This window comes from Polaromonas sp., assembly GCF_029945685.1.
Taxonomy (GTDB): Bacteria; Pseudomonadota; Gammaproteobacteria; order Burkholderiales; family Burkholderiaceae_C; genus Polaromonas.
Map to the genome: position 1 here is coordinate 108182 of NZ_JAQSDA010000025.1, position 53869 is coordinate 162050.

57 protein-coding genes and 1 other RNA gene (2 of these 58 cut by a window edge) are annotated in these 53869 nt (G+C 63.9%); 32 read left to right on the forward strand and 26 right to left on the reverse strand.

Translation table 11 applies throughout. The features are described 5' to 3' along the window. Positions 1-290, reverse strand: partial view of a hypothetical protein gene (locus PSV26_RS16330; protein WP_300572174.1) — the 5' portion only. The gene continues 1084 nt to the left of window position 1, outside the view; 290 of the gene's 1374 nt are visible here — the first part of the coding sequence; it begins with the start codon at positions 288-290; its stop codon lies off the left edge, out of view. A 14-nt stretch (positions 291-304) separates the two neighbouring features. Then, complete coding sequence (locus PSV26_RS16335) at positions 305-634, reverse strand: metalloregulator ArsR/SmtB family transcription factor (protein WP_300520063.1); 330 nt, start codon at positions 632-634, stop codon at positions 305-307. Positions 635-688: 54 nt separating this feature from the next. Here PSV26_RS16335 and arsC point away from each other — a divergent pair, with 54 nt between their 5' ends. Both arsC and arsH read left to right on the forward strand, forming a co-directional pair. Further along, positions 689-1120, forward strand: coding sequence for an arsenate reductase (glutaredoxin) (gene arsC / locus PSV26_RS16340; protein ID WP_300572176.1), 432 nt, complete (start codon positions 689-691; stop codon positions 1118-1120). Continuing rightward, entirely contained in the window at positions 1104-1826 is a 723-nt protein-coding gene (gene arsH / locus PSV26_RS16345; protein WP_300520068.1) for an arsenical resistance protein ArsH, read from the forward strand. The genes arsC and arsH overlap by 17 nt, the downstream gene beginning before the upstream one ends. 88 nt (positions 1827-1914) lie before the next feature. On the opposite strand, the gene PSV26_RS16350 is transcribed toward arsH, so the two are convergent. From PSV26_RS16350 to PSV26_RS16360, 3 genes are read right to left on the reverse strand one after another with little or no spacing between them, the layout of a single operon-like run. Then, complete coding sequence (locus tag PSV26_RS16350) at positions 1915-2148, reverse strand: DUF2798 domain-containing protein (protein WP_300520072.1); 234 nt, start codon at positions 2146-2148, stop codon at positions 1915-1917. Continuing rightward, a complete protein-coding gene (locus PSV26_RS16355) occupies positions 2145-2738 on the reverse strand; it encodes a flavodoxin family protein (protein WP_300572178.1) in 594 nt (197 codons plus the stop codon). The genes PSV26_RS16350 and PSV26_RS16355 overlap by 4 nt, the downstream gene beginning before the upstream one ends. A gap of 50 nt (positions 2739-2788) precedes the next feature. Next, the gene (locus PSV26_RS16360; RefSeq protein WP_300520077.1) at positions 2789-3286 is read right to left on the reverse strand and encodes a DUF2938 domain-containing protein; all 498 of its coding nucleotides are present in this window, start codon (positions 3284-3286) and stop codon (positions 2789-2791) included. 76 nt (positions 3287-3362) lie between these two features. Between PSV26_RS16360 and PSV26_RS16365 the strand changes: the two genes are divergently transcribed. The 3 genes from PSV26_RS16365 to PSV26_RS16375 are packed head-to-tail and all read left to right on the forward strand — an operon-like array spanning position 3363 to position 4479. Beyond that, on the forward strand, positions 3363-3797 hold the full coding sequence (locus PSV26_RS16365) for a helix-turn-helix domain-containing protein (RefSeq protein WP_300572180.1): 435 nt from the start codon (positions 3363-3365) through the stop codon (positions 3795-3797). Positions 3798-3823: 26 nt separating this feature from the next. Beyond that, positions 3824-4078 carry a hypothetical protein gene (locus PSV26_RS16370; RefSeq protein ID WP_300572182.1) on the forward strand — a complete coding sequence of 85 codons (255 nt, stop codon included), beginning with the start codon at positions 3824-3826 and terminating at the stop codon, positions 4076-4078. Further along, positions 4078-4479, forward strand: a complete 402-nt coding sequence (locus tag PSV26_RS16375) for a hypothetical protein (protein WP_300572184.1) — start codon at positions 4078-4080, stop codon at positions 4477-4479. The genes PSV26_RS16370 and PSV26_RS16375 overlap by 1 nt, the downstream gene beginning before the upstream one ends. A 111-nt stretch (positions 4480-4590) precedes the next feature. Here the strand turns inward: PSV26_RS16375 and PSV26_RS16380 are convergent, their stop codons facing one another. From PSV26_RS16380 to PSV26_RS16410, 7 genes are all read right to left on the reverse strand, one after another. Continuing rightward, the gene (locus tag PSV26_RS16380) at positions 4591-4884 is read right to left on the reverse strand and encodes a class II glutamine amidotransferase (protein WP_300572186.1); all 294 of its coding nucleotides are present in this window, start codon (positions 4882-4884) and stop codon (positions 4591-4593) included. Next, complete coding sequence (locus PSV26_RS16385) at positions 4877-5791, reverse strand: cation diffusion facilitator family transporter (protein ID WP_300572188.1); 915 nt, start codon at positions 5789-5791, stop codon at positions 4877-4879. The genes PSV26_RS16380 and PSV26_RS16385 overlap by 8 nt, the downstream gene beginning before the upstream one ends. Continuing rightward, on the reverse strand, positions 5788-5961 hold the full coding sequence (locus PSV26_RS16390) for a hypothetical protein (protein WP_300572191.1): 174 nt from the start codon (positions 5959-5961) through the stop codon (positions 5788-5790). The genes PSV26_RS16385 and PSV26_RS16390 overlap by 4 nt, the downstream gene beginning before the upstream one ends. Positions 5962-6008: 47 nt before the next feature. Continuing rightward, positions 6009-6428, reverse strand: a complete 420-nt coding sequence (locus tag PSV26_RS16395) for an OsmC family protein (protein ID WP_300572192.1) — start codon at positions 6426-6428, stop codon at positions 6009-6011. A gap of 164 nt (positions 6429-6592) precedes the next feature. Then, the gene (locus PSV26_RS16400) at positions 6593-6832 is read right to left on the reverse strand and encodes a thioredoxin family protein (RefSeq protein ID WP_300520096.1); all 240 of its coding nucleotides are present in this window, start codon (positions 6830-6832) and stop codon (positions 6593-6595) included. Between the two features lie 202 nt (positions 6833-7034). Beyond that, on the reverse strand, positions 7035-8081 hold the full coding sequence (locus PSV26_RS16405; RefSeq protein WP_300572194.1) for a permease: 1047 nt from the start codon (positions 8079-8081) through the stop codon (positions 7035-7037). Between the two features lie 171 nt (positions 8082-8252). Then, entirely contained in the window at positions 8253-8795 is a 543-nt protein-coding gene (locus tag PSV26_RS16410; protein ID WP_300572196.1) for a sigma-70 family RNA polymerase sigma factor, read from the reverse strand. Positions 8796-9099: 304 nt separating this feature from the next. On the opposite strand from PSV26_RS16410, the gene PSV26_RS16415 reads away from it, so the two are divergent. The 6 genes from PSV26_RS16415 to PSV26_RS16440 all read left to right on the forward strand — a co-directional run bounded on the left by PSV26_RS16415 (position 9100) and on the right by PSV26_RS16440 (position 16636). Next, a complete protein-coding gene (locus PSV26_RS16415; RefSeq protein WP_300572198.1) occupies positions 9100-11061 on the forward strand; it encodes a PhoX family phosphatase in 1962 nt (653 codons plus the stop codon). Between the two features lie 114 nt (positions 11062-11175). Continuing rightward, positions 11176-12030: a GNAT family N-acyltransferase gene (locus PSV26_RS16420; protein WP_300572200.1), complete on the forward strand. Its 855-nt coding sequence runs from the start codon at positions 11176-11178 to the stop codon at positions 12028-12030. Continuing rightward, entirely contained in the window at positions 12030-12893 is an 864-nt protein-coding gene (locus tag PSV26_RS16425; protein WP_300520110.1) for a UDP-2,3-diacylglucosamine diphosphatase, read from the forward strand. The genes PSV26_RS16420 and PSV26_RS16425 overlap by 1 nt, the downstream gene beginning before the upstream one ends. Next, a complete protein-coding gene (locus tag PSV26_RS16430) occupies positions 12890-13957 on the forward strand; it encodes a glycosyltransferase family 1 protein (protein WP_300520113.1) in 1068 nt (355 codons plus the stop codon). The genes PSV26_RS16425 and PSV26_RS16430 overlap by 4 nt, the downstream gene beginning before the upstream one ends. A gap of 88 nt (positions 13958-14045) precedes the next feature. Further along, the gene (gene ppk1, locus PSV26_RS16435) at positions 14046-16160 is read left to right on the forward strand and encodes a polyphosphate kinase 1 (RefSeq protein ID WP_300572695.1); all 2115 of its coding nucleotides are present in this window, start codon (positions 14046-14048) and stop codon (positions 16158-16160) included. Positions 16161-16165: 5 nt separating this feature from the next. Then, entirely contained in the window at positions 16166-16636 is a 471-nt protein-coding gene (locus PSV26_RS16440) for a histidine phosphatase family protein (protein WP_300520116.1), read from the forward strand. A gap of 29 nt (positions 16637-16665) precedes the next feature. Here PSV26_RS16440 and PSV26_RS16445 read toward each other — a convergent pair whose 3' ends face one another. From PSV26_RS16445 to PSV26_RS16460, 4 genes are all read right to left on the reverse strand, one after another. Then, positions 16666-17085 (reverse strand): hypothetical protein, encoded by a 420-nt coding sequence (locus PSV26_RS16445; RefSeq protein WP_300572202.1) that lies wholly within the window; start codon positions 17083-17085, stop codon positions 16666-16668. Between the two features lie 79 nt (positions 17086-17164). Next, positions 17165-18655 carry an exopolyphosphatase gene (gene ppx, locus PSV26_RS16450; RefSeq protein WP_300572204.1) on the reverse strand — a complete coding sequence of 497 codons (1491 nt, stop codon included), beginning with the start codon at positions 18653-18655 and terminating at the stop codon, positions 17165-17167. Positions 18656-18720: 65 nt separating this feature from the next. Next, positions 18721-19866 carry an ABC transporter substrate-binding protein gene (locus PSV26_RS16455; RefSeq protein ID WP_300572206.1) on the reverse strand — a complete coding sequence of 382 codons (1146 nt, stop codon included), beginning with the start codon at positions 19864-19866 and terminating at the stop codon, positions 18721-18723. A gap of 157 nt (positions 19867-20023) precedes the next feature. Beyond that, entirely contained in the window at positions 20024-20506 is a 483-nt protein-coding gene (locus PSV26_RS16460) for a fasciclin domain-containing protein (RefSeq protein WP_300572207.1), read from the reverse strand. A 193-nt stretch (positions 20507-20699) separates the two neighbouring features. Here PSV26_RS16460 and pstS point away from each other — a divergent pair, with 193 nt between their 5' ends. The 7 genes from pstS to phoR all read left to right on the forward strand — a co-directional run bounded on the left by pstS (position 20700) and on the right by phoR (position 27296). Beyond that, positions 20700-21743: a phosphate ABC transporter substrate-binding protein PstS gene (pstS, locus tag PSV26_RS16465; RefSeq protein ID WP_300520130.1), complete on the forward strand. Its 1044-nt coding sequence runs from the start codon at positions 20700-20702 to the stop codon at positions 21741-21743. Positions 21744-21859: 116 nt separating this feature from the next. Beyond that, the gene (gene pstC, locus PSV26_RS16470) at positions 21860-22825 is read left to right on the forward strand and encodes a phosphate ABC transporter permease PstC (protein WP_300520132.1); all 966 of its coding nucleotides are present in this window, start codon (positions 21860-21862) and stop codon (positions 22823-22825) included. Further along, positions 22822-23697, forward strand: a complete 876-nt coding sequence (gene pstA, locus PSV26_RS16475) for a phosphate ABC transporter permease PstA (protein ID WP_300520133.1) — start codon at positions 22822-22824, stop codon at positions 23695-23697. Before pstC ends, pstA begins: the two co-directional genes overlap by 4 nt. A 12-nt stretch (positions 23698-23709) precedes the next feature. Further along, the gene (gene pstB / locus PSV26_RS16480; RefSeq protein ID WP_300572208.1) at positions 23710-24492 is read left to right on the forward strand and encodes a phosphate ABC transporter ATP-binding protein PstB; all 783 of its coding nucleotides are present in this window, start codon (positions 23710-23712) and stop codon (positions 24490-24492) included. A gap of 20 nt (positions 24493-24512) precedes the next feature. Next, positions 24513-25214 carry a phosphate signaling complex protein PhoU gene (gene phoU, locus PSV26_RS16485; protein WP_300520136.1) on the forward strand — a complete coding sequence of 234 codons (702 nt, stop codon included), beginning with the start codon at positions 24513-24515 and terminating at the stop codon, positions 25212-25214. Between the two features lie 16 nt (positions 25215-25230). Then, positions 25231-25956: a phosphate regulon transcriptional regulator PhoB gene (gene phoB / locus PSV26_RS16490; protein WP_300520139.1), complete on the forward strand. Its 726-nt coding sequence runs from the start codon at positions 25231-25233 to the stop codon at positions 25954-25956. Beyond that, a complete protein-coding gene (phoR, locus tag PSV26_RS16495; RefSeq protein ID WP_300572210.1) occupies positions 25953-27296 on the forward strand; it encodes a phosphate regulon sensor histidine kinase PhoR in 1344 nt (447 codons plus the stop codon). The genes phoB and phoR overlap by 4 nt, the downstream gene beginning before the upstream one ends. Before the next feature lie 33 nt (positions 27297-27329). Here phoR and PSV26_RS16500 read toward each other — a convergent pair whose 3' ends face one another. The 6 genes from PSV26_RS16500 to trxA all read right to left on the reverse strand — a co-directional run bounded on the left by PSV26_RS16500 (position 27330) and on the right by trxA (position 33291). After that, positions 27330-28250, reverse strand: coding sequence for a carbon-nitrogen hydrolase family protein (locus tag PSV26_RS16500; protein WP_300520143.1), 921 nt, complete (start codon positions 28248-28250; stop codon positions 27330-27332). Further along, positions 28247-28921 carry a GNAT family N-acetyltransferase gene (locus PSV26_RS16505; RefSeq protein WP_300572212.1) on the reverse strand — a complete coding sequence of 225 codons (675 nt, stop codon included), beginning with the start codon at positions 28919-28921 and terminating at the stop codon, positions 28247-28249. Before PSV26_RS16505 ends, PSV26_RS16500 begins: the two co-directional genes overlap by 4 nt. A 126-nt stretch (positions 28922-29047) precedes the next feature. Then, complete coding sequence (locus PSV26_RS16510; protein WP_300572214.1) at positions 29048-30817, reverse strand: hypothetical protein; 1770 nt, start codon at positions 30815-30817, stop codon at positions 29048-29050. Between the two features lie 96 nt (positions 30818-30913). Next, a complete protein-coding gene (locus PSV26_RS16515; protein WP_096695864.1) occupies positions 30914-31195 on the reverse strand; it encodes a type B 50S ribosomal protein L31 in 282 nt (93 codons plus the stop codon). A gap of 232 nt (positions 31196-31427) precedes the next feature. Continuing rightward, entirely contained in the window at positions 31428-32690 is a 1263-nt protein-coding gene (gene rho, locus PSV26_RS16520) for a transcription termination factor Rho (RefSeq protein ID WP_096662678.1), read from the reverse strand. Positions 32691-32958: 268 nt separating this feature from the next. Next, the gene (gene trxA / locus PSV26_RS16525; protein ID WP_077594529.1) at positions 32959-33291 is read right to left on the reverse strand and encodes a thioredoxin TrxA; all 333 of its coding nucleotides are present in this window, start codon (positions 33289-33291) and stop codon (positions 32959-32961) included. A gap of 212 nt (positions 33292-33503) precedes the next feature. Between trxA and PSV26_RS16530 the strand changes: the two genes are divergently transcribed. From PSV26_RS16530 to PSV26_RS16545, 4 genes are all read left to right on the forward strand, one after another. Continuing rightward, complete coding sequence (locus PSV26_RS16530; protein WP_300572216.1) at positions 33504-36101, forward strand: PD-(D/E)XK nuclease family protein; 2598 nt, start codon at positions 33504-33506, stop codon at positions 36099-36101. Continuing rightward, positions 36098-39412, forward strand: a complete 3315-nt coding sequence (locus PSV26_RS16535; protein ID WP_300572217.1) for an exodeoxyribonuclease V subunit beta — start codon at positions 36098-36100, stop codon at positions 39410-39412. The genes PSV26_RS16530 and PSV26_RS16535 overlap by 4 nt, the downstream gene beginning before the upstream one ends. 187 nt (positions 39413-39599) lie before the next feature. Beyond that, positions 39600-40961: a TIGR03862 family flavoprotein gene (locus PSV26_RS16540; RefSeq protein WP_300572218.1), complete on the forward strand. Its 1362-nt coding sequence runs from the start codon at positions 39600-39602 to the stop codon at positions 40959-40961. Positions 40962-41034: 73 nt separating this feature from the next. After that, a complete protein-coding gene (locus PSV26_RS16545) occupies positions 41035-41319 on the forward strand; it encodes a hypothetical protein (protein ID WP_300520162.1) in 285 nt (94 codons plus the stop codon). A gap of 13 nt (positions 41320-41332) precedes the next feature. On the opposite strand, the gene PSV26_RS16550 is transcribed toward PSV26_RS16545, so the two are convergent. Both PSV26_RS16550 and ffs read right to left on the reverse strand, forming a co-directional pair. Further along, positions 41333-41539 (reverse strand): hypothetical protein, encoded by a 207-nt coding sequence (locus tag PSV26_RS16550; RefSeq protein ID WP_300520165.1) that lies wholly within the window; start codon positions 41537-41539, stop codon positions 41333-41335. Between the two features lie 173 nt (positions 41540-41712). Continuing rightward, positions 41713-41809: signal recognition particle sRNA small type (gene ffs, locus PSV26_RS16555), an RNA gene on the reverse strand. Positions 41810-41896: 87 nt separating this feature from the next. Between ffs and PSV26_RS16560 the strand changes: the two genes are divergently transcribed. The 10 genes from PSV26_RS16560 to PSV26_RS16605 all read left to right on the forward strand — a co-directional run bounded on the left by PSV26_RS16560 (position 41897) and on the right by PSV26_RS16605 (position 51552). Continuing rightward, complete coding sequence (locus tag PSV26_RS16560) at positions 41897-43891, forward strand: beta-propeller domain-containing protein (protein ID WP_300572220.1); 1995 nt, start codon at positions 41897-41899, stop codon at positions 43889-43891. 37 nt (positions 43892-43928) lie between these two features. Then, the gene (dnaX, locus tag PSV26_RS16565; RefSeq protein WP_300572222.1) at positions 43929-45827 is read left to right on the forward strand and encodes a DNA polymerase III subunit gamma/tau; all 1899 of its coding nucleotides are present in this window, start codon (positions 43929-43931) and stop codon (positions 45825-45827) included. A gap of 41 nt (positions 45828-45868) precedes the next feature. Then, positions 45869-46201, forward strand: coding sequence for a YbaB/EbfC family nucleoid-associated protein (locus tag PSV26_RS16570; RefSeq protein WP_096662652.1), 333 nt, complete (start codon positions 45869-45871; stop codon positions 46199-46201). A gap of 132 nt (positions 46202-46333) precedes the next feature. Then, positions 46334-46960, forward strand: a complete 627-nt coding sequence (gene recR / locus PSV26_RS16575; RefSeq protein WP_300520173.1) for a recombination mediator RecR — start codon at positions 46334-46336, stop codon at positions 46958-46960. Positions 46961-47032: 72 nt separating this feature from the next. Beyond that, positions 47033-47446, forward strand: coding sequence for an MAPEG family protein (locus PSV26_RS16580; RefSeq protein ID WP_300572224.1), 414 nt, complete (start codon positions 47033-47035; stop codon positions 47444-47446). 124 nt (positions 47447-47570) lie between these two features. Continuing rightward, a complete protein-coding gene (locus PSV26_RS16585) occupies positions 47571-48617 on the forward strand; it encodes an ABC transporter substrate-binding protein (RefSeq protein ID WP_300520179.1) in 1047 nt (348 codons plus the stop codon). 122 nt (positions 48618-48739) lie between these two features. After that, positions 48740-49576, forward strand: a complete 837-nt coding sequence (locus tag PSV26_RS16590) for an ABC transporter ATP-binding protein (protein ID WP_300572226.1) — start codon at positions 48740-48742, stop codon at positions 49574-49576. A 147-nt stretch (positions 49577-49723) separates the two neighbouring features. Beyond that, positions 49724-50563, forward strand: coding sequence for an ABC transporter permease (locus PSV26_RS16595; protein WP_300572228.1), 840 nt, complete (start codon positions 49724-49726; stop codon positions 50561-50563). Beyond that, complete coding sequence (locus PSV26_RS16600; protein WP_300572230.1) at positions 50563-51255, forward strand: glutathione S-transferase family protein; 693 nt, start codon at positions 50563-50565, stop codon at positions 51253-51255. The genes PSV26_RS16595 and PSV26_RS16600 overlap by 1 nt, the downstream gene beginning before the upstream one ends. Positions 51256-51399: 144 nt before the next feature. Next, positions 51400-51552, forward strand: coding sequence for a DUF3096 domain-containing protein (locus tag PSV26_RS16605; protein ID WP_300520189.1), 153 nt, complete (start codon positions 51400-51402; stop codon positions 51550-51552). Positions 51553-51592: 40 nt separating this feature from the next. On the opposite strand, the gene PSV26_RS16610 is transcribed toward PSV26_RS16605, so the two are convergent. Continuing rightward, positions 51593-52441 carry a restriction endonuclease gene (locus tag PSV26_RS16610; protein WP_300572231.1) on the reverse strand — a complete coding sequence of 283 codons (849 nt, stop codon included), beginning with the start codon at positions 52439-52441 and terminating at the stop codon, positions 51593-51595. A gap of 78 nt (positions 52442-52519) precedes the next feature. After that, positions 52520-53869 carry the 3' portion of a transglycosylase SLT domain-containing protein gene (locus tag PSV26_RS16615; RefSeq protein WP_300572233.1) on the reverse strand. The gene runs 231 nt beyond the window's last position, so the window shows 1350 of its 1581 coding nt (coding positions 232-1581); the start codon falls outside the window, past its right edge; the stop codon is at positions 52520-52522.

Genomic DNA, 53869 nt, shown 5'->3' on the forward strand with positions numbered 1-53869 from the left:
CTGGCAGGGCCAAAGTCAAGCCTGGCAATGTCGGGCGCGGCGGATAACGCGTGCTGCTGGTAGGCGGGCAGGGCGATCACGCGTTCGATCGCGGCAATCGCCTGGCCCAGTGTGGTGTTGATGGCCGGGTCCAGAAACACAGCGCTTTCCGAAAACAAATGCGGGTGGCTGGCCGCCAACCCGGCCGCCATGCCCTGCAGGCTGGGGTCGGTTTCCAGCTGCTGGCGCAAACGCTCGGGGCTCAGGGTGCGGCACAGGCAACCCAGGTTCAGTGTTTCGGCAAGGTTCATGGTGTGCAGCGGGCTCAGCAGTTCACGCCGCAGCTTTCGCCCTGACAGCAATGTTCGGTCAGGTAGCCCAGCAGGGCCGTCATCTGTTCAAAATTGGCGCGGTAAATCAGGTTGCGGCCACGCGGCTCGCTGCTGACCAGGCCCGAATGCGCCAGCTCTTTCAGATGAAAAGACAATGCGCTGGGCGCCACTTCCAGCTGTTCGGCAATGGTGCCCGGTGTCAGGCCGGCAGGCCCGGCCACCACCAGCGCACGGAAAGTGCGCAGGCGCTGGGCCTGCGCCAGGGCGGCCAGTGCCTTGACGGCGGTGGCCTCATCTATCAGCGTTGTGAGGGTTGATTCCATAGTTCAAATATAATTGAAATATTGAAGCGAAGCAATTGCAGAAGGAAAAAACCGATGTCCGACATCACGATTTATCACAACCCGCAGTGCGGCACCTCGCGCAACACCCTGGCGCTGATCCGCAACAGCGGCGCAGAGCCCGAGGTCATTGAGTACCTGAAAACACCGCCCAGCCGAGAGACGCTGCAGCAACTGATCATCGCCATGGGCCTGCCGGTACGCGACGCAATGCGGCAAAAGGGCACGCCGTATGCGGAACTGAAGCTGGACGACCCGGCGCTGAGCGACGCGCAACTGATAGACACCATGCTGGCCCACCCCATCCTCATCAACCGCCCCATCGTGGTCACGCCGCTGGGCACCCGCCTGTGCCGGCCGTCCGAAGCCGTGCTCGACATCCTGCCTGCGCCGCAGCAAGGCGCTTTCACCAAGGAAGATGGCGAGTTGGTGATTAGCGAGAAGGGCCAACGTGTTGCCGGTGCTTGAAAACCTTCCCAACCTCGACACCGCGCTGTTTGCGCCACCGTCTGCCAGCGCGCTGCAGGCCTTTCGCCCCTCGGCCCACGCGCCGCGCATGTTGCTGCTGTATGGCTCGGTGCGCGAGCGCTCTTACAGCCGCCTGCTGAGCGAAGAAGCCGCGCGCCTGCTACAGGCCATGGGCGCAGAAACAAAAACCTTCGACCCGCGCGGCCTGCCGCTGCCCGACGACGCGCCCGACAGCCACCCCAAGGTGCAGGAGCTGCGCCAACTGGCGCAGTGGGCCGAGGGCATGGTCTGGACCTCGCCCGAGCGCCACGGCGCCATGACCGGCATCATGAAATCACAGATCGACTGGATCCCGCTGGCCGACGGCGCGGTGCGGCCGACCCAGGGCAAGACGCTGGCCCTGATGCAGGTCAGCGGCGGCTCGCAGTCCTTCAACGCCGTGAATCAGCTGCGCGTGCTGGGGCGCTGGATGCGCATGCTGACGATTCCCAACCAGTCCTCGGTCGCCAAGGCGTTTCTGGAGTTTGACGAAGCCGGTCGCATGAAACCCTCCGCCTATTACGACCGCGTGGTGGACGTGATGGAAGAGCTCGTGAAGTTCACCCTGCTCACGCGTGATATGTCGCCCTATCTGGTGGACAGGTACAGCGAGCGCAAGGAAAGCGCCGAGGCCTTGTCCAAACGGGTGAATCAGCGGAGTTTGTGAGACTTCTCAAGAAAAATCGGCCCCCGGTCCTTTAGTAATGGGCGCCGGCAGCTATCAAATTCGTAGCGTTTGGGGTTGTGCACTGGTTTCACTCTGTGTCCCGGCTTAGCAGGCTGCGAACGATCCTGCGCGCGACGGGCGACACGAGCAACACGGCGGGGAAGGCGAATAACCACGCGGTGAGCCAGGAACCGGCCCACAGCGACAGAAAGCCCGGCCCCAGCCCGGCGGCGCGCAAGGTGGAGATTCCAGCGACCAGCAGGGACATCAGGCCCGACAGCAGGAAGCCGAACAGGATGGGCTCGAATTTCCGGGGAATCATGGGGTCACCTCCGCTTCCACTTCGGCTCGCATGCGCTGCAGCGCTTCGGCGACATTCGTGCCGAACATCCGCGCCGTCTTGATGTCTCCGGGGGCAAACGAGTCTGCCGGCTCCGAATGCCCGGCCTGCGCCATCATTCCCGACCACGAGCCCAGGCGGTTGGCGGCTTCCTCGTAAGGCACGCCGCTGTGCTGCTCCGGCAGGATGGCATTGCCGACCCAGACCATGCCGTGCTGCATGGCGAAGACAAACATCGACAGCAGCGTCGATTGCTTGTCGCCGGCCGGCAACGACGAGACGGTGAAGGCCGATGCCAGCTTGCCCTTGAGGGCGTGGCTTTTCCAGAGCCGGCCGGTGGCGTCCATGAAGGTCTTGAAGGTGCCGGAGACCCCGCCCAGGTAGGTGGGTGAGCCGAAGACGAAGCCGTCATAGTCCAGCAGATGTTCGGGTGTGCGGGTCAGGTCTTCGGCCTTCAGCAGATGCGCGGTGATGCCGGAAACCGAGCGCGCACCCGCCAGGATGTGCCCGGCGATATGGGCCGTGTGGCCGTGGGCGCTGTGATAGATGACGGCGAGTTGTTTGTTCTTCATGGTGTGTTGTCCTTTTCAAGTTGAGTGAATGAATCTCAGAAAACAGGTCTTCATTGCGAGATCCGGGCGAGGAAGACGGCGGCCAGGTACAGGCCGAATCCAAAAATGCTGTGGTTGGCCAGGCTCCGGAGCTGGTTTTTCACAGGTGTCGCGGTGCGCGACGAGGCGATGCCCGCGCCCATGGCGGGCTGCATGACGAGCCAGGGCGCGGCGACGGTGCCGATGCCCAGGCACAAGGCCGGCAGCAGCGTGGGCTGGTGCATCCATTGCATGCCCGCGATGCCGGCCAGCAGGGCGGCGAAGGCGATGCCGGTTGCGTAGTGGACCAGCCACCCCAAAGCAAGCTCGCCCCGCACGGGCGCCGCCTTGGCGATGGCGTCGTGGTGCCACGTGCCGCGGCGCCAGTGGCCGACCCAGCGGCCGATCATCGCGAAGTTGAGCGCGGGCACGCCCAGGCGTTGCAGAAGCAGCAGCCAGGCGTCCATGACCGCGGTAGCGCCCACGCCAATGAGCAGGATGTGTGCGGCGCCTGAAGTGAGGGTGTTCATGGGATTCCTTGTTGACGAAAAGTGAAGTTGGTGTACTCTACAAGTTCAAGTCAACTTGAAGTCAAGGGGTTTTTTCATGGACATCGCCGAAGTCGCCAGAAAATCAGGTTTTCCTGCCTCAACGCTGCGTTACTACGAGGAAAAAGGGCTGATCAGCTCGGTCGGCCGCCAGGGTTTGCGCCGCACTTTTGCACCGGGCGTGCTGGACCAGCTGGCGCTGGTTGCGCTCGGGCAGGCCGCTGGTTTTTCGCTGGACGACATCGGTGCCATGTTCTCGTCCGACGGCCAGGCCAGCATCGACAGGGCGTCGCTCAGCGCCAAGGCCGACGAACTGGACCAGACGATCAAGCGCCTGAAGGCGATGCGCAACGGGCTCCGGCATGCTGCGGTGTGCCCCGCGCCCAGCCACGCCGAGTGTCCGACCTTTCAGCGGCTGCTGCGTTCGGCAACAGCCGGCGAACTGAGTCCGCGCGCGAGGAAGCCCGCGCTCCTTGTGCGTTCGGCGGCGTGAGTGCGCTGGCCAGGCCGGAGCGAACCATGGTTCAATGGTTCTGCTGGTTCTTCACCTTCGTGTTGGGCAGCGAGATTTGCACACCATGCAATGCGCAATCGAAACCAGAGCTGCACGTCAGACGGGGTCGCGGCACCAGTAAAAAGGGGATGCTCATGCTGTTTCTGAGTCAGGAAGTTGAGTTCGGCTGGCCCGGCACGGTTGTCATGCCGCTGTTCAATCGGACAAGGGCGTTCACCAGGGGCACGGCGTTTGCGAACCGGGCGCACCAGGCACCATGATGCGGGTCTTGCTCATCGGCGCGCTCTATCTTGTCGCTGTCTTCGCTGCGGGCTTCGTGCTGGGCGTGCTGCGCACTCTGGTGGTGGTACCGCTGCTGGGCGCGCTCTGGGCGGTGCTGCTGGAACTGCCGGTGATCCTGGCCATCGCCTGGCTGGTCTGCTCACGCGTCCTGCGGCGCTGGCCGCTTTCGCCCTCCGCGGCACTGGGGATGGGCCTGGTCGCCTTCTCGCTGCTGATGCTGGTCGAGGCCGGTCTGTCGAACCTGCTGGCTGGCCGCAGCCTGACAGAACATCTCGCCCTGTACACAGAGTTGCCGCACCAGGTGGGACTGGCTGGGCAGTTGGTCTTTGCCGTTTTCCCCTGGATTCAGGCGCGGCGCACGCATACGCGCCAGGACTGAGCAGACACATGCAAGACCACAGGCGGCAACTGGAGAAGAACCCTCCAGGCACCGGAGAACTTGTGAAGAAAATAGGCCGCCGACCCTTGCCTCGTGTACGCGAGCTGCTATCTATATGGTAGCGCCTGGTTGCGCGTTCGAAAAACTCACCGCATCCTGCGTGGCATGGCGGATGTGCGAGATGGCCAGGTGGGTGCTCGGCCCCTGGGTTTCGAGGTAGCGAACCAGTGGGCTGTCGCCAGCGGCCAGTGGTTCGCGGAACAGCGCCACGTCTTGGCCCCGGTAAAAGGCGACGCCCCAGCCGTCGCGCGAGATGCCGGTCGCGCCGCCGCGCGAAGCCAGGGTGTGCAGGGAAAATGTCAGCCGGGCCGGCCCGGAAGTTGAGAGGGCCAGGAGCTCACACATCAGGTGGGGCGCAAGGCGCGGTAAATGCTTGCTGCATGACCTGCAGCGTCACATGCGTGATGTCGAATCGGTCGTGCAACTGGTCGGTCGCGTGTTTCAGGAAAGCGTCGTTTGCGTGTCCCTGCGGCATTACCAGATGCGCGGTCAGTGCAATTTGCGAGGTTCCCATCGCCCAGATGTGCAGGTCGTGCACCCGTGTCACGCCTGGCAGCGCTGCCAGACATGCCTGAACGGCTTGCGGGTCCACGCTGTCGGGCACACCGTCAAACAGCATGTGAAGCGACTGCTTGAAAAGACTCGCGGTTCCCACCAGGATGACGCCGGCAATCAGCAGGCTGACCACCGGGTCCAGCCACACCCAGCCCATCCACAATGTCAGCGCCCCGGCGACCACCACCCCGGCGGAGACCAGGGCGTCGGCGGCCATGTGCATGAAGGCGCCGCGGATATTCAGGTCGTGTTCGCGCCCGCGCATGAACAGCAGGGCGGTGGCGGTGTTGATCACAATGCCGATGCCGGCCACCACCATGATGGTCACGCCCTCGGCACCCGCCAGCGGCTCGGGCGAGAAGAGGCGGCCCACCGCTTCCCAGGCCAGTGCCCCCATCGCCATCAGAAGCAGCAGGGCATTGGCAAAAGCCGCCAGAATGGTGCCGCGCTTCCAGCCATAGGTGTGGCGCGGGTTGGGGCGCAGCTTGCTGGCCAGTGCGCCGCCCCATGCCAGAACGAGGCCGGCTACATCACTCAGGTTGTGGGCCGCGTCGGCCAGCAGGGCCAGCGAGTTGACTCGCCAGCCATAAAACGCTTCGATCGCCACAAAGACGATGTTGAGCACGATGCCGATGGCAAAAGCCCGGTTGAAGTTGTCCGGGGCGTGGCCATGGTCATGGTCGTGGTCAGCGCTCATGCGGCGAGGTTCTCCGGCATCACCGCGGAACTGACCGGCGGAAAAGGGGCGGGTGGGTCCGACGCATCGAAGGATTCTTCGAATGCACGGCCCCAGGCGGCCATCATGGACTCGCGTTGGCTGCCGGCTTCCTCACACACCCACGCCCTGATGTCTTTTGCGTATCCCATGCACATGTCGCTTGTCCTCTCGTTGCGATGTCGATGTTGCTTGCGGCTCAGCGCCGCCGCAAGACACCACTCAAGTCAGTTCCCGGCGCAACGGTATTGAACACCGTGCCGTATTTCTTCACATTTTCATGCAGCAAGTCCAGTCGCTGGTCCGACTCGTCGGTATCCACGATGATTTCGTAACGAATGGACTCCATTCGGGGCGGCACGTCCTGCCGCACGCCATCGACGATGACTTCAACACCGCGCATCTGGAACTTCAGAATAGGCGCGACCCGCTCCATGCCCTTGATCATGCAGGCCGACAGCCCTGTCAGCAGCAACTCTGCCGGGTTGAAGGCATCCGGGTTGCCCGCCAGGTCGGTGTCCAGGGCGATTTCGGCGTTTTTGCAAGTGGAAAGACTGCCGCGCGCGTCGACGCGGCGCGACGCCACGTGAAAAGTCATTTTGGCAGCGGGCTGGCTCATGAGGGGTGATCCTTGTCGGTTGAGTGCGTACTCAGGGCAGACCTGACGCAGGCGTCGAGGCGGCTGCCGATGACAGGGTACCCGTTTTTCCTTTTGCCTCCAGCAACAGGAACGCGCTCCCGCTGCTCAAGCCGCCAGCCGCGGTGGGGCGTCTGGCCTGTCCTTCAAGCGATGGCGGTGAGCCATTGCTCGATCTTGTCGCGGCTGGGCACGCCGCCCGCATGGACCACTTTGCCATTGATGACAACGCCTGGCGTGCTCATGACGCCGTAGCCCATGATGTCGCGCAACTCCTCCACTTTTTCCAGCTTGACGGTGACGCCTTTGGCCTTCGCCACCTGGTCGATGAGGGCAATGGTGTTTTTGCAGTTGGTGCAGCCGGTGCCGAGTACCTTGATGTCCATGGTGTTTCCTTGAGAGTGAGGTTGATGAAAAGAGTTTGTGCTTGGTGCAGCGTTGCACGCTATCTGGAACATAAAAGCGCGTCTTTTGCGCCATGGCGGCGTTGCAAATCCGCGCGATACCCTTGGTATCGCTGTGGTTTGCGCCTTGCCTTGACCCAAAAGCCATCACTTTTATTTGTTCCATCAAGCATGCAACACTGCACTACAGCACCGCGTTGAATACAAAACCCACCAGCAGAATGCCGCCGGCCACCACCGCCACAAAGGTGGCGATCAGCCGCAGCTTGAGCACCTTGCGCAGGATGATCATCTCGGGCAGGGACAGCGCAATCACGCTCATCATGAAAGCCAGCACGGTGCCCAGGGCCGCGCCCTTGGCCAGCAGCGCCTGCACGATGGGAATCACGCCGGCTGCATTGGTGTACATCGGCACACCCATCAGCACCGCCAGCGGCACCGACCACCAGGCTTCCTTGCCCATGAAGCTGGCCATGAACGCTTCCGGCACATAGCCGTGGATCAGGGCGCCCAGTGTTATGCCGCCCAGGATGTAGGGCCAGACCTTGCCCACAATTTCGCGCACCGCTGAAAAACCGGCTTGAATGCGGTCGGCCAGCGTGGTCTGCGCGTCTTCAAACTGGGCCGAAGTTTTTGGCATGTCGCGCACCCAGTCTTCGAGGTAGGCTTCCATCTTGAGGCGGCCAATGATCCAGCCCGCGACGATGGCGACCGCGAGCCCCAGGCCCAGGTAGAGCAGCGCCACCTTCCAGCCGAACAGGCCAAACAGCAGCGTCAGCGCCACTTCGTTGACCATGGGGGCGGAGATCAGGAAGGAGAAGGTCACCCCCAGCGGCACACCCGCCTGCACAAAACCGATGAACAGCGGCACCGCCGAGCATGAACAAAACGGCGTGACGATGCCCAGGGACGCGGCCATCACGTTGGCCACACCCTCGCTACGGCCGGCCAGCAGGGCGCGGGTGCGCTCCGGCGTGAAGTAGCTGTTGACCATGCCCATGACAAACACCACGCCGGTCAGCAGCATCAGGACCTTGGGCGTGTCGTAGAAGAAAAACTGCAGCGCACCCCCCAGGTGGCTGGCCCGGTCTACCGGCAAGGCGGCGACCAGTGCTTCAGAACCGGGCAGCAGTGTCTGGTAAAGGCCCAGCCAGCCCAGAGCGGCCAGGATCAAAAAGATGACGGGCTGGCGCAGGGGCCAGGACTTTTGCGGCGTCGTGACGGTGTTCATATCTGTGAAGACGAAGGAAACCGGCAAAAGACGCACAAACCACAAAATTATTGATGAAATATGCCTCCAGCCCTTATGCAGAAAGCGCAAGCAGCTATTGAAACTGTAGCAAAGAAAGAGGTGTCAGAACGGCTGAGGGGGCAGTACTCAGCTTTTTTCAGGCTGGCAGCTCTACGGGCGCGGCACAAAATCCGCCACGTGCCCCGCATCGTCGATTTGCACCTGGCAAGCCACGGTCATGCGCTGCTTCAGGCGCTGGCGCGCGCGTTGCAGGCGCGATTTTGCGGCGCTCAGGTTCAGCCCCCTGGCGGCGGCGAATTCGGCTTGTGGCATGCCCTGCAGGTCGCATAAGGTGATGACCTCGCGGTCCTCGGCCGTCAACTCGGACAGCACGCGCGGCAGGCAGGCGGTGAGGGTGTCCACCGTGTCGGTTTCATTGGCAGGTGCGGCCAGGTCGTCGGGCAAGTCCACCGTGGCGCGGGCCACGCGCAGCCGATCGGCCAGGGTGTTGCGCGCCACCTCGAACAGCCAGGCGCGGGCGTTTTGCACCGAACAAAAGCGTTCACCCTGGCGCAGGGCCTTGATGAACAGGTCCTGCAGCAGGTCATCGGCCTCGGCCGGATTGCCCAGCCGATGGCGCAGCCAGCCGCGCAACTCGGGCGCGTGGGAGGCCCAGGCGGTGGTCAGACAATTCGGTGCGGCTCCGTTCAACATGGTTTCCTCAGGCACTGATGGCCGGTCGCTTCATTTTCCACCAAGGTGCAACTGGGTGGGTGACGTCATTGCTGTTCTTGCTGCAGGGCAGGAGCGAAGCCGGAACTGACGGTTCAGTGAAATCGCCTGACTTTCAAGTCAGGTAAGCCCCAGCCCGGAAAGGACGGACGCAGGCAGCTACGCAATTCATAGTGTGGGAAGTCACCGGCTGACTGTCATCAAACTGCCATTAAACCGACATGAACACGTCACCCTCGACTTCCAGAATCACTCCATCAGTCAAAAACACGATGGAGAGTGATTCATGGGGCAGGGATTCGGCAAGGATTACGAGCAGGGTGAAGGCGTCAACACGACGTCCAATCCCTTCATACACGAAGTAGACGGCGAGCGCCGCCATGTGCTGCGCTGCACGACGGCGGCGGTGGCGCTGCTGATGGGATCGCACACGCTGACGGCCAGCGCCGCCACCGTTGCCAAAGGCAAACCCCTGGGTTTTACCGGCGTGCCGGTGTCCAGTGCAGACACGCTTGTGGTGCCGCCCGAGTACGACGCCCAGGTGCTGTACCGCTGGGGTGACGCGGCCGGCATTGCGGGGGCTGCAGCGCCAGCCTTCAGTGCGGACGCGTCGAACAACTGGCAGGAGCAGTTGCTGCAGTCGGGCATGCACCACGACGGCATGGAGTATTTTCCGCTGGACAAAAATCCACGCCATGGCCTGCTGGCCATCAACCACGAGTACACCGACGACGGCCTGCTGCACAGCGACGGCATGAAGACCTGGACCGCCGACAAGGTGCGCAAGTCGCAGGCGGCACACGGCGTCAGCGTGATCGAGGTGGTGGAACGCGCCGGTGTCTGGCGCGTGATGCCCAACTCGCGTTATGCGCGCCGCATCACCGGCAACACACCCATGCTGTTCAGCGGCCCGGCCGCCGGCCATGCGCTGCTGAAAACTGCGGCCGATCCCGAGGGCCTGCAGCCGCTGGGCACGCTGAACAACTGCGCCGCCGGCCAGACGCCCTGGGGCACCTTTTTGACCTGCGAGGAAAACTGGAACGGTTACTTCTCGGCGCAGGACAAGCCGAACCCGGACGAGGCACGTTACGGCCTGCGCGCCAAAGGCTTTGGCTACCGCTGGCACGAGTTTGACGAACGTTTTGACGCAGTGAAACACCCCAACGAGCCGCACCGCTTTGGCTGGGTGGTGGAGATCGACCCGCAGGACCCGACACAGACCCCGATCAAGCGCACCGCGCTGGGCCGCATCAAGCACGAAGGGGCGACGACGACGCTGTCCCGCGATGGCCGCGCGGTGGTCTACATGGGCGACGACGAGCGTTTTGAGTACATCTACAAGTTTGTCAGCCGCGACAAGGTCAAGCCCGGTGGCTACCGCGCCAACAAGGAGTTGCTCGACCATGGGACGCTGCATGTGGCCCGTTTTGATGAGCAGGGGTATGGCCGCTGGTTACCGCTGGTGCATGGGCAGGAAAACCTAACCGTCGCCAACGGCTTTGCCAGCCAGGCCGACGTGGTGGTCAAGTGCCGCCAGGCTGCGGACGTGGCGGGCGCCACCAAGATGGACAGGCCCGAGTGGGTGGCCGTACACCCCAACACCGGTGAGGTGTTTGTGACGCTGACCAACAACAGCAACCGGGGGCAGGGCAGCCAGCCGGGACGCATGGTCAATGCAGCCAACCCGCGCAACGACAACATCATGGGTCACATCATTCGCTGGCGCGAAGGCAAGGGCAGCCCGGGCGGCAGCGCCAGCCGCCTGGACGGCGACGCCAGCGCGACGGAGTTTCGCTGGATGCACTTCGCACTGGCCGGTGACCCGAACGCCGAGAAGGCCGAGTACCGGGGCACGATCAAGGGCGATATGTACGGCAGCCCCGATGGTCTGCAGTTTGATTCGGGCGGCATGCTCTGGATACAGACCGACATTTCCACATCGGTCATCAACAAGGGCGCCTACAAAAATATAGGCAACAACATGATGCTCTGCGCCGATCCGGCCACCGGCGAGACCAAGCGCTTCTTGACCGGCCCGGCGGGCTGCGAGATCACCGGGGTGACGTTCACGCCCGACCGCCGCGCGGTCTTCATCAACATCCAGCACCCAGGCGAGACCGCCAGCGAACGCAGCGATCCGGCCCAGCCGAAGGCGGTGAGCCATTGGCCTGACGGCCCGGCGGGCGGACGACCGCGCTCGGCCACTGTCGTCATCCGGCGCAAGGATGGCGGCGTCGTCGGAACCTAAAGAGTCAAAGCCCCTGCAACGGGGCTTTTTTACGGAAATTTTCGAGAGTCGAGAGTCGAGAGTTGAGAGTTGAGAGTTGAGAGTCATTTGCGAGAAGACAACCAGGAGTCCATCATGAAAGAACTGCCCAATCCCACCTTTGCATTGTCGCCAGTCGCAATGCCACGGGGGTCACTTCATCAAAGCTCTCATGCTGCCGATCCGGTCGCTGTTCAAGGGACTGCGCCGGGGAAAATCCAGGTAGGCTGGGCCAGGCACCAGGACGAGGTGCGGCAGGCACAGCGGCTGCGGTACCAGGTCTTCGCGCTGGAGATGGGGGCGACGCTGCCCAGCACGGTGCCGGGCCATGACATCGACCTGTTCGACGATTTCTGCGAACACCTGCTGGTGCGCGACGAAGCCAGCCAGGAAGTCATAGGCACTTACCGCGTGCTCACGCCGACCCAGGCCAAACGCGTGGGCAGCACCTACAGCGACACCGAGTTCGACCTCACGCGCCTGCGCGCCCTGCGCGAACGCATGGTCGAGCTGGGACGCAGCTGCGTGCATGCCGAGCACCGCCACGGCGGTGTGATCCTGGCCTTGTGGGGTGCGCTGGCCGAGTTCATGGCGCGCAACCAGCTCGACACCATGATCGGCTGCGCCAGCATTCCGATGCAGCACAGCGGCCACCCGGAATACGGCAGCGGGCATGCGGCAGCCAGCATCTGGCGCCAGGTGCGGCAAAGCCACCTGGCAGCCATCGAATACCACGTGACGCCGCGCCTGGCCCTGCCGGTCGAGCAGCTCGACGATTCGCTGGACGTCGAGCCGCCGGCGCTGATCAAGGGCTACCTGCGGCTTGGCGCCAAGGTCCTGGGCGCACCGGCCTGGGACCCGGACTTCAACTCGGCCGACCTGCCCATGATGATGCGCATTGCCGATCTGCCGCCGCGTTATCGCAAGCATTTTTCCAGCAAGGCGACCTGATGCGTACGCTGTTCGACAAGCTCGGCGCGCTCAACCATGGGGGCACGCCGCCGCCCGAAGACGACCATGATGACGCCGCATTGCGCCAGCGCTACCGCAGCATCTTCATTTCCGACTTGCACCTGGGTACACCGGGCTGCCAGGCCGCGGCACTGCTGGACTTTCTGAGGGCCCACCCCAGCGACCACCTTTACCTGGTGGGCGATATCGTGGACGGCTGGCAGCTGCGGCGCAAATGGTACTGGCCGCAGTCGCACAACGATGTGGTGCAAAAGCTGCTGCGTCGCGCGCGCAAGGGCTGCCGGATCGTCTATGTGCCTGGCAACCATGATGAGTTTGCGCGTGAGTTTATCGGCCATCAGTTCGGTGGCATCGAGGTGGTCGAGGACGCCGTGCACACCACCGCCGACGGCCGTCAGTTGTGGGTTGTACACGGTGACTATTTCGACGCGGTGGTTCAATGCGCCAGATGGCTGGCCTACGTGGGCGACAACCTCTATGAACTCACGCTCAAGCTCAACCGCCACCTCAACAGCCTGCGCGCGCGCATGGGGCTGCCCTACTGGTCGCTCTCGGCCTACCTCAAGCACAAGGTCAAGAGTGCGCTGAACTACGTCACCGATTTTGAAGTCGCGGTCGCCAACGAGGCGCGCCGGCGCGGCCACCAGGGGGTGGTCTGCGGCCACATCCACCGCGCCGAAATGCGCGACATCAACGGCGTGCTTTATTGCAATGACGGCGACTGGGTCGAAAGCCGCACCGCGCTGGTGGAACACTACGACGGCAAGCTGGAGCTGCTGCACTGGGCGCCGGCCCATGAAACGCAGGGCCGCGGCCATGTGGCGGGCACGGTGGCCGCATGAAAATTGCCCTTGTTACCGACGCCTGGCAGCCGCAGGTCAATGGCGTGGTCACCACGCTGGTGGAGCTGGTGCGTGAACTGCAGGCCCTGGGCCACACGGTGGAAGTGCTCCACCCCGGCCTGTTCAGAACGCGGCCTTGTCCGGGTTACGCCGGCATCGATCTGGCCGTGCGTCCCCAAGCCCTGCTGACCGCACGGCTGGATGCTTTCGCGCCCGAAGCCATCCACATTGCCACCGAAGGCCCGCTGGGCTGGGCGGCACGCAGCTATTGCGGCAAGCGCGACCTGCGTTTCACCACCGCCTTTCACACCAAGTTTCCGGAGATCCTCCACGCCGCATTGAAAATTCCGCTGTCCTGGGGTTACGCGCTGTTCCGATATTTCCACAAGGCTTCGTCAGGCGTCATGGTGCCGACCCAGGGCGTGCTGCGCATGCTGGAGAAACGCGGTTTTCGCCAGCTGCGCAGCTGGACGCACGGGGTGGACACCGCGCTGTTCCCGTTTCATTCCAGTGCGCGGCTCTACCCGCCCATGGGCACCCTCGCGCGGCCGGTGTCCCTGTTTGTCGGTCGTGTGTCGTATGAGAAAAACATCGAGGCCTTCCTGGCGCTGGACATTCCGGGGACCAAGGTGGTCTGCGGCGTCGGGCCGCTGGAGGCTTCGCTCAAGGCGCGTTATCCGCAAGTGCGCTGGCTGGGTGTGCTGCCGCGCGACGAATTGGCCAGGGTCTACGCTGCCGCCGATGTGTTTGTTTTTCCCAGCCGGTCGGAAACCTTCGGCCTGGTGATGCTCGAAGCCATGGCCAGCGGTACACCCGTCGCGGCTTACCCGGTTGACGGCCCGCTCGAGGTGCTGGGCAAACCGGATGGCAGCCACCACGGCGGTGTTCTGGATACGGACCTGAAACGCGCCTGTTACAAGGCGATGGCGGTGCCACGCCATGAGGCCCGCGCCCGTTCGCTGGACTTCAGCTGGACGCATGCTGCAAAACTGTTCGAAGGCCATCTGGTGCCGGTTCGCAGCAAGGCCAAAAGTGCGTTGGTGACGACCCAGGCCCTGGTTTGAAACATTTGTCATGAGGTTGTCACGTTTTTGTCATCAAATCCGCGCACACTGACAAGTCAGATTCATGACAATTACCAGTTCGGACGGCATGTTGCAAACTTCTGCCTCTTCACCCTTGCCTGCGGGCCTGCCCGCCGCGGCTGCAGCGGTCCAGTTTCTGGACCGGGACCACAGCATCCTGGCGTTCAACGAGCGGGTGCTGGACTGGGCCAAGCGGCCCGACGTGCCCCTGCTGGAGCGGCTGCGCTTCCTGTGTATTGTTTCGTCCAACCTGGACGAGTTTTTCGAGGTGCGCGCCGCGCTGCACCTGACGGCTGCGCTCAACCAGGAGCAGAAGGCGCCTTACTCGGCCGAGTCTTTCAAGACCCTGTCTGCCGCTGCCCACGACATGGTGGCCCGCCAGTACGCGCTGTACAACGACGAATTGATGCCGGAGTTTGCGAAGCAGGGCATACGGATTGTTTCGCACGGCGACCGCAGCGCGGCCCAGCGCCGCTGGGTCAAGGCCTACTTCGAACGCGAGGTCCAGCCGCTGTTGATTCCTGTCGGGCTGGATCCTTCGCACCCGTTTCCGCAGGTTGCCAACAAGTCGCTCAATTTCATTGTGCGGCTGGGCGGGCGTGACGCCTTCGGCCGCGAAAATGACATTGCCATCGTCAAGGTGCCGCGCGTACTGCCGCGCCTGATCCACATGCCCGACAAGGGTTCGCGGAAAAAGCTGCTGTTTGTCTCGCTGTCGAGCATCATCCGGGCGCATCTGGCCGACCTGTTTCCGGGCCGCCAAGTCGGGGAGTTTTCACAGTTTCGCGTGACACGGCACTCTGACCTGGCGGTCGATGAAGACGACGTGAAGAACCTGCGGACCGCCTTGCGGCTCGGGCTGGAGCAAAGGCATTACGGGCTGGCAGTGCGCCTGGAGGTGTCGGCGGGTTGTTCCAAACACCTGTCGGATTTTCTGCGTGGCCAGTTCAGCTTGCCGGAGGAAGCCTTGTACCGGGTGCACGGCCCGGTCAACCTGGTGCGCCTGACCCAGCTGGTGGACCTGGTCAATGACCCGAAGCTGCTTTTTCCGCCCTACAAGGCCTGTTACCCGACGCAGCTGGTGCCGGGGCAGTCGTTTTTTGAACGCCTCAAGCAGGGCGACGTCTCCATCCACCAGCCCTTCGAGAGTTTCAATGGTGTGCTCGATTTCCTGCGCGAGGCGGTGAACGATCCGCAGGTGCTGGCCATCCGGCAGACCATCTACCGCACCGGTCCGGACTCCGAACTCATGGTCCTGCTGCGTGAGGCGGTGCGTCGCGGCAAGGAAGTCACGGTGGTGCTCGAGCTCAAGGCGCGCTTTGACGAGGAAGCCAACATCAACTGGGCCGAGATGCTGGAGTCGATCGGGGCGCAGGTGGTGTATGGCGTGGTCGGGCTCAAGACCCATGCCAAGATGCTGCTGGTCACCCGGCGCGAAGGACGGCAGCTGGTGCGTTACGCCCATTTGTCCACCGGCAATTACAACCCGAATACCGCGCGCCTGTACACCGATGTGAGCTACCTGACGAGCGACCCGGCGCTGACCGCAGAAATCGACAGCGTCTTCGGGCATCTGGCAAGCCAGAGCAAATTGCCCCGGTTGCAGCGCCTGCTGGTGGCGCCGTTTCAGTTGCACCGCAAACTGATCGAAAAAATCGACGCCCTGGCCGAGGCTGCAACGCTCGGCAAGGACACGCGCCTGGTGGCCAAGATGAACGCCCTGACCGACGAGGGCCTGATGCTGGCCCTGGTCAGGGCAGGGCAGCGCGGCGTGAAAATTGACCTGGTGGTGCGCGGCGCCTGCATGCTGCCTGCCGGCGTGCCCGGGGTGACGGACAACATTCGCGTGCGTTCCATCATCGGGCGTTTTCTGGAGCATTCACGCGTGTTCTATTTTCGTTGTGACGGGGAGGAGACCCTGTACCTGTCCAGCGCCGACTGGATGAACCGCAACATGCTGCGGCGTGTGGAACTGGCCTGGTCGGTGACCGATCCCGTGATGCGCCAGCGCATCATCGACGAATGCCTGGTCGCCTACCTGCATGACAGCCAGGACGCCTGGGACCTGCAGCCCGATGGAACTTACCTGCGGGCCGGTGCGTCGCCGCAGGCCGGGCGGCACGGTGCGCAGGCCGCGCTGATGGCCCGTTATTCGGCTGGCGGCGCTGCGGTGCAAGGCTAGACGCGATGGACCTGATTCTGTGGCGTCATGCAGAGGCTGAAGAGTCGCCTGTCGACGTGCAGAGCGCAAGCGACCTCGAACGTTCATTGACGCCGAGAGGCGAGAAGCAGGCGGCACGCATGGCAGGCTGGCTGGACCGGCAGTTGCCGGAGCGGGCGCGCATCCTGGTGAGTCCGGCGCGCCGCTGCGAGCAGACGGCGCTGGCGCTGGGGCGCAAGTACAAGATCCGTGCAGAACTCGGGCCCGACGCACCGCCTTCACAGCTTCTCGAACTGGTGCAATGGCCGGTCAACAAGCTGCCGATTCTGGTGATCGGCCACCAGCCCACCCTGGGCCAGACCATCGCCCAGTTGCTGGGCCTGCAGGAAAGCGAATGCCCGGTGAAAAAGGGTGCACTCTGGTGGCTGCGCACGCGTGAGCGCGAAGGAGGCTTGCAAACCGTGCTGGTCACCGTGCAATCGCCCGAGCTGCTCTGAGCCACGCCCCCCGGCCGCGCGGCGCCGATTCAGGAGGACGCTGCCGGACGGCCGGTTTTGATGGCTGGCACATTGGCCAGCGCCGTCAGAAAGGCGGCATCGGGCATGGCGGCCAGCGCCTTGATGCCGGCCCGCAGGAGTTCACTTTTTTTGACCGTTTGGTTCAGCCCGCCTGCGCGCTGCTTGAGTTCGTCGAGCACCCCATATTCCGCCTTGGGGATGGTGAAACTGTCACGTACCAGTTTGGGTTTTTTTGCCTTGGCGGTTTTTTCGGGTGAGGTGGCGGACACTGGCGCGACGGCCTTTTTCTTGACGGGGCCGGCCGGGACTTTTGCCCTTTTGGCAGGGGCTTTCGTTTTCGTGACGGGGGCTACAGCTCGCCTGACGGGCGCCTTGCGCGAGGCGGTGCCGGTTTTCGCGGTGACGCTGGTTTTTTTCGAAGTGGCCATTGGAATGTCTTTCGGAATAAACGGTTTATATAGTTTATTCCGTTCCTGGAAAGCCGGTCAAGCCCTCGCCCGCGAGCCTTCAGAGTTCTTCGAGTGCCAGGCTCCAGGGGGTTTTCTGCCAGGCCAGCACCTCTTCACGCAGCAGGTGCGCTGACTGGGGGAAGGCCTCGGCCCAGCCCGGTCGGCAGACCAGCGAAAACTGGCGGTTGCCGGCGCTGGCGATCTGCATGCCCCGGACGTCGGGGTCGCGGCGCGCATGGCTGAGGATCACCGCCAGCCGCAGGCACAGCAGTTGCAGTACGAAAACCTCGTCGTCGAAATCGGCTTCCAGCTTGCGCAGCTTGCCTCGGTGGCCCAGCACCAGCAGGCTCAGGCGGTGCAGTTCCTGCAGCGTGAAGCCCGGTGCATCGGCGTTGTCCAGGATGTAGGCGCCGTGCTTGTGATAGTCGCTGTGCGAGATGTGGCTGCCGATTTCATGCAGCAGGGCGGCCCAGTCTAGTTTGCGCTGGACGCGCCCCAGCTCGGCCACGGACAGGCCGGTGCTGGCCCGTGCGAAGAGGGCACGGGCGACCCGGCTCACGCGCTGGGCCTGGGCCGTGTCGATGTCGAACTTGCTGGTCAGCCGCTGCACGCTGTTCGAGCGCAAGTCGGTCGTTTCCTCTTCGCGTTCCAGCAGGTCATACAACACGCCGTGGCGCAGTGCGCCTTGGGCGGTCTGCATCTGCGTGATGCCCATCAGCTCAAACACCGCGCGCAACACGCTGACGCCTCCGCCTATCACGGCGCGCCGGTCGTCCTTCATGCCTTCGAGCTTGAGGCGCTCTGCACTTTGGGCCTTGAGCAGGCGGTCCAGCAGCCAGTCCAGTCCTTCGCGCGTGACCATGCCCTGGGGCCACCCCCCGGCCATCAGCACGTCGCTGACGGCACCGACCGTGCCCGAGGAGCCGTAGGCCACATCCCAGCCGCCGCGGTAAAGGTTGATGGCTTCGTCCAGCACCGCCTTGGCGGCCACCTCGGCCGTCTGGAAGGCCCTCGCACTGAACTGGCCATCGGGGAAATATTTCATGGACCAGCCCACGCTGCCGACGCGGTAGGACTCCATGGTCACCGCGTCCAGGCCCTTGCCCAGAATCATTTCGGTGGATCGGCCTCCGATATCGACGACCAGGCGGCGTTCGCCGGACTGGGGCAGCAGGTGCGCCACGCCCTGGTAGATCAGGCGCGCTTCCTCGCGCCCGGAGATCACGTCGATGGGAAAACCCAGCACCTTGTGGGCGCGCTGCAGAAACACGTCGCGGTTACGGGCTTCGCGCAAGGTCTGGGTGGCGACGGCGTGCACCTCCCCCTTTTTGAAGCCGGCGAGGCGCTCGCCGAACCGGGCCAGGCAGTCCCAGCCGCGCTGCATGGCTTCCGGCGTGAGGTTGCGCTCCTCATCCAGGCCGTTGCCCTGGCGCACGGTTTCCTTGAGGTATTCGGTACGGTGGATCTGGCCGTGATCGAGGCGGCCTATTTCGAGGCGATAGCTGTTGGACCCAAGGTCCACGGCAGCCAGGCGGGTTCCATTTTGCATGTGTGAGCGTCTGAGAGGAGGCTCAGCATAGCACTCGCGCGGCACCCGCATTGACGGTTGTACTCCTAGCCGATCAAACGGCCGTCCGCCGTGGTCATGCTTTGCGTCACATAAGTTGCACTGCGGCGCTGGGCGTCATAGCTGATGCGGAAACCGCCCACATCGACGTCGGCGCGCCGCTGGAACTCCGCCAGTGCGGTCTGGCGCGTCAGCGGGCCATTGATGCCGTTTAAAACCTCGTGGGTATAGCGGGCCGCGATGAATCCAGCCAGGCTGAGCGGTACAGGCGGCTCGTCGAACAGGCGGCCCAGCGTTTCCCGATAGGTGCGCACCACTGGCAGGCTGGCGTTGACCAGGGGCACCACCTGGGTGGCGATGACTGGCGTGATTTTTGCACCCCCCATTTGCATCATGGTCTGGATGTTCACATCGGCCAACGCCACGATGTAGCGCTGACGGGCCTGTTTGCCGAGGCCCTGCGTGAACTGGGCCAGTTCGGGGGTACCGCCCAGAAACAGCAGCACAGCCGGGGTGGTCGGCGTGAGTTTCTGGCCTAGAACGCCCAAGTCGCCCGAACCGCGAAAGGACTGCAGCTTGAGCCCCATGTTGCTGGCGATGCGTTCGACGTCAGCGCGATAAACCGCTTGGTCCTGATCGGAGGCATACACGGCGCCGAGATCCTTCAGTCCCATCGACGACAAATTCTTCAGTGCGTGCGCGATCTGCTGCTGGCGGGCCGCGAAAATCGGGAAGGTCTGGTCGTCGATGACGAGGCTGGAGTTTTGCAGCCAGGGGGCGGCGTGGGCGATGGCCAGCCGGTCCTGCGACAGCTGTGCGACGACCTGACTGGCCACCTGGTCGCCGACGGTACCGGAGAGAACGATGCATGAGGGATCGTCCTTGATTTTGTCCAGTGCAGCGCGTACGCTGGCGGGCGTGCCGTCGGTTTCCAGCGTCAGATGCCGCACGGTCTTGCCGCGCAGGCCGCCGCGGGCGTTGATGTCCTGCCAGGCGGCACGCGATCCGATCAGAAAATCCTTCGAGACGTCCTGCTGTGCCAGCGAGAAGTCAACCAGCTGAGCAACGACCAGGGCGCGTGTGGTGGCCGCTGGCTTGCCGGGTTGGGCCAGGGCGGGAAGCGCGACCTGCGCCGCCAGAAGGCCTGCGCCCTGCAAAATCTGGCGGCGCCGAAGCTTGGAGTGAAAATGCATGGTCTTTTTTCCATGGCGCAGCCTGGATGGCGTCACCGTCTGATTTAAGTGCTATTCAATGAGTAGCGGCTCGCGCCCGCTGGGTGGGGGCGGAGGCCGGAAATGCCCGAATAACGGGGAAGGTCCGGCGACGGCTGTCGCCGGACACGGGCCCGGATTATTTCTTGACGGGGGGGATCAGCACGCGGTCCACGGTGTGGATCACGCCATTTGTCGCAACGATATTGGCAGTCTGCACCATGGCGTCTTCAACGGTCACAAACTCGCCGGCCTTGGCCAGCGCGACGCTGCCGCCATTGACGGTTTTGACGGAGCCGTTTTTGACGTCGGCGCTCATCACTTTTCCGGCAAGAACGTGGTAGGTCAGCACGTCCCGGAGCATGGCCGGGTCTTTTGCCAGGGCATCCATGGTTTTGGCAGGCACGGCCTTGAACGCATCGTTGGTGGGGGCAAACACCGTGAAGGGGCCGGTGCCGTTCAGGGTGGAAGCCAGCCCCGATTTGGAGATCAGGCTGCTGAGCGTGCTCAGCGATGGCGTAGCTGCGATGGTGTCAGCCACCGGGACGGGCGTGGAACGGGTTGCGCAACCGGCCACCATGGCGGCTGCGGCGGCGATCAAAATCAGACGGCGATGAAACATTGCGTTACTCCTGGTTAGAAAACAAGGCGATATTAGGGATGTTCCATGACAATTTCGTGACCTGTGCCGCGCACGTGCTCCGGTGGGCATGTGCCTCCAGGGTTTGCCGGACGGGTGGAGGCGGGTTGTCATACGGTTGTCACACAAACTTCCTACAGTCCTTACATCTTTCATCAACTCAAGAGGTGTACGAATGAATCTGAATTTCAAGGCGACCGTTGCCAGCGTGCTGGCCCTGACTGCTCTTTCTTTTGCCTCCGTGGCAAGTGCCCAGGACGTTACTGGCGCCGGCGCCTCCTTCCCAGCGCCCATTTATGCCAAATGGGCAGACGCCTACAACAAGGCGACTGGCGTGCGGATCAACTACCAATCCGTGGGTTCTGGTGCCGGCCTTCGCCAGATCCGCGGAAAAACCGTGGACTTCGGTGCTTCCGATGCGCCGCTGACCGATGCTGAATTGGCCAAGGACGGCCTGCTGCAATTTCCTACAGTGATCGGTGGTGTGGTTCCCGTTGTCAACATCAAGGGCGTCGCCGCCGGGCAGATCAAGCTGACCGGCGCCGTTCTGGGCGACATCTACCTCGGAAAGATCACCAAGTGGAATGATGCTGCCGTCACCGCCCTGAATCCCGGCTTGCCCTTGCCGGACGCCGCGATTGCTGTGGTGCGCCGTGCTGACGGCTCCGGCACCAGCTTTATCTTCACCAACTACCTGTCCAAGGTGAACCCCGAGTGGAAAGCCAAAGTGGGCGAGGGCACTGCGGTGAACTGGCCAACGGGTGCTGGCGGCAAAGGTAACGAGGGTGTGTCCGCTTTTGTGCAGCGTCTGCCCAATTCGATTGGGTACGTCGAGTACGCCTATGCCAAGCAGAACAAGCAAACCCACGTGGCCATGCGTAATGCTGCCGGCAGTTATGTCCAGCCCAGCGACACGGCGTTCAAGGCTGCAGCTGCCGGAGCGGAATGGAGCAAGTCCTTCTACCAGATCCTGACCGAGCAGCCAGGCAAAGACTCCTGGCCCATCACTGGCGCGACCTTCATCCTGATGCACGCCAAGCAGGACAAGCCGGCCCAGGCCACCCAGACGCTGAAGTTTTTCGACTGGGCTTACAGCAGCGGTGACAAGATGGCCGACGACCTGGACTACGTTCCCATGCCTGACTCGGTGAAAGCCGTCATTCGCCAATCGTGGAGCAAGATCGCCGACGGTTCGGGAAAGGCCGTTGCGGTCAAGTAAATACACCTCTGCCTGGGCGAAGCGACGGGCGTCGCTTCGCCTTTTTCATATCTGTTTAGGAGCCTGCCGTGGCAGCTACACTTCCTGCAAGTTCATACAGCAGCAGAGAAACGACCATGTCAGTCCCCCCCTCTCCAACCAAGCGCAGATCAAGCCGCACTGCCGATCTGGTCTTCGAGTGGATGGCCCGACTGGCGGCTATCGTCACCTTGTTGCTTCTGGCAGCCATCATCCTCGCGCTCGTGATGGGCGCCTGGCCGGCCATCAAGGAATACGGCCTGAGTTTTCTGTGGACCTCCGAGTGGGACCCCGTGCAGAACAAATACGGCGGCCTGGTGATGATCTACGGCACGCTGATGACCTCGTTTGTCGCGCTGCTGATTGCCGTGCCCGTGAGTTTTGGAATTGCATTGTTCTTGACCGAGTTGTCGCCGCGCTGGCTCAGGCGGCCGCTGGGCGTGGCCATCGAACTGCTGGCGGCCGTGCCTTCCATCGTGTATGGCATGTGGGGCCTGCTGGTCTTTGGCCCCATCCTGGCCAAATACGTGCAGGCACCGCTGCAGGCCGCTTTTGGCGATGTGCCTTATCTGGGCGCGCTGTTTTCCGGTCCGCCTGTCGGCATCGGCATTCTGGCCGCGGGCATCATCCTGGCCATCATGATCATTCCGTTCATTGCCTCGGTCATGCGCGATGTGTTTGAGGTCACCCCGCCCATGCTCAAGGAGTCGGCGTATGCGCTGGGCGCCACCACCTGGGAAGTCGTTTTCAAGATCGTGCTGCCTTACACCAAGGCCGGTGTTATTGGCGGCATCATGCTCGGTCTGGGCCGTGCCCTGGGCGAAACCATGGCGGTGACTTTTGTCATCGGCAACTTCAATCAGCTCGATTCGTTGTCGTTGTTTCAGGCGGCCAACAGCATCACCTCCGCACTGGCCAACGAGTTCGCGGAAGCCAGTGAAGGCCTGCACCAGGCGGCGCTGATTTACCTGGGTCTGGTCCTGTTCTTCATTACCTTTGTGGTCCTGAGCCTGTCCAAGCTGCTGCTGTCGCGCCTGCAGAAAAACGAAGGAGCCCGAACATGAGTGCCGTCCGCCCCGGCGCAGCGCAGCAAGCCCGGCTGGCCAAGTTCAACCAGCGCAAGACGGTCAACGTGATCGCCATCACCCTGTCCATGGCAGCCATGGCATTTGGCCTTTTCTGGCTGATGTGGATTCTTTTCGAGACCTTTCGCCTCGGCCTGGGAGGGCTCAGCATTGCACTGTTCACCGAAATGACGCCGCCACCGAATGCTGAAACCGGCGGGTTGGCGAATGCCATCTTCGGCTCGCTCACCATGGTGTTGCTGGCGACCGCGCTGGGCACGCCGATCGGCGTGCTGGCCGGCATCTATCTTGCCGAATATGGCGCCCACACGCGCCTGGGCAAGCTGACCGGTTTTGTGAACGACATCCTGCTGTCGGCACCGTCCATCGTCGTCGGCCTGTTTGTTTATGCCCTGATTGTTGCCCAGGTCAAAAGCTTTTCAGGCTGGGCCGGTGTGGTTGCCCTGGCGCTGCTGATCATTCCCGTGGTCATCCGCACCACGGACAACATGCTCAAGCTGGTTCCGAACGCGCTGCGGGAAGCGGCCTATGCCCTCGGCAGCCCCAAGTGGAAGGTGATCATGGGCATCACGCTGCGAGCCGCGCAGGCCGGCGTCGTGACCGGTGTGTTGCTGGCAGTGGCCCGCGTAGCCGGTGAAACCGCGCCTTTGCTCTTTACTGCGCTGTCCAACCAGTTCTGGACCAGTGATCTGAGCCAGCCGATGGCCAGCCTGCCGGTGACGATATTCAAGTTCGCCATGAGCCCGTTCGAAAACTGGCAGAAGCTGGCCTGGGCCGGCGTGCTGCTGATCACGCTGGGTGTGCTGGCGCTGAACATCCTGGCGCGCGTGCTTTTCAGAAACAAGAATTGAGAAAGAAGCAAGATGCAAACACCCCTCCTGGCGCGCAGTGAAACGATCAAGATGTCGGTGCGCGACCTGAATTTTTACTACGGCAAGTTCCACGCGATCAAGAACGTCAGCTTGGACATTCCCGAAAAGAAGGTCACGGCTTTCATCGGCCCCTCGGGGTGCGGAAAGTCCACACTGCTGCGGACTTTCAACCGCATGTATGAGCTCTATCCCGACCAGCGCGCCGAGGGGCAGGTCATGATGGGCGGCGAGAACATGATCACGTCGAAGGAAGACGTCTCGCTGATCCGTGCCCGTATCGGCATGGTATTCCAGAAACCGACGCCGTTTCCCATGTCCATTTACGACAACATTGCGTACGGCGTGAAGCTGTTCGAAAGCCTTAACGCCAGCGACATGGACGAGCGCGTCGAATGGGCGTTGGGCAAGGCCGCGCTGTGGAACGAGGTCAAGGACAAACTCAACCAGAACGGCGCCAGCCTGTCGGGTGGTCAACAGCAGCGCCTGTGTATCGCGCGCGGCATAGCGATCAAGCCGGAAGTGCTGTTGCTCGATGAACCCTGCTCTGCGCTCGATCCGCTGTCGACCGCCAAGATCGAGGAGCTGATTGCCGAGCTGAAGGAAGACTACACGGTGGTCATCGTGACACACAACATGCAGCAGGCGGCCCGTTGCAGCGACTACACGGCCTATATGTACCTCGGTGACTTGATTGAGTTTGGGTCGACCGAGGACCTCTTCTTCAAGCCCAAGCGCAAGGAAACCGAAGACTACATCACTGGCCGTTTCGGCTGACCAGGCACCAGGAGCGCACCATGCCCGAAAAACATTTGTCCACCCAGTTTGACAGCGAACTCAACACCGTATCCTCCCGTGTGATGGAACTGGGCGGACTGGTCGAGTCCCAGATTCGCCACGCCATCTATGCGCTGTCGCAGTTCAGCGCCGAGACCGCCAACAAGGTCATTGAGACCGAGGCCCGGGTCAATGCGATGGAAATCGACATTGACCGTGATCTGTCGTCCATCATTGCGCGCCGCCAGCCGACCGCGCGTGATCTGCGGTTGCTGATTGCAATTTCGAAAACCACAGCGAATCTGGAGCGCGCCGGTGACGAGGCGGAAAAAATCGCCCGCATGGTCAAGTCCATCATTGAAAGCGGTTCCTCGCGGGCCTTGCCTGCATCAGAGCTGAATGTGGCGGCGGAGCTTGCATCTGCGCTGTTGCGCAAGGCGCTGGATGCGTTTGCCCGTCTCGATACGGCTGCAGCGGTTTCGATCCTGAAGGAAGATGACCTGATTGACCAGGAGTTTGACGGTTTCGTGCGCAAGCTCATCACCTACATGATGGAGGATCCCCGCACCATTTCGCCGAGCCTGGACCTTCTGTTCGTGGCCAAAGCCATCGAGCGCGTGGGCGACCATGCCAAGAACATTGCCGAATTCATCATCTACATCGTCAAGGGCGCCGATGTTCGGCACAGCCCGATGGATCAGATCGAGTCGGCCGTCAAGTAACGGACTTCAATTTCCCATGAAACACCAGCCGCGGATATTGATTGTGGAAGACGAACCAGCGATTGCAGAGCTCATCGCGGTGAACCTGACGCACGGTGGCTTCACCCCGGTGATTGCCGGCGACAGCGTTGCTGCCCAGCGCGAACTCGATGCGGTGCTTCCCGATGTCATCCTGCTGGACTGGATGCTGCCGGGGCAAAGCGGGCTGTCGCTGGCGCGGCACCTGCGCAAGCAGGCCCGTACCAGAAGCATTCCCATCCTGATGCTGACCGCCAAGGGCGACGAGCCCGACAAGGTCGCAGGACTGGATGCCGGCGCCGACGACTACATCACCAAGCCGTTTTCCACTCAGGAATTGCTGGCCCGGATCCGCGCGGTGTTGCGCCGGCGCGCGCCGGAGTCGGTCAGCGACAGCGTGACGGTCGGCGAGTTGATGCTCGACGCTGCCACGCACCGAATTTCCTTTCAGGGGCAGGAACTCAAGCTCGGTCCCACGGAGTTCAAGCTGCTGCACTACCTGATGAAACATGCCGAGCGGGTACACAGCCGCAGCACCTTGCTTGACAAGATCTGGGGTGACCATGTGTTCATCGAGGAACGCACGGTGGATGTGCATGTCAAGCGCCTGCGCGAGGCGCTCGGCGCGGCCGGGACGATGGTGGAAACAGTACGCGGCGCCGGTTACAGGCTGACATCGCTGACAACGGTTGGTCAGCCCGCTGCTGCACAATCAGGGACATGATCAATCGCTGGATAACTTTTGCAGCCTGTTTGCTGCTCGGGTCTGGCGTGGGTTGGTGGATGGCCGGCAAGGACGGCATAGAACCGGGGCTGCTGGTCGCCGGTTTTTTGTGGCTACTGCTTGACACCCTGCAGATCGCGCGCTTGTTGAAGTGGTTGCGGGCCGAGCAGAGCGCTGAAGAGCCGGGCTCTTTGTCCGGTGCGTCTGCGCCAACCGGCGGGGTGTGGGGGGAGATCGCCGACCGGACCCGCCGCATGCTCAAGAACCGCGATCGCCACTACCAGGAAAGCCAGGCTCGGCTCAACGAATTCCTCGCGGCCATGCAGGCTTCACCCAACGGCGTGGTGCTGCTCGATGCGGAAGGGCGGATTGAATGGTGTAACCAGACAGCCGCGCAGCATTTCGGTTTTGACGCTCAGCGCGACGTGATGCAACACATCGCCAATCTCGTGCGGGACCCTGCTTTTACGGCTTATCTGGGCTCGGGCAACTTCTCCCGTGATGTGATGATTCCTGGCGGCCGGTCAACGCCGGCGCGGCCCATCAAGCTGGCCGTGCATCTGCATGCCTACGGCCGGGACCGCAAACTGCTGCTGTCGCGGGATGTCACCGCGCTTGAGCTGGCGGAAGCCATGCGCCGCGATTTTGTGGCCAATGTGTCGCATGAAATCCGCACGCCGTTGACGGTGTTGTCGGGCTTTATTGAAACGCTGCAGACCCTGCCGCTCAAGGAGCATGAGAGAACCCGGTATCTGGGCCTGATGGCGCAGCAGTCGCAGCGCATGCAGACGCTGGTCAGCGACCTGCTTACCTTGTCCCGACTGGAGGGCAGCCCGCTGCCCGATACCGGCGAGTGGGTGACGACGGGAGCCTTGCTGGCGCAATGCGAACAGGAGGCGCGCTCGCTGTCGGCCATGCTGGCCCCTGCGGGTCACAGGCTTGAGTTTGAACCGGGCCCTCCCTGCGAGCTGGCCGGCGTGCAGAACGAACTTCTCAGCGCCATGTCCAACCTGGTGACCAACGCCGTGCGTTACACCCCACCCGCAGGTCTGATCAAGGTCAGCTGGCGGTTGCTCGACGACGGGCGTGGAGAATTCCAGGTCCAGGATACTGGGCCTGGCATCGCCGCGGAACACATTCCACGCCTGACTGAGCGTTTTTACCGGGTGGATCGCAGCCGCTCACGCGAAACCGGCGGCACCGGGCTGGGCCTGGCGATCGTCAAACACGTCACGCAGCGCCATGGGGCCGAGCTGCGCATTGAAAGCCAGCCGGGCCAGGGTTCACGCTTTTCCATCGCTTTTCCTGCCGCCCGGGTGCGCCAGCTTCAACTCGTTTGATTGCTCGGGCTGGTGCGGCCCTGACTGGCTGCGTCAGACCGTGGAGATGATCTCGACATCGTTGGCATAGACGTCGATCCGCTTGTCGTACAGGGGAATGGTGGTGCCATTGACCCGGTTGCTCACCAGCTTGCCCAGGTCCACATCGGCAATCACGATCTGTTCCATGTTGGGCACACCCTCGGCTGCGATGCCGTCACGCGCGAAGGGAAAGTCGGACGGGGTGATGATGGCGGCCTGGCCGAAATGAAGGCCCAACCCTTCGACGGCGAGATTTCCCACGGTGCCAGTCACGGCAACGTACACCTGGTTTTCGATGGCGCGTGCATGGCAGCAGTAGCGAACCCGCCAGAAGCCCTGCCTGTCATCGGTGCAGGAAGGCACAAAAATAATGTCAGCCCCCTGTTCGCACACCTTTCTGGAGAGTTCGGGAAATTCGATGTCATAGCAGATCAGGATGCTGATGCGCCCGTACGGCGTTTCAAACACCTTCAGCTCATTGCCCGGGTCCCCTTTCCATTTTTCCTTCTCCCAGCGCGTCAGGTGGATCTTGTCCTGGGTAAACACCTTGCCGCCGGGCGTGAAAAGGTAGGCGGTGTTGAGCAGGCGTCCATTGGTGATGGTTGGGTGGCTGCCGCCGATGATGTGGACACCCCAATGGGCTGCGAGCTCGGTGAACAAGGCAACGTAGCGGTCGGTGTAGCTGTCCATTTCCCGCACGGCACGACGCAGGTCACTCGTGTCCATGAAGGACAGCAGCTGCGTGGTGAAAATTTCGGGAAACATCACGAACTGCGGTTTGTAATCACCGGCGGCCTTCATCACGAAGCGGACCTGGTTCTCAAAACCGTCCCAGTCGCTGATGGCGCGCAGCAGGTACTGAACGGCGGCGATGCGTACCGTGGTCTGCTGGGGCTTGTGTGCGGGTTCGCGCGCGAGGTCGGTGTTGCTCATGCTCTTGCCTCCTCCTGCAGGGCCGCGGCCAACTGCAGGGTGGGTTTTCTCGCGGGGTCGTAGTCCGGGTTGACCCAGGCGATCAGTGCGGCATGACCGAGGGATTCGCTGTCTTCGGGCAGGTAGTTTTCCATGATGCCGCAGTAGCGGAATCCTTCACGCAGCTGAAAGCTCAGGACAGGGTCCACAAAGTCGCCCCACAGCGTTTTTTTTGCATAGAGTTCTATCGACATCTGCTGGGCGACAACGCTGTACCCCGGCAGCCTGCCGCAGGCAATGATTCGCCGGAGGTTGAGTTGCCGGCAAATGCGGCGCCGGCCTTCATAAAGGGCGTGACCTACCCGTTTGCCACGCAGGCGCGGGTCGACGAAAACTTCAGCACCGTACAGGGTGAATCCTGCCGGGTTGTGTGTGTTGAAGGTGCCTGCGGCCGTGATCTGGGACCAGGTGTGTTCGTCTGCCCATTCGTCCCACGCGATCACCAGCGAACTGGCGCAGCCCACAATGCGCTGGTCCAGTGTGGCGACCAGCTGTCCTTCAGGGAACAGGTCCAGTTGATGGGCAAGCTGGTCGCGCCGCCAGGGAGCGATGGTGGGGTAGACATGCGCTTGCAGCTTCAGCAGGGCGTCAATGTCTGCGGGGGAGGTCGGACGAACGGATAATTTGGTCATATGTCATTGTCCTTTTCGGGCCATGCCTTCGCCAGAGCGTCTTGCCGCAAACGGCCGTAGGAGAAAAGCGGCATTGCCCGCGCCGTGTCTCGCGCCTGTCTTTCCGCCGCGGGAGCGACTGACCTTCTAAGGTTGCTGTCGGCCTGGTGCCTGGCCCGGGTCTGCAGCCGGGCCGGAGGCCGCCACGCTGACTCGTTTATACAGCGCCACGTTTTCGTTTTTGTCGGTGGGCCGGCGCAGGGTGGCCAGGTAGGCCCACTCGGGCATGTCCACGGTTTGGCTGAGCGTGTCCTGGGCGTCCGCATCGACCACCAGGTAGGGGCAGACCGCCTTCGCGCCGGCCCGACGCAGCTGGAGTTGCCCATGGTATTGAAAGGCGGCAACCTGGGCAGAATTCAGACCGTACACCTCGACGCAGGCGCCGGGCTCGACGCGTGCTGCGACCTGTCGCGACAGCGGCGCGTAGCTGCGCGCGTAGTCGAGCAGCGGCAGCCACAGCGTCATCAGCAGCAGCCAGCACAGCGTGGCGCCGCCGGCGGGCAGGACCATGGATTTCCATACTGCCGCACGCTGGCGGCCGGCCCGCCACCTGACCAGCCAGGCCCAGGCCAGGGTGGCCAACGCTGCAGCCAGAAAGGCGAGCCAGGAAAAGCTGGGCTCAAAACCAGGCGCCAGCTTGGCGACGTTGGCAGCAGGCTGCCTGGGCATGCCGGTCTGCATGGCTATCCAGATCACCCAGATGATGATGGCGCAGCCGGTGAAAAACAGCAGCGTGAACCAGTCAATCAGCGAGGCCACGCTGCGCTTGAGCGTGGGCAGGGCAAAGGCGGCCAAGGCCGCCAGCGGCGGCAGGCTCAGCAGCAGGCTGCGGTCCGTCGCGGTGGTGGTGACGGTGGCGGCCAGCGCCACCAGCGCAAACCACAGGGGCAGAGCCACATGCCGACTGGTCAGCTGCCGGCGCCAGCGCCACAAGGTCCAGGCAGCCAGCGGCCAGGCGGGCCAGGTGAACCAGACCAGCAAACGTGCCAGGCTGCGCCATTCCTTGCGGTCTGCCGGACTTTCCAGGCCGGGAATTTCGATGCGCCAGCGCCAGAGATCCAGCCTCCAGGACAGGGCTGCCACCGCGAGGGTGAGAGCCCCCGTCAGCAGCACCCAGCGCCAGGCATGGGTAGGGTTGTTGTCTGGCCGGGCGCTTTGTGCGTTGCCCCATGCCACCAGCGTGCTGCCGGCGCCCAGGAGGGCTGCCACCGTGGGTGCGCCGCTCAGGGCCAGGCCGGCCAGGCCAACCCCCAGCCCCAGAGCCGGTCCCATCACTTTCCAGGCGTTGCGGTAGGCACTGGCCGCCACCGCGTAAAAAACCAGCGCCGTGAAACCGAGCTGCGCCAGGGCCGGGGTGGTTTCGTGCGAGAGCTGTGCCAGGCCGAGACTGGCGATCAGTGCCAGCAGGGCGGCATCGGCAATGGCCCGGGCGTAATCAACCGGGCTGGCTTCCCCGCCAAAGGCAAATGCCACGGGCTGGGCCTGCGGGCTGCGCGCCAAGTAGTAAACGGCGTACCAGGTGCACAGCAGCGTCAGCGCCAGCAGCAGGCCGAACGGTATCCGTGCCGCGGAAGCCGGGTCGAGAAAGGGCAGGGCCTTGATCGCCAAGGCGCCCATCCAGTAGGGTGCAAGCGCTTCAAACTCGCCGACCTGCCCCAGCAGCAGTGGATGCAGCCAGCTGGTGTTGCCGGCGGCCAGTTCGCGCATGGTGCCAAAGGCTGCAATGTCGGCGTTTTTCCAGGGACCGCGTCCCAGGAAGCCCGGCAAGACATAGGCCAGGCAGAACAGCAGCAACGCGAGCCGGGGCAACCGGCGAACTGCGGACTGGGCAATGATGGCGGGTGAGGGTTTGTTCAAGGGAGGTCAGGCTGGGCGAAAGGCCTGATTTTGGAGCAAAAAAAAGCAGCCTGAGGTTCAGGCTGCTTTTTCGTGAGGCCGGAGCAGTTTTGCAGCTTACTCGGCAGCAGGTGCTGCAGCGTCTTTGGCAGCGGTCTTGCCAAAACGGTTGCGGAATTTCTCGACGCGGCCGCCCATGTTGTCCACCGATTTTTGTGTGCCAGTGTAGAAGGGATGCGACTCGCTGGACGTATCAAGCTTGTACAGCGGCAGTTCGCGGCCGTCTTCCATCTTCACCATTTCTTTGGTGTTGGCGCAGGAGCGGGTCACAAACTTGAAGTTGTTGGACATGTCCAGGAAACAAACTTCGCGGTAATTGGGGTGAATGCCTTCTTTCATGATCTTTCCTTGTTCGTTTCGGGAGCCACTCAAAACCGTTCTGAGCACTTTCCGTGAAGCCTCGCATTATGACATGAAATCAAGCACTTACGATGCCCCCACGCTTTTTCGCTGCGTGTAAACGCTGCCCCCCGAGGGGGCGCTGCGCCTGCGGCCCGGCGAAGCCGGTTCCGCGGCCCCGGCCGGACCAATCCGGTCAGTGGGCTATACGCTGTAGAGCGGCTGCGGGGGGTTACCCACCCCTTCGCATCATGTCAAAGAACTCGTGGTTGTTCTTGGTGGCTTTCATGTTCTTGAGCATCAGCTCCATGGACTCGATTTCGTCCATGTTGTACATGAACTGGCGCAGAATCCGCGATTTCTGCAGGATTTCCGGGGCCAGCAGCAGCTCTTCCTTGCGGGTGCCGCTGCGGTTCAGGTGAATTGCCGGGAACACGCGTTTTTCGTAAAGGCGACGGTCCAGGTGGATCTCGCAGTTGCCGGTGCCCTTGAATTCCTCAAAGATCACCTCGTCCATGCGGCTGCCGGTATCCACCAGCGCGGTGCCGATGATGGTCAGGCTGCCGCCTTCCTCGATCTTGCGCGCGGCGCCGAAGAAACGTTTCGGGCGCTGCAGCGCGTTGGCGTCCACACCGCCGGTCAGGACCTTGCCCGACGAGGGCAGTACATTGTTGTAGGCACGGGCCAGGCGGGTGATCGAGTCCAGCAGGATCACCACGTCTTTACCGAGTTCGACCAGGCGCTTGGCGCGCTCGATCACCATTTCGGCCACATGCACGTGGCGCGCGGCAGGCTCGTCGAAGGTCGACGAGATCACTTCGCCGCGCACGCTGCGCTGCATCTCGGTGACCTCTTCAGGGCGCTCGTCGACCAGCAGCACCATCATGACCACTTCGGGGTAGTTGGCGGTGATGGCGTGGGCGATGTTCTGCATCATTACGGTCTTGCCGGACTTGGGCGGCGCCACCAGCAGGGCACGCTGGCCCTTGCCGATGGGGGCGATGATGTCGATGATCCGGCTGGTCAGGTTTTCTTCACCCTTGATGTCGCGCTCGAGCTTGAACTGTTCGCGCGGGAACAGCGGCGTCAGGTTTTCGAACATCACCTTGTGCTTGTTGGCTTCCGGCGCGCCGTCGTTGACCTTGTCGAGCTTGTTCAGGGCAAAGTAGCGCTCGCCGTCCTTCGGGGTGCGCACTTCGCCTTCGATCATGTCGCCGGTGTGCAGGTTGAAACGGCGGATCTGGCTCGGGCTGATGTAGATGTCGTCGGTGGACGCGGTGTAGCTGGAGTCCGGCGCCCGCAGGAAGCCGAAACCGTCGGGCAGCACTTCGAGCACGCCGTCGGCGACGATGGTTTCCCCCGTTTTGGAGCGCTTCTTGATGATCGCGAACATCAGCTCCTGCTTGCGCATGCGGCCGGTGTTTTCGATCTCAAGCTCTTCGGCCTGCTTGAGGACTTCAGACACGTGCAGTGCCTTGAGTTCATTTAAGTGCATGGGGAAACCTTGCGTGAAGTCAACTCCTCGCGGAGTTCAGATAAAAAACGGGGGAGGTCTGAAAGGAAGCTAGAGGCGCTTCACAAACCGGGAACTCGAACCGGCCGGCGGTAGCCGGACAGCGAACAGGGACATTATGACAGGAAATTGGGGGCGTCTATCGGGGCGGGGGAGGTGCGGGAGCCGGTCCTGGCGAGCCGCTTCATGCCGGAGGGGGCGCCGGCAGGCTGTGCAGGGACAGCTTGCCGGCGGCCGGGAACAAGGCCGGTCAGGCCAGTTGCTGGTCGATGAAGGCGGTCAGCTGCGCCTTGCTCATGGCGCCGACCTTGGTGGCGGCCAGCTGGCCGTCCTTGAACAGCATCAGCGTCGGGATGCCGCGAATGCCGAACTTGGCTGGGATGTCGCGGTTTTCGTCCACATTCATCTTGGCGATCTGCAGGCGGCCGTCGTAACCGGTGGCGACTTCGTCCAGAATCGGGGCAATCATCTTGCAGGGGCCGCACCATTCGGCCCAGTAGTCGACCAGCACGGGTTTGGAGGCCTGCAGCACGTCGGCTTCGAAGGTGGCATCGGTGGTATGTTTGATCAGTTCGCTCGCCATGGCGGCTCCTTTGTCTGGTTGGGATGATTACGGTAAGGTAGGGCAGAAGTTGCAGCCATTGTGGCAGAAAGCAAGTGGCCGGGTCGGGCGCCCAGGGGCTATCGGCCCGATAGCAATCATTCGATTTACGGCTTTCCGGCCCTCCTTGCACTGATTCATCCACAGACCCTTGTCCCACTGCCTTCCCCGTGATTACCGCCTCTTTAAACCGCATGAAACCCCTTTCCGCCACTGAATCTGCATGGCCCGCGCCCGATGCGCTTTGCTGGGAACAGGCCATGGGGCAGCTGGCGGGTGTCCTGCAGACCCGGCGCATCCATCCCGCAGAGGCGGTGGTGTTGCTGCCCTATGCGCAGTTGATTCAACAGGCGCGCCGTGCCTGGGCGGCGCAGGCTGGCGACACCTTTTTTGTGCCCCGTTTCGAGACCACCATGAACTGGGTCGGCGGGCTGGGCGGCACGCTGGGCCTGTATGTCCCTTCGGCTGATGATCTGCGCATGGATATGGCGCTGGACATGCTGACGGCGGCTTCCCTGCTCGAGCGGTCAGGGCTGGGCGGCCAGCAGGATGCGCTGGCCGGCCGGCTGGTGGACGCTGCCTGGAGCCTTGCCGGTGTGGCCGTCGCCGTGCTGCCGGCCGCGCGCCCGGCCTGGAGTGAGCGCCTTGCGTTGGCGCTGGGCGCGGGGCAGGAGTCGCCGGTGCTGGCGCTGGAGCTTGCCGTGGGACGGATTGCGCTCGCCTGGGCGGCGGCCTCAGCCTATCCCACGGACTGCCTTTTTCAGGCAAGTCCCCAGCTGTTCGTCGTGCTGGAGGGTTTTCAGGCCGACCCGCTCACCGAGTCGCTCAAACTGCATTTCGGCGACCGGTCGGTTTCCATCCCGCTTTGTCTTGCCTGGCAGGCGCCGCCCAGGCCGCCTGCATTACACGTCGCGCAGGACGCGGAAGACGAAGCCGGCCGCGCGACGGCCTGCGTGCTTGCGCATCTTGCGCAAGGCTTGAGTCCGGTGGCGCTGATCGCGCAGGACAGGCAGCTCACGCGCCGGGCAGGTGCCATGCTGGCCGGGCGCGGGATTGCCATGCGGGACGAAACCGGCTGGAAACTTTCGACCACCCGCGCAGCCGCAAGCCTCATGAGCCTGCTCCGCGCCCTGGCTTGGGACGCATCCAGCGACGCCGTGCTGGACTGGCTGAAAAACGCTCCGGCCTTTGACGCTGCCATGGTGACCGCCGCCGAGATCGAACTGCGCAAGGCCGGTGTGCGTGCATGGCGCGACCTGCCGGACTTTCCCGAGGACGGCCTGGTAGCGCCCGCATTTGCGGCGACGGCACCTCTGGCGCGCAGGGTGAATGCGCTGCGTGCCCCTTTCGGCCGTGCCCGTCTCCTGCCGGTGTGGCTGCGCGACCTCCGGTCCGCCCTGCGCTCGGCCGGACAGTGGGACGCGCTGGCCCAGGACGACGCCGGACAGACGGTGCTTGATGTCCTGCGTCTGCACGAAGGCGCAGAGGCCGAGTTCGAGGTGTCGCCGCTGATGCGGCAGCACGAGTTCACGCAATGGGCCAACCAGGCGCTCGAGGGGGGCAAGTTCTCGCCGCTGCATCCGCCGGTGGAGCAGGTGGTCATCCTGCCTCTGGCGCAGCTGCTTGGCCGGTCGATGCAGGCGGTGGTGCTGCCCGGTTGCGACGAGATCCGGCTGCCGGTGTCGCCGGAACCCGCCGGCCCCTGGACCCCCGCGCAGCGTGAGCTGCTGGGCCTGCCTTCGCGCGAAGTGCTCGCAGCCGCCCAGCGCCAGGCCTGGCAATATGCCCTGCACATGCCGCATCTCGATGTGCTGTGGCGCACCAGCGAGTCCGGCGAACACCTGATGCCCAGCGGATTTGTGCAGGAGCTGCTGCTCGACCAGGACCCGGCTTCGGGGCCGGTCACGGCCGGCGAGCCCCGCCGCCTGCGCAGCGTCGCGACGAGGCCCACGCCGCACCCGTTGCCCACCGGCGAGGCCTTGCCCGTCACCCGGCTTTCGGCCAGCGCCTATGAAGACCTGCGCCGTTGCCCTTACCGGTTTTTTGCGCTGCGCCAACTGCGGCTGCAGGAGTCCGAAGAGCTCGAAAGCGAACTGGGCAAGCGCGACTTCGGCAACTGGCTGCACAGTCTGCTGCGGTATTTTCACGAGGCACTCAAAGCGGCGCCCACCCCCGATAAATCAGCGCGGACAGCTATGATAAATAGAGCAGCCGAACGCGCCACGCACGAGCTGGCACTCAGCGACAGCGAGTTCCTGCCCTTTGCCGCGGCCTGGCCCGGCGTGCGCGAGGGCTATCTGACATGGCTGGCCGACCATGAAGCCACCGGCGCGGTATTCGACGAAGCCGAAGTCTGGCGCGAAGTGCCCGTCGGCACGCTCACGCTGCTCGGCAAACTTGACCGCATCGATCGCCAGCCCGACGGACATGCCCTGGTGATCGACTACAAGACCGAGCCGCGCACCACCACGAGCGAGCGCATCAAGAACGGCCAGGAAGACACCCAACTGGCGTTTTATGCCGCCCTGATGAGCGACGACACCCTGGCAGCGGCCTACGTCAACCTCGGCGAAAAAGAACCCACCAAAACCTATGAGCAGCCCGATATCGTCGGCCTGCGCGACGAACTCATCGACAGCATCCTGACCGACATGGCACGTATTGAACGCGGTGCCAAACTGCCGGCGCTGGGCGAAGGCAAGGCTTGCGACTACTGCGCGGCCCGTGGTTTATGCCGCAAGGACTTCTGGAGTCTGGACGAGGAAGCTGCGGCCGGGGAGGAGGGCTTATGAACCTACCGACCAACACATTGATTCCCCACACCGCCGCCTACGAGTGCAACGGCGCGCCGGTCTCCGCCGATGCGTTCTACGCCATCGCCTGCGACCCGCGGCGCAGTGTGGCGGTGGAAGCCTGCGCCGGTGCCGGCAAAACCTGGATGCTGGTGTCGCGCATCGTGCGGGCCTTGCTTGACGGTGCCACGGCCGCACCGGGTCAGCAGGTGCTGCCGCACGAGATCCTGGCGATCACCTTCACCAAAAAAGCCGCGGGCGAAATGCGCGAACGGCTGGACGACTGGCTCAAGGCCTTTGCCCACGCCGATGACGCCACCTTGCAGCGCGAACTGGACCTACGCGGCGTCCGGATCGATTCTTCAAGCCAAAAAGGCCTGCAGTCCGCACAGGCCGTGCGCGAGCAGCTATCAAATTTATACCGATCCATCCTGGCCAGCGGTCGTTCGGTGCAGATCCGCACTTTTCACAGCTGGTTTGCAGCCCTGCTGCGCAGCGCGCCGGTGGCGGTGTTGCAGCGCCTGGAACTGCCGGTGAACTACGAGCTGCTGGAAGACGACGCATCGGCACGCGCGCTGGTGTGGCGGCGGTTTTACGCGGCGGTCTCGACTGACGCCTCGCTCAAAGCCGACTTTGAAGCGGTGGTGCTGGCCTATGGGCGCTTTCAGGCCGACAAGGCCCTGCAGGCCGCGCTCGACAAGCGCACCGAGTTCACGCTGGCCGATGAAAAGGGCGTGATCGACACCTCGGTGCAGTCTTTCGCGGCGCAGTTCACCGAATTTGACGGCCTGGATGAACCGGAAGAGTTGCTCAGCACCAACCGCTTTCACCGGCAAACCCTCAGTGACGCCGCCGTGGCGCTGGGCCGCGCGAGCGCGCCGACTTTTTCGGCCAAGGGGGCCGAGCTGGAGCGCGCGCTGACGGCCGGCGACTTCCCGGCGGCCATCGCGGCCCTGCTGACCGACAAGGGCACACCGCGCAAGTTCGGCGAAAAAATCGTTGGCATCGAACAGGTGCGCCTGGCCCAGGACCTGGTGCTGCGCGTGGTGGCGGCCCGCCAGCAGCACGACGCCTGGCTGTACCAGCAGCGCATGGCGCGCCTGACGCGTGTGCTGATCGCCCAGTTCACTGCCCTGAAGCGTGAGCGCGGCTGGGTCGACATGAATGACGTGGAGCGCGCCGCGCTGCTGATGCTGGCCGACCCCGTCTTGTCGGGCTGGGTGCAGGAGCGCCTGGACGCGCGTATCCGGCACTTGATGATCGACGAGTTCCAGGACACCAACCCGCTGCAGTGGCAGGCGCTGTATGCCTGGCTCATCGGTTATTCGGGCGCGGGCAGCGCGCCCAGCGTGTTCCTGGTGGGCGACCCCAAACAGAGCATTTACCGCTTCCGGCGTGCCGAGCCGCAGGTGTTTCGCGCCGCGCAGGCTTTTGTGGTGCACGGCCTGGGGGGCGATCTGCTCAGCTGCGACCACACCCGGCGCAATGCCGAATCGGTGATCGACACCGTCAACTCGGCCATGGCCACAGCGCGTGAAACCGACGGGTATGAGGGCTTTCGCGAACACACCACCGCCTCCGGCCAGGCCGGCGCCGTGGGCCGGCTTCCGCCCATTGCGCGCAACAAGGACGAAGAAGAGGCCTCGCCGCTGGCCGCCGGCTGGCGCGACAGCTTGAGCACGCCGCGCGAGCTGCCCGAAGAAACCCTGCGCACCCGCGAGGCCCGGCAAGCCGCCGCCTGGATATCGGGGCAAATAGCCGCCGGCTTGCGGCCGCAAGACGTGATGGTGCTCTCGCGCAAACGCGCCGGCCTGCTGCCCCTGCAGGACGAGCTGCGCGCCTTGCACATTCCCGCGCAGGTGGGCGAAAAAACCGAGCTCATCGACTGCTGCGAAGTGCTGGACGTGGTGGCCCTGCTCGACGTGCTGGTGTCGCCGCAGCACGACCTGTCGCTGGCCCGCGCGCTGCGCTCGCCGCTGTTCGGTCTGGCCGACGAGGGCCTGGTGCAACTGGCCCTGCTGCAGCGCGAGCACCCCCTGCCGTGGTACAGCCTGCTACAAAAAGAGGAGCTGCTTGCGACCGGTTTGAAAGGGCTGGGGCTTGTTTTGACCAAATGGAAGGGCTGGCTGGACCGGTTGCCGCCGCACGATGCGCTGCAGGGCATTTACGACGACGGCGATGTGCTGGCGCGTTTTGGCGCGGCCGCCCCGGCGGCGCAGCGCAGCGCGGTGCTGGCCAATCTGCGCGCGCTGCTCGGTGTGTCGCTGGCACTCGACGGTGGGCGTTACGCCACGCCTTATGGTTTTGTCCGCGCGCTCAAGGCCGGCGGCACCCAGGCGCCGGCAGCCGTCAGCAGCGAGGCCGTCCGGCTGCTGACCATCCACGGCGCCAAGGGCCTCGAAGCCGAGGCCGTGCTGCTGCTGGACACCGACACCGTGGAGCGCAATGCCGACAGCATGGGCGTGCTGGTCGACTGGCCCGGCGAGGCGACCGAGCCGCGCAAGTTTGTTTTCCTGGTCAGCGAAAGCCGCCCGCCGGCCTGCGCCGCCGACACGCTGGCCAGCGAGCTGGCCGCCCGCAAGCGCGAAGAGCTCAATGCGCTGTATGTGGCGCTGACGCGCGCCCGCCATACCCTGGTCATCTCGTCGATCGAGCCACACCGCGTGACCACTGAAAGCTGGTGGCAGCGTCTGCAGGCCCTGGTGGGCGAGCTGCCTGCGCCGGTGGCCGATGAATCCGCCGCAGCGCGGCCGGACCTGGCTGACAGCGGCGTTTTTTACCTGCCCGAGCTGCCGGCCTTGCCCGAAGGTCTGGCGCCCGCTGCCCTTGCCGTGGAGCGGGTGGACGAAGACTCGCTGAAGGCGCGCGTCGGCAAGGCCATGCACCGCCTGCTGGAGTGGGGCGGCGCGCTGTCGGCGGAACAGGTCAAGGCAGCGGCGCGCGAGTTTCGCCTGAGCCCGGCGCAGGCGGCCGAGGCTGCCGGGCTGGCCGGGCGCATCCTGGCGGGCGAGGGCGCCTGGGCCTGGCGCCCGGAGGTGTTGGCCTGGCAGGGCAACGAGGTGGACCTGGTCTACGCCGGCCAGGCGCTGCGGCTGGACCGCCTGGTGCAGCGCAAGGACGCCGGCCATGAAGGCCACTGGTGGGTGCTGGACTATAAATCGGCCGCCGCGCCGGAGCTGCAGCCTGCGCTGATGGCCCAGTTGCAGGACTACCGGGCGGCGGTGCAACTGATTTACCCCGGCGCGCCAGTGAAGGCGGCTTTCCTGACGGGCCGTGGAACCGTCGTCGAGCTTTCCGGCGAACTGCAATAATCAAGGCATGCGCCGATCGGCCGGAGGCGGCCGCTTCCTGGGGGTTCAGGTCTTTTGGCATGGCAGCCCTTGACGGCTGTGCGCTTGCAGCTATAAAAAACAGAGCAGATCGGCTGCGCCCGCCAAATCCGCTTCCTCCCGCTTCCTGTTTCCTCCCCATTGCCATCACGTGCAGACGGACATTTTCTTGAACGATTCAACTTCTCCTGCCCCGCCACGGCGTGTGGCCATCATCGGCGGCGGCCCCGCCGGGCTCATGGCCGCCGAGGTGCTGGCCGGTGCCGGCGCGGCCCTGTCGGTGCAGGTGTACGACGCCATGCCATCGGTGGGCCGCAAGTTCCTGCTGGCCGGCAAGGGCGGGCTCAACCTCACCCATTCCGAAGGGCCCGAACCTTTCCTCAGCCGTTACGGCGAGCGCAGTACGCAACTGCAGCCGCTGCTGGCCGCGTTCGGCCCCGCCGAGCTGCGCGCCTGGGCCCTGGCACTGGGGGTGGAGACCTTTGTCGGCAGCTCGGGCCGCGTGTTTCCCAGGGACATGAAGGCCGCGCCGCTGCTGCGCGCCTGGCTGCAGCGCCTGCGCGCCGCGGGCGTGAAGTTTTCCATGCGGCACCGCTGGCTGGGCTGGGCCGACGACGGTTCACTGACGTTTTCAACACCCGCCGGCCCGGTGCAGGTGCAGGCCGACGCGGTGGTGCTGGCCCTGGGCGGCGGCAGCTGGGCGCGGCTCGGTTCGGACGGCGCCTGGGTGCCGCTGCTGGCCGAACGCGGCGTGGCCGTCGCGCCGCTGCAGCCCTCGAACTGCGGCTTTGATGTGGGCCCCGAGCCGCACGCGCTGGCGGCCGCCGAACAGGGCGAAACCCGCCGCGAGTTTTTCAGGGAACTGGTGGGAAAAGGTCCGTCCCAGCAGCCGGGCTGGACCGAACACTTCGCCAGCCGTTTTGCCGGCCAGCCTTTCAAGTCGGTGGCTATCAGCTTCACCGACTCGCAGGGCCGCAATTTCAACCGCAAGGGCGAGTTCGTCGCCACCGCCACCGGCGTGGAAGGCAGCCTGATCTACGCGGCCTCCAGCTTGCTGCGCGATGAAATCGCCGCGCACGGCAGCGCGACCTTCCTGCTGGACCTGCTGCCCGACAAGTCGCCGGAGCAGGTGCTGGTCGAGGTGCGCCATCCGCGCGGCTCGCGCTCTCTCTCCAGCCACCTCAAGAGCCGGCTGGGCATCGAAGGCATCAAGGCCGCGATGCTGCATGAGCTGCTCGGCAAGGAAGCGATGCACGATCCGGTGCAATTGGCGCGCGCGATCAAGGCGCTGCCGGTGCGTGTGTTGGCTGCGCGCCCGATTGACGAGGCCATCAGCAGCGCTGGCGGCGTGTCCTTCGAGGCCGTGGACGGCCAGTTGCACCTGCAGACCCTGCAGGGTGTCGCGCAGCCGGTGTTTTGTGCCGGCGAAATGCTCGACTGGGAAGCGCCCACCGGCGGCTACCTGCTGAGCGCCTGTTTTGCCAGCGGCCGCGTGGCCGGGCAGGGCGTTGTGAGCCATTTCGGGATCTAGCCCTTGCCATTCGGGCGCAAGCAGCTATTGATTTGATAGCTGTTCCAATGTTTATTTTTGAAGAGGTGTTGCCATGATCGTGCGTTTCCACATCGACCCGATGGAACAGGACCAGTACGAATACCGCGTCAGCTACGAAGGCGAGGAGCTGTACAGTGACGCCGGGCTGGACAGCATCGAGGCCTGCATCGTGGCCGCCACCGAAGGGCTGGGGCAGGACGCCATCGCAGCCGAAGTGGCCTACAAGGGCATCATCAGTGGCACCTATGCGCTGGCTTCCCTGGCGCTGGTGTCGGCGCAGATTGCCGAACATGCGCTGCAGACCACGGCTGCGATTGAAGAGGTTCTCGAAGGCTGACCATCTTCCCTTCCTAGATCACGCCCTCGCGCCGCTCGAAGTAGTGGCTCCAGGCGTTCAGCCGTTCCGACTCGACATGCAGCCGCAGGAAGTCGTCCGGACCCACCTTCGACAGTTCGTGGATCGCCTCCAGCCGTTGTGCCTCCGCCTTGATCAACCGGCCCAATGCTTTCAGGTAGCGGGCCAGTTCCTCGTGGGTTGGTTTTTCAAATGTATCCATGCAAAAAATTCTAGGAAAAAGTTTGCGATGGAGAAAGCCTGAAACCGCAGGCAGGCGCCGCATCCGCTTGTAGGAATTTGGCGTGGCGACGGCTGGATGTGAACTTTTTCACTGCAGCAGCGTGCAGGCGAAAAAAAACAGGACCATCCACGGATGTCCTGTTTTTCAAAAAAGGTGACGGACCTTGACCCCGGCACTGGCTCGACAGTTAGGGCTGCTTGGTTCCCCATCTGACCCGGTTGGCCGCTTCACCATGCGGGAAGGCCCGTCACTCACTATTTTATGCGAGGCGCGACGCCCCGGGCCCGAATATCATCGAATAGCTTGAAAATAGTCTGGCCTTTCAAGGAAAAAAACATGTCCTGGTTCCTCAAGGCCCTCGCGGCCATGGCGGTGTGTGGTGTCGGGGGCGCAGCGCAGGCACAGGGTGAGGCCTTCACACCTGTGAGACACCTTGCCGCCTTTGCCGACGAGACTGCCTTGCAGGCCTGGTTTGAGCCCTTTGTGCAGGAGCGCCAGCGCCGCGAGGAAGAACGTCGCAGGCAGGAAGAAGAACGTCGGCGGCGTCAGGAAGAAGTCCGGAAAAAATGGGAGGCCGAGAACCCGGGCAAGACCTGGGACTCCCGCCCCAGCCCGCCGGCCCCGGTGGCCATGGCCATGGCCGCACCCCCCGCGCCTGCCGCGGCAGGCGCGGCGGAATCCATCACCAACAACCAGACGGCCGGCGTGGACGAGGGCGGCATTGTCAAGGTGCATGGCAAGCACCTGGTCATCCTGCGCCGGGGACGCTTGTTCACGGTCGATGTGGACCGTCACCAGCTGCTGCCGGTGTCGTCCATCAACGCCTACGCGCCGGACGTCAACCCGTCGGGCGCCTGGTACGACGAGATGATGGTGGCCGGCAACACGGTGGCCGTGATCGGCTACAGCTATTCGCGTGGCGGCACAGAGCTTGGCCTGTTCAACATCGATGACGCGGGCCAGCTCAGCTACCGCGCCACATACCATGTGCGCTCCAGCGACTACTACTCCTCGCGCAACTACGCCAGCCGCCTCATTGGCAGCGAGCTCATCCTGTACACCCCCATCCCTCTGAACGTCTGGCATGCCGATCCGGCGGCACGCCTGCCCGCGCTGCGGCGCTGGCAGCCGGGCGCGACACCGGCGGACTTCAAACGCATTGCCGACGCGACCCGCATTTACCGCACGGACGAGCCGCTGAACCCGCAGGAAGGCATCACCCTGCACACCATCGTGCGCTGCGACCTCGCCCAGCCTGAACTCGATTGCCGGTCCAGCGCCGTGCTGGGGCCGGCCGGCCGGGTGTTTTATGTCTCGAGCAGGGCGGTGTACGTGTGGACCACGCGCAACCAGCGCGACGCCGCCAGCGGGCGTGTCGCATCGATTTCGGCGGTGTTTCGTTTGCCGCTCGATGGCGCGGCGCCCAGCATGCTCAAGACGCAGGGCAGCCCGATTGACCAGATGTCATTTCTGGAAGGAGATGACGGTTACCTGAACGTGCTGCTGCGCGCCAACGGCAACGGGGACGGCATGTGGCGCGGCGAAGGCAGCGGCGGCAACCTGTCCCTGCTGCGGGTGCCGGTGCGCGATTTTGGAGATGGCCAGGCACGCGCCGGCGAACAGGCCTACACACGTTTGCCGGCCGCCGGCGACGGCAGCCTGCAGAACCGTTTTGTCGGCCAGCGCCTGCTTTATGGTGCGGGCAGCGGCTGGCGCCGGCCCGCGCCGGGCACGGTGGGCCAGTTGCAGGTGGTGGATCTGGCCGACCGTGCCAGAACCGAAACCCTGGCGCTGCCGCACGGTGTGGACCGCATCGAGGCGCTGGGTGCCGACGCGATCGCGGTGGGCACGGACGGGCAGGACCTGTATTTTTCCAGCGTGCGGCTGGCCCCCCGGGCGCGACTGGCCGGGCGTTATGTGCAGGCGCAGGCCGCGCAGGGCGAGACGCGCAGCCATGGTTTTTTCTACAAACCCGATGACGCCACCTCCGGCGTGGTGGGCCTGCCGGTGCGCGGCGCGGGGCAGGGCGGTTATCGCCAGTTGTGGGACGAGCCCGCCGGCATGCTGTACCTGAGGAACAGCGGCCTGAAGCTGTCCGGCATCGGCAGTCTCGCGTCGCGGCCGGGTGTCGGCAGGGACGACGGCTGCCGCGCCTCCTGCACCGACTGGTATGGCAATGCCCGCCCGATCTTTCTGCGCCACCGGGTCTTTGCCTTGCTGGGTTATGAACTGGTGGAAGGCCGGGTCTTGACGGCGCCCGGCAGCTCCGGGCGACTGGTGGAGACGCGGCGCATCAGTTTTGCGCCGGGTTCGGCCGATTACCAGCGCTGAGGGGCTCTGCTGTCACGCGCAACCGTAGAATCGGGGAATGTCCTACCTCGTCCTTGCCCGCAAATACCGCCCCCGGAATTTTTCTGAAATGGTCGGGCAGTCGCATGTGGTGCAGGCGCTCAGCAACGCCCTGGGCACGCAGCGGCTGCACCATGCCTACCTGTTCACCGGCACGCGTGGCGTGGGCAAGACCACCATCTCGCGCATCCTGGCCAAATCGCTCAATTGCCTGGGTGCGGACGGGCAGGGCGGCATCACCGCCACGCCCTGTGGCGTGTGCCAGGCCTGCACCGACATCGACAGTGGCCGTTTTGTCGACTACACCGAGCTCGACGCCGCTTCCAACCGCGGGGTCGACGAGATCGCCCAGCTGCTCGAACAGGCGGTCTACAAACCGGTGGTGGGGCGCTTCAAGGTCTTCATGATCGACGAGGTGCACATGCTGACGAACACGGCGTTCAACGCCATGCTCAAGACGCTGGAGGAGCCGCCGGAATACCTCAAGTTCGTGCTGGCCACGACGGACCCGCAGAAAGTGCCGGCCACGGTGCTGTCGCGCTGCCTGCAGTTCAACCTGCGGCCGATGGCGCCCGAAACCATTCTGGAGCACCTGGTGCAGGTGCTGCGGGCTGAAAACATCGAAGCCGAGCCGCAGGCCCTGCGCCTGCTGGCGCGCGCCGCACGCGGCTCCATGCGTGACGCGCTGTCGCTGACCGACCAGGCGATTGCCTTCGGCTCGGGCCAGCTGCAGGAAGCCAGCGTGCGCCAGATGCTGGGCAGTGTGGACCGCAGTTATGTGTTCCAGCTGCTCGATGCGCTGGCGCGCGGCGATGGCAAAAGTGTGGTGGAGACCTCCGAGGTGCTGCGCCTGAACGGTTTGAGCGCCGCGTCCACGCTCGAGGAAATGGCCACCGTGCTGCAGCGCATGGCGGTACTGCAGGCGGTGCCTGGCATCGGGGCCGGCGACGACGACGCCGACCCGGAAATCGCAGCCACCGCGCGGCTGGCGCAAACCCTGCCGGCCGACGAGACGCAGCTGCTGTACAGCCTGTGCCTGCACGGCCGGGCCGAGCTGGGGCTGGCGCCCGACGACTATGCGGCGCTGACCATGGTGCTGCTGCGCCTGTTGGCCTTCAAGCCCGCAGGCGCGACGACGGCGGCTGCCGCACAGGGGGACGCCGTCGAGCCCCCAAAAAAGCCGCAGCCTGAGCGTGTGCCGGCCACCCCCGTGGCCGTCCGTCCCGTCGCGGCGACTGTCGCGGCGCCTTTGCGCCCCCCGCTGGCGGCACCGCCGGCTCCCCAGAACATTGAAGAAAATTCGCCTTCCGCCCTTGTGCAGCGTGCGCCACCAGCTCCTGATTTTGTAGCGTCGCGGGATCCCTTGCCGTGGGAAGACGCCTTGCCCATGCCGGCTGCGGCATTGCCGGCGGTGCCGGTACCGGCCCCGGCGCCCGCGCCGGTGGCGGCGCCTGCCACTGCCGCGCCTGCCGCGCCTGCCGCGCCCGTGGTCATGAACAGCCCTCTCGGCGACGTCTGGACGGCACTGGTCAACCGCATGGTGGCCGCCGAGATGATTGCGGCGCTGGCGCGTGAGCTGGCCCTGCAGTCCGAACTGCGCTCGCAGGCCGACGGTGTCTGGACCCTGCGCGTGGAACGCGAGTCGCTGAACCAGGCCGCTGCGCGCGAGAAGCTGCAGGCCGCGCTGCAGACCGCCCTGCAGGACAGCGGGCAGGCGCCCAGGCTCTCGGTCGAACTCGGCCCGGTCGGCGACTCGCCGGCGCGGCGCAATTCCGCCGCCGCGCTGGAGCGACAGCGTCAGGCCGAGGAAACCATACAGAACGACCCGTTTGTGCAGGACATGATGCGCGACTGGGGCGCCAGAATTGTGCCGGGAAGCATCAAACCGCTCGCCCCGGTGGCGGGCAAGCCGATATGATCAAGCGCAGATCGAACTCTCTGTTTTAAAGGAAAAAATCCATGTTCAACAAAGGACAACTCGCCGGCCTGATGAAGCAGGCGCAGGCCATGCAGGACAACCTGAAAAAGGCCCAGGACGAACTGGCGTTCATTGAAGTCACGGCGGAGTCGGGCAACGGCATGGTCAAGGTCACCATGACTTGCAAACACGATGTCAAACGTGTCGAGATCGACCCCAGCCTGCTGACCGACGACAAGGACATGCTCGAAGACCTGGTGGCCGCTGCCTTCAACGCTGCCGTGCGCAAGGCCGAAGACCTGAGCCAGGAAAAAATGGGCAAGCTGACCGCAGGCATGCCAGGGTTGCCCGGCGGCATGAAACTGCCCTTCTAGTGAGCCCCCACGGTCGCTCACGGCGTGTAGCTCCCTGCCCCCTGAGGGGGCCGCTGCGCCTGCGGTCTGGCAAAGCCAGTCCCGCGGCCCCTGCTTGCGAATGCGGATACGACCCTCAGTCGCTGGTGTCACATGGCTGATTCCAACGCCCTTGAGGGCCTGACCCAGGCGCTGCGGCGCCTGCCTGGCGTGGGTGCCAAGTCGGCGGCGCGCATGGCGTTTCATCTGCTGCAGCATGACAAGCCCGGCGCCCTGCAGATCGCAAGGGCGCTCGACCATGCGGTGCACAGCGTCAAACACTGTGCGCTGTGCAACACGCTGACCGAGCTCGATATCTGCAGCACCTGCGCCAACCCGGCGCGTGATCGCAGCAAACTGTGTGTGGTCGAAACCCCGGCCGACCAAGCGGCGCTGGAGCGCACGCTGGCCTACCGCGGCCTGTATTTCGTGCTGATGGGCAAGCTCAGCCCGCTTGATGGCATCGGCCCGCATGACATCGGCCTGCAAAAACTGTTCGACCGCGTGTTGCCCAGGGACACACGGGGTGAAACGCCCGTCGCCGGGGAGCGCGAGGTACAGGAAGTCATCCTGGCCACCAACTTCACCGCCGAAGGCGAGGCCACCGCGCATGTGATCGCGCAGGCGCTCAAAAGCCGCGGCGTGCAGGTCACGCGGCTGGCGCGGGGCGTGCCGGTCGGCAGCGAGCTCGAGTACGTGGACCTGGGCACCATTGCGCACGCGCTGGTGGACCGACGCTAGTTTTTCTGCCAGTTTGCATTCGCGCTTCAATCCTCAACCTCCTCACGACGCCACGCCAGAAAGGCTTTCTCCATGACATACGCACGTTTCACGGTGGCCTACTGGTGCCTGCTGGCTTTTGCGCTGCTGCCAATTGCCTGCGCCGGGCTGGCGAAGTGGGGCAAGATGGGTACCTCGCCGAACAAGGGCGGTTTCGACAACAACAACCCGCGCGCCTGGCTGGCGCGGCAAACCGACTGGCGCGCGCGCGCCAATGCTGCGCAGGCCAATACCTTCGAAGCCCTGCCATTCTTCTTTGCCGCCGTGATCATTGCGCACCAGCTGCAGGCCTCGCAGGTGCGGCTTGATGTGTTTGCGTTCGTGTTTGTGGTGCTGCGCATCGCCTACGTCATGATGTACGTCGCAGACATGGCCAAGAGCCGCAGCGTGATCTGGTTCCTCGCGCTGCTGGTCAATATCGGCATTCTCTTTCTGGGCTACCGGTAACGTCTGGTAACCACAAACCGTACCGTACAAACCCGCACGGGATGATACCGATGCGGGTTTTTTGGGCGCTGGCTATGCTCTTTCCGAAGTCATAAAAATATCAGAGAGAGAGAGAACCCGCCCCATGAAGCACCCCACCGTCAACCGCAGAACTTTCGCCAGTGCGGCCGCACTCGGTGCCGTCTCCCTGGCCTTTCCGGCACTGCGTGCGCAAGGCAAGCTGGAGAAAACAAAACTTGCACTGGCTGTTGGCGGCAAGGCCGCGTTTTATTACCTGCCGCTGACCATCACCGAGCAGCTCGGCTACTTCAGGGCCGAGGGCCTGGATGTGGAGATCAGCGACTTTGCCGGCGGTGCGCGGGCCCTGCAGGCGGTGGTGGGCGGCTCGGCCGATGTGGTGTCGGGTGCCTACGAACACACCATCAACCTGCAATCGAAGAACCAGATGTTCCAGGCCTTTGTGCTGCAGGGCCGGGCGCCGCAGATTGCCTTCGGTGTGTCCACCAAAAACATGCCCAACTACAAAACAGTGGCAGACCTGCGTGGCAAGAAAATCGGTGTGTCCGCACCGGGTTCGTCCACCAACATGATGGCCAACCTGGTGCTCTCGCGCGCCGGGATCAAGCCGGCGGACGTGAGCTTCATCGGCGTTGGTACCGCAGCCGGTGCCCTGGCGGCGCTGCGTTCGGGCCAGATCGACGCCATGAGCAACACCGACCCGGTGATGACCATGCTGGAGCAAAAAGGCGAGGTCAAGATCATCTCGGACACGCGTACGCTCAAGGGCACGGTCGATGTGTTCGGCGGTCCCATGCCGGCGGCCTGCCTGTACGCGCCCATGGACTTCGTCCAGAAAAACCCCAACACCTGCCAGGCGCTGGCCAACGCCATCGTGCATGGCCTGAAGTGGTTGCAAACGGCCGGCCCCGGCGACATCATCAAGACCGTGCCCGACAACTACCTGCTCGGCGACCGCGGCCTGTATCTGGCTTCCTTCAACAAGGTGCGTGATGCGATCTCCCTGGACGGCATCATTTCCGATGAGGCTGCGAAAACGGCCCTCAAGGCCCTCGCCAGTTTTGACCCCAGCATCAAGGCCGACAAGATCGACCTGAGTAAAACCTATACGAATGAATTCGCCAGGCGCGCCAAGGACAAGTTCAAGGCATGAAGACAAGCCCCCACGCTTTTCACTTCGTGTAATCCGCTGCCCCCCGAGGGGGCGCTGTGCCTGCGACCCGGCCAAGCCGGTTCCGCGGCCCCGGCTGGTAAAAATTCACCCGACAATGCCTCATGTCTGTGTCCCTCGATCCTGCCTCTGACTACGCGCTTGAACTGCTGGACGTCACCTGCACCTTCCGCTCGCGCGACGATGCGGGCCAGGCCTATACCGCCGTCGGAGCAACCACGCTGCGCATACGTGCCGGCGAGTTTGTGTCCGTGGTCGGCCCGACCGGCTGCGGCAAGTCCACGCTGCTCAACATCGGTGCCGGTTTGTTGCCGCCGACCTCCGGCACCGTCAAGGTGTTCGGCCAGCCGCTGAGCGGCATCAACACGCGGGCCGGCTACATGTTCCAGACCGAGGCGCTGATGCCCTGGCGCAGCGCCATCGACAACGTCATGGTCGGTCTGCAGTACCGAGGTGTGCCGGATGCCGAAGCGCGCGCGCAGGCGCAGGCCTGGCTGGAGCGCGTGGGGCTGAGCGGGTTCGGTGACCGCTACCCGCACCAGTTGTCGGGCGGCATGCGCAAGCGCACGGCGCTGGCCCAGGTGCTGGCGCTGGACCCCGACATCATCCTGATGGACGAGCCGTTTTCGGCGCTCGACATCCAGACTCGCCAGCTGATGGAAAACGAGGTGCTGGATCTGTGGGCGGCGAAGAAGAAGGCGGTGCTTTTCATCACCCACGACCTGGACGAAGCGATTGCCATGAGCGACCGCGTGGTGGTGCTGTCGGCTGGACCGGCCACGGTCCCCATGGGCGAGTTCGTCATCGACCTGCCGCGCCCGCGCAATGTGGCCGAGGTCCGCACCCAGCCACGTTTCATCGAGCTGCACACGCAGATATGGGATGTGTTGCGCGACGAGGTGCTCAAGGGCTACGCGCAGCAACTTCAAAAGGCGGCATGATATGTGCCCCCACGTTCGCTCACTGCGTGTAGCTCTCTGCCCCCCAAAGGGGCGCTGCGCCTGCGGCCCGGCAGAGCCGGTTCCGCGGCCCTGGCTGGACGGTGGGAGGCTTTGGGACGGCAAGTCTGCCTGTACGGTGGCGTGACCATGTGGCAAAACATCAAACCTTCGGATAAAAATCTGCGCTACTGGCAGGTCGGCTTGCTGGTGGTTTTCCTGGGCCTGTGGCAACTCGCCTCGCGCGACCAGCAGCTGGCGTTTTTCCTCGGCGAGCCGGTCAAGGTGGCCGGGCGCGTCTGGTCCTGGTTCATGCCCCTTGGTATCGGCCCCAGCCTGCTGTTTCCCGACGGCTTGCCGGGCAACGCCGACATCTACCTGCACCTGGGCACCACACTGCTGGAGACGGTGCTGGCGTTTGGCATCGGCACCGTACTGGGCCTGGCCTTCGGCCTGTGGCTGGCGCTGGCGCCCCTGGCCGGCGCCATCATGGACCCCTACATCAAGGCGGCCAACTCGATGCCGCGCGTGATCCTTGCACCGATTTTTGCGATGTGGTTCGGCCTGGGCATCTGGAGCAAGGTGGCGCTGGCCGTCACGCTGGTGTTCTTCATCGTGTTTTTCAATGTCTACCAGGGTGTCAAGGAGGTCAGCCCGGTGGTGCTGGCCAATGCAAGGATGCTGGGCGCCAGCCAGCGGCAACTCCTTCGCACCGTGTACCTTCCCAGCGCCACCAGCTGGGTGTTTTCCAGCCTGCACACGTCCGTCGGTCTGGCCTTCGTGGGGGCCGTGGTGGGCGAGTACCTGGGGTCGGCGCGCGGCGTGGGTTACCTGATCCTGCAGGCCGAAGGTACTTTTGACGTCAACACCGTGTTTGCCGGGATCGTGGTGCTGACGGCGTTTGCGCTGGTGCTCGACGGCATCGTTGGCCGCATTGAGCGCAGGCTCATGAAGTGGCAACCCCGCACGGGAGAGACGGAGAAACTCTGATGACACCTCCTTCTGAAAAGATATGCCTGTACTCGGGGCCCCTGAGCATGTTCGGCGCCAAGGTGGAGATCGGCGTCCTTGAAAAGGGACTGGACTTCGAACTGGTCATGGTGCCTTTTGAAATGCAGCGCCTGTACCAGCCCAAACATCCCGAAGTGCTGCGCATCAACCCCAAGCAACAGGTGCCGGTGCTGGTTCATGGGGCGCTGGAACTGTTCGACTCGACCCAGATTTTTGAATACCTCGAAGAGCTGCAGCCAGAACCCGCTCTGTGGCCTGCAGGCGCCGCTGCGAAAGCCCGGGCGCGCCTGCTTGAGCATCAGTCCGACGAGGTGTATTTTCCGCCCATCGTCCGGCTGATGAGTCTGCAGGATCAGTGGCAGGACCCGGCGGCTGTTGCGGCGCGTGAGGCGTCGGCGCTCTATTACCTGAAGATGGAAGGGCTGCTGGCCGATCGCGATTACCTGGCAGGCGCCTATTCGTATGCAGACATTGCGTTTTACATGGCGCAGCTGTTCGGCGAACGCATGGGTGCCGCGATGGATGAACACACGCCGCGCCTGCTGGCCTGGCGTGAGCGGATTTCACGGCGGCCGGCCGTGCGCAAGGTGGCCGGGGCGATGGCAGCCTACCTGCAATCGCAGGGACGGCCGCTGCCGGCTTTTCTGGCGGCGCTGCTGCCGTCTCCTTGACCGCATCGGCCCGGCGGTCCTGAATCTTCCATCTGTTTGTTTCGTCCTACATACACGCGGCGGGCCGGTAGCTACATTGGTGCCAGCTACGCCGCCGTGCCCCCCGGGCTGGCGGCATCCGTTCACTCAGCGCAAGGAAACCCCATGAATCTCCATCTCAGCATCGGCCCCGTCGTCTCCCTGATTGCAGGCATCCTGATCCTGATCATGCCGCGCCTGCTCAACTTCATCGTTGCCATTTACCTGATCATCATTGGCCTGCTCGGCCTGTTCGGAGCCGGCGCGCTCAAGCTCTAGAACCAGAAAAAGGAACGGGCCGCGCTGCGGGCTCAGCCCTTCAGCGTTTGCCCCGCGCCAGCGCCAGCAGGGCCTGCTGCTGGGCGGGGGTCCGTCCGGCGATCAGTGCCAGCAGACCGGCACGGTCCAGCAGGTTGATGCCGTTGTCCTTTGCGAATTTGCGCGCATTCTCGCTGCAGATCGAAGATGTAGCGCAGGTGCCGCGCTTGAGCTGGCGCGAGCGCATCAGGTCAAGCAGGGGGTGCAATTCGCGCACACCCACCGGCTGGCCCGACCACTGCTTGCACCAAGCCACCGCCGCCGGGCTGTCCGTGCCCTGTTGCGCGTTACGCGAGTAAAGCCATAGCGTCACGCCGCCGGCTGTGCCGTGCGACTGGCCCCGGATCTCGAATCCGCCCTGCGCAAACAGCGCTTCACACACCGCGTCAAACTGCTGCGCCGACACTTGGTCAAACAGGGCCGGCGTCCACGAGGCTTGTGCCACGGGGGGCGGCGGCACGCTGCGGGCCGGCTGGGCTGGCCTGCTCGCAGTCGGGGCGGCGGGGAAATCAATCAGCTTGTCGATGGCAAAGGCCGTGCTGGGCGCGGCAGCAAGCTTGCCGGGAGCGGGCAGCCGGGGTGGTCCCGCTCCCCTTGCCAGCTTGCTCCAGGGCGGCTCAAAGGCGAGGGGGTCGACAAAAGCTTCGGCCTGGAGCCGGTTGATCAGGTAGCTGCCCACCAGAACAACACCGAGCAACAGGGCCGCAGCACCTGCAGGCAACAAGGACCGATCCCTGCCGGACATCACCAGCAGGGTCATGCCGATGGCGACGGCCAGCAGTCCGATGGCAAAAAGAGACCGGTGGACCGCGCTGGGCTTGACTTGTGTTCCGGGCTTGCTGACGACCATGGCGTGGGTGATCCGATGGACTACTCAGGCTGTGGGTACACGCAGGAGGTGGACCATGGCGCCATTTCCCGGGAGCTCCTAGCGCCTCTTGGTCTTGACCACCGCTTTTCCCGGCGCACGCCTGACCGCCTGGATCTTGGTCTTGCCCGCGTTGGGCCTGGCTGCGCTCACGGCCTTGACCGGCAGAAACAGCACCACCTGGTGCCCGAGCTTGAAAGCCGCCGAGCTGCCGACCTTGTTCCACTCGGCAACGGCATCAGGACGCAGGCCGTAGCGCCTGGCGATGCTTGCCACCGTTTCACCCTTGCGGGCCTTGACGGTGGTTCTGCGCGTGACGATTTCCGGCGCCAGCGTCAGCTGGGCGGTGTCGGCAACCTGGCTGGTCACGTCGTTGTCCATTTTTGCGCTGCGCGACACCATCAGGGTTGACCCTGCCTTGATCAGCATGCGTGGTGGAATGTTGTTGACGCCGCGCAGGTCGGACTCGCTCATGCCGACGCGTCTGGCGGCGTCGCTGACGCTCAGGGTCGCCGGGGCGGTCCAGGCGGTCCAGCTGGCGTATTGCCCCTGGGAGTAGGCCTCGAAGTTGCGCTGGAAGATCTTGGCATTGTCCCAGGGCAGCAGGATGTGGGGCATGCCGGCCGCCAGAATCACGGGGCGATGGGCCGACGGGTTGAGGGCCTTGAAGTTGCTGATTTCCACGTCGGCGAGCTTGGCCGCCAGCGCCACATCGATATCGCGGGTGATCTGGACCTGCTGGAAGTAAGGGTGGTTTTCAATCAGTGGCAGCTCGGCGCGGAAATTCTGCGGATTGGCCACGATGTTCTTCACCGCCTGGAGCTTGGGGACATACAGGCGCGTTTCATCGGGCATGCGCAGGTCCTGGTAGCTGGTGCCCAGGCCGTCTTTTTTGTTTCTGGCAATGGCGCGTCCGACGCTGCCTTCGCCCCAGTTGTAGGCGGCCAGAGCCAAATGCCAGTCGCCGAACATGCCGTGGAGTTTTTGCAGGTAGTCGAGTGCTGCGCGGGTCGATGCCAGCACATCACGCCGGTCGTCACGGAAGGCGTTTTGCTTCAAATCGAAGTACTTGCCGGTGGCCGGCATGAACTGCCACATGCCAGCAGCCTTGGCGCTGGAGACGGCTTGCGGGTTGAACGCGCTTTCAATGTAGGGCAGCAATGCAAGCTCGGTCGGCATGTTGCGCCGCTCCAGCTCCTCGACAATATGAAACAGGTATTTGCTCGAGCGCTCCGTCATGCGCTGGATGTAGTCCGGCCGGCTGGCGTACCACTGCTCGCGGTCGGCTACCAGCTCGCCTTCGAGATTGGGCATGGCAAAGCCGCGACGAATGCGTTCCCACAAATCGGCAGGCGGCTGCAGGCTGGCCACGGTACTGGACGGGGTTTGCGCTGCGCTGATAGGCGACAG

What these genes read in the sequence shown, in the direction of transcription:
- PSV26_RS16335 (WP_300520063.1), bottom strand. Translation starts at nt 634, where the DNA reads ATGGAATCAACCCTCACAACGCTGATAGATGAGGCCACCGCCGTCAAG.
- arsC (WP_300572176.1), top strand. Translation starts at nt 689, where the DNA reads ATGTCCGACATCACGATTTATCACAACCCGCAGTGCGGCACCTCGCGC.
- PSV26_RS16350 (WP_300520072.1), bottom strand. Translation starts at nt 2,148, where the DNA reads ATGATTCCCCGGAAATTCGAGCCCATCCTGTTCGGCTTCCTGCTGTCG.
- PSV26_RS16355 (WP_300572178.1), bottom strand. Translation starts at nt 2,738, where the DNA reads ATGAAGAACAAACAACTCGCCGTCATCTATCACAGCGCCCACGGCCAC.
- PSV26_RS16360 (WP_300520077.1), bottom strand. Translation starts at nt 3,286, where the DNA reads ATGAACACCCTCACTTCAGGCGCCGCACACATCCTGCTCATTGGCGTG.
- PSV26_RS16365 (WP_300572180.1), top strand. Translation starts at nt 3,363, where the DNA reads ATGGACATCGCCGAAGTCGCCAGAAAATCAGGTTTTCCTGCCTCAACG.
- PSV26_RS16370 (WP_300572182.1), top strand. Translation starts at nt 3,824, where the DNA reads ATGGTTCAATGGTTCTGCTGGTTCTTCACCTTCGTGTTGGGCAGCGAG.
- PSV26_RS16375 (WP_300572184.1), top strand. Translation starts at nt 4,078, where the DNA reads ATGCGGGTCTTGCTCATCGGCGCGCTCTATCTTGTCGCTGTCTTCGCT.
- PSV26_RS16380 (WP_300572186.1), bottom strand. Translation starts at nt 4,884, where the DNA reads ATGTGTGAGCTCCTGGCCCTCTCAACTTCCGGGCCGGCCCGGCTGACA.
- PSV26_RS16385 (WP_300572188.1), bottom strand. Translation starts at nt 5,791, where the DNA reads ATGAGCGCTGACCACGACCATGACCATGGCCACGCCCCGGACAACTTC.
- PSV26_RS16390 (WP_300572191.1), bottom strand. Translation starts at nt 5,961, where the DNA reads ATGGGATACGCAAAAGACATCAGGGCGTGGGTGTGTGAGGAAGCCGGC.
- PSV26_RS16395 (WP_300572192.1), bottom strand. Translation starts at nt 6,428, where the DNA reads ATGAGCCAGCCCGCTGCCAAAATGACTTTTCACGTGGCGTCGCGCCGC.
- PSV26_RS16400 (WP_300520096.1), bottom strand. Translation starts at nt 6,832, where the DNA reads ATGGACATCAAGGTACTCGGCACCGGCTGCACCAACTGCAAAAACACC.
- PSV26_RS16405 (WP_300572194.1), bottom strand. Translation starts at nt 8,081, where the DNA reads ATGAACACCGTCACGACGCCGCAAAAGTCCTGGCCCCTGCGCCAGCCC.
- PSV26_RS16410 (WP_300572196.1), bottom strand. Translation starts at nt 8,795, where the DNA reads ATGTTGAACGGAGCCGCACCGAATTGTCTGACCACCGCCTGGGCCTCC.
- PSV26_RS16415 (WP_300572198.1), top strand. Translation starts at nt 9,100, where the DNA reads ATGGGGCAGGGATTCGGCAAGGATTACGAGCAGGGTGAAGGCGTCAAC.
- PSV26_RS16420 (WP_300572200.1), top strand. Translation starts at nt 11,176, where the DNA reads ATGAAAGAACTGCCCAATCCCACCTTTGCATTGTCGCCAGTCGCAATG.
- PSV26_RS16425 (WP_300520110.1), top strand. Translation starts at nt 12,030, where the DNA reads ATGCGTACGCTGTTCGACAAGCTCGGCGCGCTCAACCATGGGGGCACG.
- PSV26_RS16430 (WP_300520113.1), top strand. Translation starts at nt 12,890, where the DNA reads ATGAAAATTGCCCTTGTTACCGACGCCTGGCAGCCGCAGGTCAATGGC.
- ppk1 (WP_300572695.1), top strand. Translation starts at nt 14,046, where the DNA reads ATGTTGCAAACTTCTGCCTCTTCACCCTTGCCTGCGGGCCTGCCCGCC.
- PSV26_RS16440 (WP_300520116.1), top strand. Translation starts at nt 16,166, where the DNA reads ATGGACCTGATTCTGTGGCGTCATGCAGAGGCTGAAGAGTCGCCTGTC.
- PSV26_RS16445 (WP_300572202.1), bottom strand. Translation starts at nt 17,085, where the DNA reads ATGGCCACTTCGAAAAAAACCAGCGTCACCGCGAAAACCGGCACCGCC.
- ppx (WP_300572204.1), bottom strand. Translation starts at nt 18,655, where the DNA reads ATGCAAAATGGAACCCGCCTGGCTGCCGTGGACCTTGGGTCCAACAGC.
- PSV26_RS16455 (WP_300572206.1), bottom strand. Translation starts at nt 19,866, where the DNA reads ATGCATTTTCACTCCAAGCTTCGGCGCCGCCAGATTTTGCAGGGCGCA.
- PSV26_RS16460 (WP_300572207.1), bottom strand. Translation starts at nt 20,506, where the DNA reads ATGTTTCATCGCCGTCTGATTTTGATCGCCGCCGCAGCCGCCATGGTG.
- pstS (WP_300520130.1), top strand. Translation starts at nt 20,700, where the DNA reads ATGAATCTGAATTTCAAGGCGACCGTTGCCAGCGTGCTGGCCCTGACT.
- pstC (WP_300520132.1), top strand. Translation starts at nt 21,860, where the DNA reads ATGTCAGTCCCCCCCTCTCCAACCAAGCGCAGATCAAGCCGCACTGCC.
- pstA (WP_300520133.1), top strand. Translation starts at nt 22,822, where the DNA reads ATGAGTGCCGTCCGCCCCGGCGCAGCGCAGCAAGCCCGGCTGGCCAAG.
- pstB (WP_300572208.1), top strand. Translation starts at nt 23,710, where the DNA reads ATGCAAACACCCCTCCTGGCGCGCAGTGAAACGATCAAGATGTCGGTG.
- phoU (WP_300520136.1), top strand. Translation starts at nt 24,513, where the DNA reads ATGCCCGAAAAACATTTGTCCACCCAGTTTGACAGCGAACTCAACACC.
- phoB (WP_300520139.1), top strand. Translation starts at nt 25,231, where the DNA reads ATGAAACACCAGCCGCGGATATTGATTGTGGAAGACGAACCAGCGATT.
- phoR (WP_300572210.1), top strand. Translation starts at nt 25,953, where the DNA reads ATGATCAATCGCTGGATAACTTTTGCAGCCTGTTTGCTGCTCGGGTCT.
- PSV26_RS16500 (WP_300520143.1), bottom strand. Translation starts at nt 28,250, where the DNA reads ATGAGCAACACCGACCTCGCGCGCGAACCCGCACACAAGCCCCAGCAG.
- PSV26_RS16505 (WP_300572212.1), bottom strand. Translation starts at nt 28,921, where the DNA reads ATGACCAAATTATCCGTTCGTCCGACCTCCCCCGCAGACATTGACGCC.
- PSV26_RS16515 (WP_096695864.1), bottom strand. Translation starts at nt 31,195, where the DNA reads ATGAAAGAAGGCATTCACCCCAATTACCGCGAAGTTTGTTTCCTGGAC.
- rho (WP_096662678.1), bottom strand. Translation starts at nt 32,690, where the DNA reads ATGCACTTAAATGAACTCAAGGCACTGCACGTGTCTGAAGTCCTCAAG.
- trxA (WP_077594529.1), bottom strand. Translation starts at nt 33,291, where the DNA reads ATGGCGAGCGAACTGATCAAACATACCACCGATGCCACCTTCGAAGCC.
- PSV26_RS16530 (WP_300572216.1), top strand. Translation starts at nt 33,504, where the DNA reads ATGAAACCCCTTTCCGCCACTGAATCTGCATGGCCCGCGCCCGATGCG.
- PSV26_RS16535 (WP_300572217.1), top strand. Translation starts at nt 36,098, where the DNA reads ATGAACCTACCGACCAACACATTGATTCCCCACACCGCCGCCTACGAG.
- PSV26_RS16545 (WP_300520162.1), top strand. Translation starts at nt 41,035, where the DNA reads ATGATCGTGCGTTTCCACATCGACCCGATGGAACAGGACCAGTACGAA.
- PSV26_RS16550 (WP_300520165.1), bottom strand. Translation starts at nt 41,539, where the DNA reads ATGGATACATTTGAAAAACCAACCCACGAGGAACTGGCCCGCTACCTG.
- PSV26_RS16560 (WP_300572220.1), top strand. Translation starts at nt 41,897, where the DNA reads ATGTCCTGGTTCCTCAAGGCCCTCGCGGCCATGGCGGTGTGTGGTGTC.
- dnaX (WP_300572222.1), top strand. Translation starts at nt 43,929, where the DNA reads ATGTCCTACCTCGTCCTTGCCCGCAAATACCGCCCCCGGAATTTTTCT.
- PSV26_RS16570 (WP_096662652.1), top strand. Translation starts at nt 45,869, where the DNA reads ATGTTCAACAAAGGACAACTCGCCGGCCTGATGAAGCAGGCGCAGGCC.
- recR (WP_300520173.1), top strand. Translation starts at nt 46,334, where the DNA reads ATGGCTGATTCCAACGCCCTTGAGGGCCTGACCCAGGCGCTGCGGCGC.
- PSV26_RS16580 (WP_300572224.1), top strand. Translation starts at nt 47,033, where the DNA reads ATGACATACGCACGTTTCACGGTGGCCTACTGGTGCCTGCTGGCTTTT.
- PSV26_RS16585 (WP_300520179.1), top strand. Translation starts at nt 47,571, where the DNA reads ATGAAGCACCCCACCGTCAACCGCAGAACTTTCGCCAGTGCGGCCGCA.
- PSV26_RS16590 (WP_300572226.1), top strand. Translation starts at nt 48,740, where the DNA reads ATGTCTGTGTCCCTCGATCCTGCCTCTGACTACGCGCTTGAACTGCTG.
- PSV26_RS16595 (WP_300572228.1), top strand. Translation starts at nt 49,724, where the DNA reads ATGTGGCAAAACATCAAACCTTCGGATAAAAATCTGCGCTACTGGCAG.
- PSV26_RS16600 (WP_300572230.1), top strand. Translation starts at nt 50,563, where the DNA reads ATGACACCTCCTTCTGAAAAGATATGCCTGTACTCGGGGCCCCTGAGC.
- PSV26_RS16605 (WP_300520189.1), top strand. Translation starts at nt 51,400, where the DNA reads ATGAATCTCCATCTCAGCATCGGCCCCGTCGTCTCCCTGATTGCAGGC.
- PSV26_RS16610 (WP_300572231.1), bottom strand. Translation starts at nt 52,441, where the DNA reads ATGGTCGTCAGCAAGCCCGGAACACAAGTCAAGCCCAGCGCGGTCCAC.